General features: G+C 70.0%; 54 protein-coding genes (1 of these 54 cut by a window edge). 36 read left to right on the top strand and 18 right to left on the bottom strand.

Annotated features, from left to right (window positions below; translation table 11 throughout):
- The 12 genes from EXE42_RS11925 to EXE42_RS20625 form a co-directional block, all read left to right on the top strand.
- Positions 1-628 carry the 3' portion of a hypothetical protein gene (locus EXE42_RS11925; protein ID WP_137706589.1) on the top strand. The gene continues 20 nt to the left of window position 1, outside the view, so the window shows 628 of its 648 coding nt (coding positions 21-648); the start codon falls outside the window, past its left edge; it ends in the stop codon at positions 626-628.
- A 7-nt stretch (positions 629-635) separates the two neighbouring features.
- Positions 636-1,100 carry a hypothetical protein gene (locus EXE42_RS11920; RefSeq protein ID WP_092920663.1) on the top strand — a complete coding sequence of 155 codons (465 nt, stop codon included), beginning with the start codon at positions 636-638 and terminating at the stop codon, positions 1,098-1,100.
- Between the two features lie 72 nt (positions 1,101-1,172).
- Positions 1,173-3,197, top strand: a complete 2,025-nt coding sequence (locus EXE42_RS11915; protein ID WP_137706588.1) for an ATPase, T2SS/T4P/T4SS family — start codon at positions 1,173-1,175, stop codon at positions 3,195-3,197.
- A complete protein-coding gene (locus tag EXE42_RS11910; protein ID WP_137706587.1) occupies positions 3,194-5,008 on the top strand; it encodes a type II secretion system protein in 1,815 nt (604 codons plus the stop codon). The genes EXE42_RS11915 and EXE42_RS11910 overlap by 4 nt, the downstream gene beginning before the upstream one ends.
- An 86-nt stretch (positions 5,009-5,094) precedes the next feature.
- The gene (locus EXE42_RS11905) at positions 5,095-5,595 is read left to right on the top strand and encodes a hypothetical protein (protein WP_137706586.1); all 501 of its coding nucleotides are present in this window, start codon (positions 5,095-5,097) and stop codon (positions 5,593-5,595) included.
- Between the two features lie 8 nt (positions 5,596-5,603).
- Positions 5,604-6,068, top strand: a complete 465-nt coding sequence (locus EXE42_RS11900; protein ID WP_092921313.1) for a hypothetical protein — start codon at positions 5,604-5,606, stop codon at positions 6,066-6,068.
- Positions 6,065-6,772: a hypothetical protein gene (locus tag EXE42_RS11895; protein ID WP_241988375.1), complete on the top strand. Its 708-nt coding sequence runs from the start codon at positions 6,065-6,067 to the stop codon at positions 6,770-6,772. Before EXE42_RS11900 ends, EXE42_RS11895 begins: the two co-directional genes overlap by 4 nt.
- A complete protein-coding gene (locus tag EXE42_RS11890; RefSeq protein WP_137706584.1) occupies positions 6,766-10,005 on the top strand; it encodes a hypothetical protein in 3,240 nt (1,079 codons plus the stop codon). The genes EXE42_RS11895 and EXE42_RS11890 overlap by 7 nt, the downstream gene beginning before the upstream one ends.
- Before the next feature lie 90 nt (positions 10,006-10,095).
- Complete coding sequence (locus EXE42_RS11885) at positions 10,096-10,548, top strand: DUF5791 family protein (RefSeq protein ID WP_092920657.1); 453 nt, start codon at positions 10,096-10,098, stop codon at positions 10,546-10,548.
- A complete protein-coding gene (locus EXE42_RS11880) occupies positions 10,545-11,447 on the top strand; it encodes an NAD-dependent epimerase/dehydratase family protein (protein WP_137706583.1) in 903 nt (300 codons plus the stop codon). Before EXE42_RS11885 ends, EXE42_RS11880 begins: the two co-directional genes overlap by 4 nt.
- Positions 11,448-11,570: 123 nt before the next feature.
- Complete coding sequence (locus tag EXE42_RS11875; RefSeq protein WP_092920655.1) at positions 11,571-12,746, top strand: bifunctional oligoribonuclease/PAP phosphatase NrnA; 1,176 nt, start codon at positions 11,571-11,573, stop codon at positions 12,744-12,746.
- Positions 12,747-12,822: 76 nt separating this feature from the next.
- Complete coding sequence (locus EXE42_RS20625; protein WP_255510255.1) at positions 12,823-12,954, top strand: hypothetical protein; 132 nt, start codon at positions 12,823-12,825, stop codon at positions 12,952-12,954.
- A 70-nt stretch (positions 12,955-13,024) separates the two neighbouring features.
- Here EXE42_RS20625 and EXE42_RS11870 read toward each other — a convergent pair whose 3' ends face one another.
- Positions 13,025-14,242 carry a proteasome-activating nucleotidase gene (locus EXE42_RS11870; protein ID WP_092920654.1) on the bottom strand — a complete coding sequence of 406 codons (1,218 nt, stop codon included), beginning with the start codon at positions 14,240-14,242 and terminating at the stop codon, positions 13,025-13,027.
- Positions 14,243-14,436: 194 nt separating this feature from the next.
- Between EXE42_RS11870 and EXE42_RS11865 the strand changes: the two genes are divergently transcribed.
- From EXE42_RS11865 to rad50, 4 genes are all read left to right on the top strand, one after another.
- Complete coding sequence (locus tag EXE42_RS11865) at positions 14,437-14,700, top strand: helix-turn-helix domain-containing protein (protein ID WP_049931722.1); 264 nt, start codon at positions 14,437-14,439, stop codon at positions 14,698-14,700.
- A gap of 92 nt (positions 14,701-14,792) precedes the next feature.
- The gene (locus EXE42_RS11860) at positions 14,793-15,167 is read left to right on the top strand and encodes a hypothetical protein (RefSeq protein WP_092920653.1); all 375 of its coding nucleotides are present in this window, start codon (positions 14,793-14,795) and stop codon (positions 15,165-15,167) included.
- Complete coding sequence (gene mre11, locus EXE42_RS11855) at positions 15,164-16,450, top strand: DNA double-strand break repair protein Mre11 (RefSeq protein ID WP_137706582.1); 1,287 nt, start codon at positions 15,164-15,166, stop codon at positions 16,448-16,450. The genes EXE42_RS11860 and mre11 overlap by 4 nt, the downstream gene beginning before the upstream one ends.
- Positions 16,447-19,140: a DNA double-strand break repair ATPase Rad50 gene (gene rad50 / locus EXE42_RS11850; RefSeq protein ID WP_137706581.1), complete on the top strand. Its 2,694-nt coding sequence runs from the start codon at positions 16,447-16,449 to the stop codon at positions 19,138-19,140. The genes mre11 and rad50 overlap by 4 nt, the downstream gene beginning before the upstream one ends.
- A gap of 80 nt (positions 19,141-19,220) precedes the next feature.
- Here rad50 and EXE42_RS11845 read toward each other — a convergent pair whose 3' ends face one another.
- The 4 genes from EXE42_RS11845 to EXE42_RS19355 form a co-directional block, all read right to left on the bottom strand.
- Positions 19,221-19,499 carry a hypothetical protein gene (locus EXE42_RS11845; protein WP_137706580.1) on the bottom strand — a complete coding sequence of 93 codons (279 nt, stop codon included), beginning with the start codon at positions 19,497-19,499 and terminating at the stop codon, positions 19,221-19,223.
- Between the two features lie 87 nt (positions 19,500-19,586).
- Positions 19,587-20,027, bottom strand: a complete 441-nt coding sequence (locus EXE42_RS11840; RefSeq protein ID WP_137706579.1) for a hypothetical protein — start codon at positions 20,025-20,027, stop codon at positions 19,587-19,589.
- A 26-nt stretch (positions 20,028-20,053) separates the two neighbouring features.
- The gene (locus tag EXE42_RS11835) at positions 20,054-20,503 is read right to left on the bottom strand and encodes a hypothetical protein (protein WP_137706578.1); all 450 of its coding nucleotides are present in this window, start codon (positions 20,501-20,503) and stop codon (positions 20,054-20,056) included.
- A gap of 96 nt (positions 20,504-20,599) precedes the next feature.
- Positions 20,600-20,773 carry a hypothetical protein gene (locus tag EXE42_RS19355; protein ID WP_167603334.1) on the bottom strand — a complete coding sequence of 58 codons (174 nt, stop codon included), beginning with the start codon at positions 20,771-20,773 and terminating at the stop codon, positions 20,600-20,602.
- 102 nt (positions 20,774-20,875) lie between these two features.
- Between EXE42_RS19355 and EXE42_RS11830 the strand changes: the two genes are divergently transcribed.
- The 6 genes from EXE42_RS11830 to EXE42_RS11805 all read left to right on the top strand — a co-directional run bounded on the left by EXE42_RS11830 (position 20,876) and on the right by EXE42_RS11805 (position 28,613).
- Positions 20,876-23,698, top strand: a complete 2,823-nt coding sequence (locus EXE42_RS11830; protein ID WP_137706577.1) for a DNA-directed DNA polymerase — start codon at positions 20,876-20,878, stop codon at positions 23,696-23,698.
- A gap of 146 nt (positions 23,699-23,844) precedes the next feature.
- Entirely contained in the window at positions 23,845-24,774 is a 930-nt protein-coding gene (locus tag EXE42_RS11825) for an ABC transporter ATP-binding protein (protein WP_092920646.1), read from the top strand.
- A gap of 52 nt (positions 24,775-24,826) precedes the next feature.
- Positions 24,827-26,257, top strand: coding sequence for a Fe-S cluster assembly protein SufB (sufB, locus tag EXE42_RS11820; protein ID WP_092920645.1), 1,431 nt, complete (start codon positions 24,827-24,829; stop codon positions 26,255-26,257).
- Between the two features lies 1 nt (position 26,258).
- Positions 26,259-27,488, top strand: coding sequence for a Fe-S cluster assembly protein SufD (gene sufD / locus EXE42_RS11815; protein ID WP_092920644.1), 1,230 nt, complete (start codon positions 26,259-26,261; stop codon positions 27,486-27,488).
- Positions 27,489-27,640: 152 nt separating this feature from the next.
- A complete protein-coding gene (locus tag EXE42_RS11810) occupies positions 27,641-28,126 on the top strand; it encodes a rubrerythrin (protein ID WP_092921311.1) in 486 nt (161 codons plus the stop codon).
- A 43-nt stretch (positions 28,127-28,169) separates the two neighbouring features.
- Positions 28,170-28,613 carry a metal-dependent transcriptional regulator gene (locus tag EXE42_RS11805; RefSeq protein ID WP_092920643.1) on the top strand — a complete coding sequence of 148 codons (444 nt, stop codon included), beginning with the start codon at positions 28,170-28,172 and terminating at the stop codon, positions 28,611-28,613.
- A 104-nt stretch (positions 28,614-28,717) separates the two neighbouring features.
- On the opposite strand, the gene prf1 is transcribed toward EXE42_RS11805, so the two are convergent.
- The 6 genes from prf1 to EXE42_RS11775 form a co-directional block, all read right to left on the bottom strand.
- Positions 28,718-29,968 carry a peptide chain release factor aRF-1 gene (gene prf1, locus EXE42_RS11800; protein WP_137706576.1) on the bottom strand — a complete coding sequence of 417 codons (1,251 nt, stop codon included), beginning with the start codon at positions 29,966-29,968 and terminating at the stop codon, positions 28,718-28,720.
- Positions 29,969-30,075: 107 nt separating this feature from the next.
- The gene (locus EXE42_RS11795) at positions 30,076-30,336 is read right to left on the bottom strand and encodes a glutathione S-transferase N-terminal domain-containing protein (RefSeq protein WP_092920641.1); all 261 of its coding nucleotides are present in this window, start codon (positions 30,334-30,336) and stop codon (positions 30,076-30,078) included.
- Between the two features lie 84 nt (positions 30,337-30,420).
- Positions 30,421-32,229 carry an arginine--tRNA ligase gene (gene argS / locus EXE42_RS11790; protein ID WP_137706575.1) on the bottom strand — a complete coding sequence of 603 codons (1,809 nt, stop codon included), beginning with the start codon at positions 32,227-32,229 and terminating at the stop codon, positions 30,421-30,423.
- Positions 32,230-32,792: 563 nt separating this feature from the next.
- Positions 32,793-33,113, bottom strand: coding sequence for a hypothetical protein (locus EXE42_RS11785; RefSeq protein WP_137706574.1), 321 nt, complete (start codon positions 33,111-33,113; stop codon positions 32,793-32,795).
- A 284-nt stretch (positions 33,114-33,397) separates the two neighbouring features.
- Positions 33,398-34,333 (bottom strand): NAD-dependent epimerase/dehydratase family protein, encoded by a 936-nt coding sequence (locus tag EXE42_RS11780; protein WP_092920639.1) that lies wholly within the window; start codon positions 34,331-34,333, stop codon positions 33,398-33,400.
- Between the two features lie 81 nt (positions 34,334-34,414).
- A complete protein-coding gene (locus EXE42_RS11775; protein ID WP_092920638.1) occupies positions 34,415-34,855 on the bottom strand; it encodes a DUF302 domain-containing protein in 441 nt (146 codons plus the stop codon).
- A 160-nt stretch (positions 34,856-35,015) separates the two neighbouring features.
- Here EXE42_RS11775 and EXE42_RS11770 point away from each other — a divergent pair, with 160 nt between their 5' ends.
- The 5 genes from EXE42_RS11770 to EXE42_RS11750 all read left to right on the top strand — a co-directional run bounded on the left by EXE42_RS11770 (position 35,016) and on the right by EXE42_RS11750 (position 38,987).
- Positions 35,016-35,435 (top strand): helix-turn-helix domain-containing protein, encoded by a 420-nt coding sequence (locus EXE42_RS11770; protein WP_167603332.1) that lies wholly within the window; start codon positions 35,016-35,018, stop codon positions 35,433-35,435.
- A 106-nt stretch (positions 35,436-35,541) separates the two neighbouring features.
- On the top strand, positions 35,542-36,825 hold the full coding sequence (locus tag EXE42_RS11765; RefSeq protein ID WP_137706573.1) for a M20 family metallopeptidase: 1,284 nt from the start codon (positions 35,542-35,544) through the stop codon (positions 36,823-36,825).
- 157 nt (positions 36,826-36,982) lie between these two features.
- Positions 36,983-37,219, top strand: a complete 237-nt coding sequence (locus tag EXE42_RS11760; RefSeq protein ID WP_092920636.1) for a sulfurtransferase TusA family protein — start codon at positions 36,983-36,985, stop codon at positions 37,217-37,219.
- Positions 37,216-38,361: an NAD(P)/FAD-dependent oxidoreductase gene (locus tag EXE42_RS11755; RefSeq protein WP_137706572.1), complete on the top strand. Its 1,146-nt coding sequence runs from the start codon at positions 37,216-37,218 to the stop codon at positions 38,359-38,361. The genes EXE42_RS11760 and EXE42_RS11755 overlap by 4 nt, the downstream gene beginning before the upstream one ends.
- Positions 38,362-38,363: 2 nt before the next feature.
- Complete coding sequence (locus tag EXE42_RS11750) at positions 38,364-38,987, top strand: DUF1641 domain-containing protein (protein ID WP_092920634.1); 624 nt, start codon at positions 38,364-38,366, stop codon at positions 38,985-38,987.
- A 49-nt stretch (positions 38,988-39,036) separates the two neighbouring features.
- On the opposite strand, the gene EXE42_RS11745 is transcribed toward EXE42_RS11750, so the two are convergent.
- A complete protein-coding gene (locus EXE42_RS11745) occupies positions 39,037-39,627 on the bottom strand; it encodes a DsrE/DsrF/DrsH-like family protein (RefSeq protein ID WP_137706571.1) in 591 nt (196 codons plus the stop codon).
- A gap of 2 nt (positions 39,628-39,629) precedes the next feature.
- Complete coding sequence (locus EXE42_RS11740) at positions 39,630-39,875, bottom strand: sulfurtransferase TusA family protein (RefSeq protein ID WP_137706570.1); 246 nt, start codon at positions 39,873-39,875, stop codon at positions 39,630-39,632.
- Between the two features lie 247 nt (positions 39,876-40,122).
- Between EXE42_RS11740 and EXE42_RS11735 the strand changes: the two genes are divergently transcribed.
- From EXE42_RS11735 to EXE42_RS11715, 6 genes are all read left to right on the top strand, one after another.
- Positions 40,123-41,316: an MBL fold metallo-hydrolase gene (locus EXE42_RS11735; protein ID WP_137706569.1), complete on the top strand. Its 1,194-nt coding sequence runs from the start codon at positions 40,123-40,125 to the stop codon at positions 41,314-41,316.
- Between the two features lie 8 nt (positions 41,317-41,324).
- Positions 41,325-41,882, top strand: a complete 558-nt coding sequence (locus EXE42_RS11730; protein ID WP_137693976.1) for a YeeE/YedE family protein — start codon at positions 41,325-41,327, stop codon at positions 41,880-41,882.
- Between the two features lie 130 nt (positions 41,883-42,012).
- Positions 42,013-42,474, top strand: a complete 462-nt coding sequence (locus EXE42_RS11725) for a YeeE/YedE family protein (protein WP_092920629.1) — start codon at positions 42,013-42,015, stop codon at positions 42,472-42,474.
- Between the two features lie 11 nt (positions 42,475-42,485).
- A complete protein-coding gene (locus tag EXE42_RS11720; protein ID WP_092920628.1) occupies positions 42,486-43,661 on the top strand; it encodes an inorganic phosphate transporter in 1,176 nt (391 codons plus the stop codon).
- Positions 43,662-44,522: 861 nt separating this feature from the next.
- Positions 44,523-44,687 (top strand): hypothetical protein, encoded by a 165-nt coding sequence (locus tag EXE42_RS19350; RefSeq protein ID WP_167603330.1) that lies wholly within the window; start codon positions 44,523-44,525, stop codon positions 44,685-44,687.
- A complete protein-coding gene (locus EXE42_RS11715; protein ID WP_137693974.1) occupies positions 44,677-45,735 on the top strand; it encodes a sulfite exporter TauE/SafE family protein in 1,059 nt (352 codons plus the stop codon). Before EXE42_RS19350 ends, EXE42_RS11715 begins: the two co-directional genes overlap by 11 nt.
- 192 nt (positions 45,736-45,927) lie before the next feature.
- Here EXE42_RS11715 and EXE42_RS11710 read toward each other — a convergent pair whose 3' ends face one another.
- Complete coding sequence (locus EXE42_RS11710; RefSeq protein WP_092920626.1) at positions 45,928-47,538, bottom strand: iron ABC transporter permease; 1,611 nt, start codon at positions 47,536-47,538, stop codon at positions 45,928-45,930.
- 117 nt (positions 47,539-47,655) lie between these two features.
- Here EXE42_RS11710 and EXE42_RS11705 point away from each other — a divergent pair, with 117 nt between their 5' ends.
- The 3 genes from EXE42_RS11705 to EXE42_RS11695 all read left to right on the top strand — a co-directional run bounded on the left by EXE42_RS11705 (position 47,656) and on the right by EXE42_RS11695 (position 50,770).
- Positions 47,656-48,225 (top strand): gluconate 2-dehydrogenase subunit 3 family protein, encoded by a 570-nt coding sequence (locus EXE42_RS11705; protein WP_137693973.1) that lies wholly within the window; start codon positions 47,656-47,658, stop codon positions 48,223-48,225.
- A complete protein-coding gene (locus EXE42_RS11700) occupies positions 48,222-49,862 on the top strand; it encodes a GMC family oxidoreductase (RefSeq protein ID WP_137706568.1) in 1,641 nt (546 codons plus the stop codon). Before EXE42_RS11705 ends, EXE42_RS11700 begins: the two co-directional genes overlap by 4 nt.
- 254 nt (positions 49,863-50,116) lie before the next feature.
- Positions 50,117-50,770, top strand: a complete 654-nt coding sequence (locus EXE42_RS11695; protein ID WP_241988377.1) for a dolichyl-phosphate hexose transferase — start codon at positions 50,117-50,119, stop codon at positions 50,768-50,770.
- Positions 50,771-51,413: 643 nt separating this feature from the next.
- On the opposite strand, the gene EXE42_RS11680 is transcribed toward EXE42_RS11695, so the two are convergent.
- The 4 genes from EXE42_RS11680 to EXE42_RS11665 form a co-directional block, all read right to left on the bottom strand.
- Positions 51,414-53,792, bottom strand: a complete 2,379-nt coding sequence (locus EXE42_RS11680) for a glycosyltransferase family 39 protein (protein ID WP_137706566.1) — start codon at positions 53,790-53,792, stop codon at positions 51,414-51,416.
- Positions 53,793-53,859: 67 nt separating this feature from the next.
- Entirely contained in the window at positions 53,860-54,984 is a 1,125-nt protein-coding gene (locus EXE42_RS11675) for an iron ABC transporter substrate-binding protein (RefSeq protein WP_092920621.1), read from the bottom strand.
- Between the two features lie 39 nt (positions 54,985-55,023).
- Positions 55,024-56,205, bottom strand: a complete 1,182-nt coding sequence (locus tag EXE42_RS11670; protein ID WP_092920620.1) for an alpha-1 4-glucan-protein synthase — start codon at positions 56,203-56,205, stop codon at positions 55,024-55,026.
- A 30-nt stretch (positions 56,206-56,235) separates the two neighbouring features.
- On the bottom strand, positions 56,236-56,866 hold a 631-nt coding region (locus tag EXE42_RS11665), incomplete at its 5' end, for a lysylphosphatidylglycerol synthase domain-containing protein (protein ID WP_199240750.1).

Below are 56,866 nucleotides of genomic sequence, written 5' to 3'. Positions count from 1 at the left end.
CGCCGGTCCGGGAGCGGAAACGGACGCGGCGCCACCGGGGCCGGGGACGGAGGCGACGACCGGAGCGAACGGGTCGACCGACCGGATCGAGTCCCGCCTCCGCGCCGTCGAGCGCGCGGTGACCGGGAGCGACGCGCGGCCGGCCGACGCCGTCGCGGACGCGGAGGCGACGGCCGAGCGCGATCGGCTCGAATCGCGGCTCGACGACCTCGAGGAGCGCGTCGCGGAGTTGGAGGCGGCGACCCAGGCGATCCGCGGCTACGCGGGGTCGGTCAGGGCGGTCAACCGCGAGGTCGAGCGGCGGGCCGACCTCGCGCTGGCACGGGCGACGGAAGCCGGCCGGGAGGTCGACGGAGCCCGCGAGCGGAGCGGGGAGCGCGGGGACGCCGCCGCCGACCGATCCGATCGCCGGTCTCGACGGCGCGACGCGACGCCGACCGACGACACCGGCGACGCCGTGCCCTCGGAGAGCGCCCTCGACGCCGCACTTCCCGACGACCGTTCCGCGTCGGGACCGCGTGACGGGGGCGGCGACGGGTCCCTCGGTCGAGACGCCGACGGCGACGGAAGCGGCGACGGCGACGCGTGGGCGGCCGACGCGCTCGACCGGCTCCGGGAGTCGCTGTGACCGAGCCGTGATCCGCGTGGTGCTCACCGTCCTCGTGGCGGTCGCGCTGCTCGCGGCGTCGATGCCCGCGATCGAGACGGCTCGGACGACGACGACGACCGACCGGATCGGTGCCGAGGCGGACCGGTTGGAGCGGGCGATCGGGGGCGTCGTCTCCGGATCGACGCCCGTGGGCGACCCCGCGATGGCGGCGCAGACGACCGTCCTCGTCCGCGTTCCGACCGGGTTCGCCGCGGCGGACGTCGACCGCGTCGCGCTCGTGGAATCGCCCGACCGACCGGGGAGCGCCGCGCTCGCGTACCGGGTCGGCGACCGGCCCGAGCGCGAGTTTCGGATCGGAACGGGACCCGCGCGGACGGCGGTCGAACTCGTCGGCGGACCGATCGAACTCCGCCCGGGCGGGGCGAGCCGCATTCGGGTCCAGTACGTCGACGACGGGGGACCGACGATCCGGATCAGTCGGGTCGGGTGAATCGGAGCGACCGAGGGCCGCTCCGGTTCGACGAGCCGATCGTTTATATACGATACCGCGGGCACGCCCGCCATGAATTTGGATCTCAGCGCGGGCGTCGCCGACGGAGTCGGCGGGACGCCGCTCCGGGCGCTCCCGTGGATCGACGATGACCCCGGCGAATGTCGGTGCGATCCGACGTTCCGCGAGCCCGTGGGAACGGGCGTCGAGGACCGGGTGGTGCTCGACGTCGACGCCGACGACTGTCCCGGGCGGGGCGACCTCGCAGCGAGCCGAGACTGCCTCGCGACCGTTATCGCGGCGCTCACCGACCGCGGCGCCGACGTGATCAGGACTCGGCACCGCGGACGGGAGCGGTCCTACGCCGACGGCGCGGCCGATTTCCTGGTCGCCGCGGGCCGGTTCGCCGAGCGGGTCGAGTTCCACGAAGAGCGGCTCGCCGACCGAGTCGTCCGCGAGCCGCTCGGCGCGGCGAGGGAGGCGAGCGGACGCGCGGGCTCCGCGAAGCGGATCGCGCGTGAAACCGGGCTGCTGTCGGCCGTCGAAGAACTGAGCGGAGGCGGGATCGAGGCCGACGGCGACCGCGACCTGGAGGGGATCTTGCGGGCGCACGTCGGGCCGACGGCCGCGACCGCGCGCGTCGCTGCCGCGCCGCCTCCGGGCGCGACGCTGGTCGACCGCTGGACGGTGCCGACCGGCGCGACGGTCCGGCTCTACGCGGGCGACGACTCGCTCCGAACGTACCACCTCACGCCGCCGACGACCGACCTGAACGCCGACGCCGCGGCGACGCTCGCCGCCGCGCGGAAGCGGCTGCTCGACGATCCCGGCGGCGGCGACAGGGCGCCCGGACGGGCGGTCCGAGCGGCCGCTGACGGCGGCGATCCGGTCGCGGACCTGACCGAGATACTGCGGCGACACACCCACGGCTACGGGGTGTTCGAACACGTGTTCGCCGACGAGAGGGTGAGCGACGCGACGGTGACGGCGCCGGTCGCGGAGAACCCCCTGCGCGTGGTCCTCGACGGCGAGCGGTGCCGGACGAACGTGCGACTCCCTCCGGAGGGGGCCGCCACGCTCGCGTCGCGGCTTCGACGGTCGAGCGGCCGGGCGTTCTCGCGGGCGACGCCGACGCTCGACGCGACGATCGAGTCGGAGACCGGTCGCGTTCGGGTCGCCGCGACCACGGCGCCCGCCAGCGACGGGCTCTCGTTCACCTTCCGACGCGGCGACCCGGAGGCGTGGACGCTCGCCCGGCTGGTGTCCGCGGACACGCTCACGCCCGCGGCCGCCGGGCTGTTGTCGGTCGCGGTCGAACGGGGCGTGACGGGGCTGATAGCCGGCGGGCGAGCGGCCGGGAAGACGACGGCGCTCGGGTCGCTGTTGTGGGAACTGCCCGCCAGGACCAGAACGGTCGCCATCGAAGACACGCCGGAACTCCCGGTGGACGCCCTCGCGGACGCCGGGCGGGACACCCAGCGGCTCCGCGTCGGGGACGGGGCCGAACTCGCGCCGGCGGACGCCGTCCGGACGGCGCTCCGCATGGGCGGCGGCGCGATCACCGTCGGCGAGGTGCGCGGCGAGGAGGCACAGGCGCTGTACGAGGCGATGCGCGTCGGCGCCGCCGGCGAGACGGTGCTGGGGACGATCCACGGCGAGGACCCGGCGGCGGTCGAAGAGCGCGTCGTCACCGATCTCGGAGTCGCGCGCTCGTCGTTCGCCGCGACCGACCTGATCGCGGTTCTCGATTCCCACCGCGTCGAGTCGATCGTCGAGGTAGACGACCACGACGGCGGCGTGAGCTTCGACCCGCTGTTCGAGCGGACCGATCGAGGGCTCGTGGGGACGGGGCGAATCGACCGCGGCGAGAGTCGGTTAATCGAGGGGCTCGGCGCCCCAAACGAGTCGTACGCGGCGGTTCGAGACGTCGTCGACAGCCGGAGTGACCGGATTCGCGAGGCGGTTCGAGCGGGACGGACCGCGCCGAGGCGGTACGCCGGAGGCGACGGGGTCGGCGGTGGAACCGACGAGACCGACGACCGATCAGGCGGTTCACACGGCGGGGAAACGCCGAAACGCGGGGGTGACGAGCGATGAGCGAGACGCGATCGGCAGACGCGGACGGGTCGGCTACGGCGGGCGGGTCGGCTACGGCGGACGAATCGACCGCCTCGGAGGAACTGCGGCGTGCGGTCGCGTTCCTCGGATGGGAGAGCACCGCGGGGCGCGTCGTCGCCGCCGGGTACCGGATCGGCGTCGCCGTCGGCGCCGCGGTCACCGTCGTCACGGCCCTCGTCGCCGGTGCGGTTGCGGCCGTGCCGGCGGGGTTGGCCGCGGCAGTCGGCGGCGTACACGCGATCCACCGGGCGCCGGTGTGGCTCGCGTCGCTTCGGCGGACGCGGGCGCTCGGCGCGGCGCCGGGGCTCGTCGGTCGACTCGTGTTACGGATGCGACTCGACCCCTCGACCGAGCGCGCCGTGCGGTTCGCCGCCCGGACCGGGGACGGACCGCTGGCGGCGGCGCTTTCCCGACACGAGCGCGGGAGCGCCGACGGGCCGACGAGCGGGATTCAGGCGTTCGCCCGGGAGTGGCGCCCCTGGTTCCCCGCGATCGATCGCGCCGCGGCGCTCGTCCGAACGGCGGCGACCGCGCCGCCGGAGCGTCGCGGGCGGTGTCTGGACCGCGCGCTCGACGCGACGCTCTCCGGAACGACGGACCGACTCGCGTCGTTCGTCGGGGCGGTTCGGGGACCGGTCTCCGCGCTGTACGCGTTCGGAGTGCTACTGCCGCTGGCGCTCATCGCGCTGCTCCCCGCGGGCGCCGCCGCCGGCGTCGCGATCGGTCCCGGGCTCGTCGCCGGGCTGTATCTCGTCGTGCTTCCCGGAGGGCTGGTCGCCGCCTCGGCGTGGTTGCTCTCGCGTCGACCGGTCGCGTTTCCGCCGCCGCGCATCAGCGGAGATCATCCCGACGTACCGGATCGAAGTGGCCGCGCGCTCCTCGTCGGCTGCGTCCTCGGGGCGGCGGCGGCCGTCGTGGCCGCGCGAGCCGTCGCGCCGTGGGCGTGGCCGGTCGCGGGAGTCGGCGTCGGTATCGGAACGGCGCTGTTCGTCCTCGTGAGACCCCGGCAGGCCGTGCTGTCGGACGTCCGCGAGGTCGAGCGAGGGCTCCCGGACGCGATGACCGTGATCGGCGGGGACGTGGCCGAGGGCGTCGCGGTCGAGACCGCGGTCGCGAACGCCGGCGATCGGCTCGACGGCGCGACCGGCGAGGTGTTCGAGCGCGCCGGGCGGCGCAGCGACACGCTCCGAGTGGGCGTCCGCGAGGCGTTTCTCGGAGGGGGCGGGCCGGCGGCCGACGTTCCGTCGCCCAGGCTCCGCGGCGCGATCGCGCTCCTCGCCGTCGCCGCGCGGGAGGGCCGCCCGGCGGGCGACGTCCTGTTGGAGCTCGCGGATCAGCTGGAGGCCCTGCGCGACCTCGAACGCGACGCGCGACGCCAGCTCGCGACGGTAACGGGAACGCTCTCGAACACCGCGGCCGTGTTCGCGCCGCTCGTGGGCGGAGCGACCGTCGCGCTCGCGACGGGGATCGAGACGGTCGACGTCGGCGGGCTCGGGGCTGGGGCGGCCGCAGGGGCGGACGCGCTCGGCGGAGGCGCGGGGGCGAAAAGCGGGACGGCGGCGGCGGGGGGAAACGGTGCGACCGGTGCTTCGGGAGCCCTGTCGGTACCGGTGCTCGGGCGGATCGTGGGGGCGTACGTGCTGCTGCTCGCCGCGCTCCTCACCGGGTTGGCGACCGGGCTGGAACGCGGATTCGACCGGACGCTGGTGGCCTACCGGATCGGCATCGCGCTGCCGACGGCCACCGCGACGTTCCTCGTCGCGTTCGCCGGCGCCGGGCTCCTGTTGTGAGGGGCCGACGGCGGCGAGTGCGACGACGGGCGGAACCGGCTCCCCGGCGCCGATCGTTTATATACGAAGCCGCGGCCAGCCGCCCCATGTTCGAGACGAACCTCGACGCGACGTACGCGTGGCTCGGCTTAGCCGTGGTGAGCGTCGCGACGGCCGGCGTGGCCGCGGCGTTTCCGGCCTCGCCGCCGCCAGACGCCGACGGCGTCGCGCACACGATCGACTCGGTCGCTGACGGGGAGTACCCCGCGACCGCCGAACACGGAATCGCGGCGGAGCGGATCCGACTCACGACCGGATCGGTCTCGCTCACGGGCGGGACGGGGACCGCACGGGCGGCGTTCGACGCACCGCGGATTACGCCGGTGATACGACCGGAGGCCCGGGGGGAATCGAACGCGACGACTGACGCGCGGCTTCGACGCGTCCTCGACGGCGTTCCCCCCGACGCAGCGTTCGACGATCCGGCGTCGTTCGCGGCGGCGGCCGAGCGCGCGCGATCGATCGAAGCTCGCTGGACGGCCGCTCCGGAGCGGATCACGGTCCGACGGGTACACTACGGAGACGTCCGCGTCACGCTCGTCGGGTGATCGCGCGGATGTCACGAGATCCCGCGAGACCGAACGCGACTGCGACGAGCGAGGGACCGATCGCGTCGCTCTCGGCGTCCGACCGCGCCGCCGTCGAACCGATCGCCGCGCTCGTCGCGGTGACGGTCGTCGGCCTCGCGCTCGGCCTGTACGCCGGCGCGCTCGACGACGCCGCACCCGACCGATCCGGACGGGCCGCGGAGGCGGCCCTCGACCGCGCCGAACGAGCGGTCACCGTCGGCGGCGTCGTCGATCCGAGGCGGCTGCGGAGAGTCGAAGCGCCGGGAACCGCGACGGCGATCGAGCTGGAGGCGAACGGCGAGCGGTGGCTGGCCGCGTCGGGTCCGGACGCCCCGGGACCGCCCGGAGCGCGGTCGCCGGACGCCGTCGCGGTCGCCGAGCGGCGGGTGACGGTTCGGGTGGCGCCCGGCCGGAACGTTCGCGGAACCCTTCGGGCGGTGGTGTGGCGGTGACCAGCACCGTCCTCGACGTGAGCGTGCTGCTGCTCTGCGTCTCCGCGAGCGTCGTCGCGCTCGGCGCGAGCGACGCCGGCGGCCCGGACGGTCCGACGGCGACGGACGCCGCGGATCGGCTCGTCACCGAGACCGCGACCGTGACGTACCGCGACGGTACCGCGCCGAACGGAACGCGACGGGTCCACGCGACCCGCGCGGAGCTGCTCGCGCTGCTCGCCGAGCGGGACGCGGACGGGGCGTTCGAACGGCGAGCCACCGAATCCATCCGTGCCGGACTCGGTCCGCGAACGCGGGTCGACGCGACGGTGGAAGTCGACGGGGAGGCAGACGGCACCGGTGCCGTCGACGCCGCGGTGAACGGCGGAAATCGAGAGACTGCGGCCGCTCCGACGGCGCGGAGTCCGGACGAGCGGTCCCCGCCCAGAGGGCGCGACGGGGCCCGCCTCGGGTGGATCGAGAAGCCGGCACATCCGTTCTCGATCGCCGTCGGGAGGGAGCCGACGCGGACGGTCGGCGGGGGCGACGAGAGCGGTACCGCGACCGCGACTCGGGATCCGATCGCCGTCGGTCCCGAGCCGCCGCGGAACGCGGACGTCGCCGCCGTGGTCATCAGGCAGCCGATCCCCGGCGGGATCAGCGACGGGGACGGAGGGGATCGATCGCCGGAGGGCGTCGTCCGAATCGTCGTTCGGAGGTGGTAAGCGTGGGGAACCTGCGCCGCGATCGGTCGAACGAAGGGCGGAGCGCGCGGTCGTTCGTCGTCGACGAGCGGGCTCGAGTCCCCTTCGCGCTCGTCGGCGTACTGCTGCTCGTGACGAGTTCGGCGTACGCCGCGGGACTCGCCGAGCAGGGGCTCGTCGGGGAGGACCGACGGGTCGAACGCGCCGTCGAGCGCGTCGACGCCGACGCGACCGCCGCGCTCCGGAGCGCGGCCAGCGAGGCCGCCTACGACGCGGCCGCGGAGCCCGTGACGAACGCGCCGAACGGATCGGGACCGGTGTCGCGCGCTGTCCGCGAGGGATCCGCCTTCGAGGACGCGTTCCGGATCCGGCTCGCGATCGCCGGGGCGGAGGCGTTGGGGGCGGTCGAGAGCGACACCGGGAGCGTCAATGCGGACGCGTCGCTGCCGGCGGTCGAGTCGGCCCGCGACCTCGTCGCCGCGCGCGAGCGAGTCCGCGTCGAATCGGCCGCGAACGGGACGGCGACGCGGGTCACCTTCGAGGGCGTCGAGACGACCGCGACCCGGGACGGCCGAACCGTCGTGAACCGGACGCGATCGCGGACCGTCACCGTCGCCGTGCCGACGCTGGCCGCCCACGAGCGGACCGAGCGGTTCGAGACGCGCCTCAACCGGGGGCCCGTCGAGGGAGCCGGCCTCGGTCGGCAGATCACCGCCAGTCTCTACGCGATGGCGTGGGCCCGCGGCTACGCCCAGTACGCCGGTGCGCCCGTCGAGAACGTCGTCGCGAACCGTCACGTGGAGCTTTCGACCAACGCCGGGATCGTGCGGGTCCAGCGGGACGTGTTCGGCGCCAGCGACCCCGACGCGCGCGGCGGCGTCGCCCGTGCGACCGCTCGGACGGGCGTGAGCGATCTGCTGTCGCCGATGGGGCCCCACAAGACCGCGTGGACCGACGCCGTCCTCGGAGCGCCGACGCCGACGAGAGGGAGCGGCGCGGAAGGGACGGGGGCGGGCGAAGGCCCGTCGTCGACCGGAGACGCGACGGCGAGCGAAGACGCGGCGTTCAGTCCCTCCGCGGATCCGACGGGCGAGACGGCGTCGGTCGAGGTCGGCCACGCGGCCGACCGCGCGGCGACCCGAGTTCACGACGACCTCGAGGAGATCGTTCGGGGGAGCCACCGCGTCGAGGCGACCGTGGAAGCGGAGACGACGCGGATCGCCGACGGCGGCCCGGTGACGCCGGATCGCCCGCGGTCGTCGCGTACCGAACCGTGGCGTCGAGTGGACACGTCGCGGCGGGAGGAAATCCGGGTCGTCGACGGAACCGACCTCCGGACGGGAACCGACGGCGAGACGGTTTCGCCCGGCGAGACGGTGTCGTTCGGCGGCGCGCTCCGGGAGGTCGTCGTGGAGCGCGCTGCGACCGCGACGTGGGAACGGCGGGTCGTCGAGCGGGGGCCGAACGGGACGGTCCGAAACGTCAGCGTCGACCGCACCGTGACGCGCGACGAGGCGTCGGATCGATACCGCGTCCGGGTTTCGGTGACTGGAACGTACGCGCCGCGCGACGGCGCGCCCGACAGACCGACGGCGACGTTCGGTGCCGGTGGTAACGACGTCGACGGACCGGATCTCGCCGATACGCCGGCGGCCGCGAGGGCGGAACTGAACCTCGAGACGGACGCCGACGTCGATCAGTTGGCGCGGGTCGCCGTCGACGGCGGCGGCGAGACGCGGTCGACGGTCGTGTACGGCGCCCGATCGGAGGCGGATCTGGACCGGGTCGCGAGCGACGTCTCGGCGCTGTCGGACCGCGTCCGCAGCCTCGAGACGGAGGCGTCGATGGCCGACGCGGCGGCCGGCGAGTCGACCCCGTACAGGGACCTCGCCGCGACCGTCCGCAACCGCCGCGACGCCCTCCGGGACGCGCCCGGGCGGTACGACGGCGCGGTCGACCGCGGACGGGTCGCCGCCCGCGTCGCGTACCTCGACGCCGTTATCGAGGAACTGGAATCGGCCGCAGAAAGGCGGAAAGCGGCGACGAACGGCGTCCTCGATCGGGTGAAGGAGGCCTTCGGCGGGCCGCCCGTCGGCGAAGTGATCGCCAGCCGCGAGGCCGCCCGCGACCCGGGGACCTACGCCGTCGGTGACGGGGGCCCGGGCGGCGCCGTCACGTTCGCCCCGGAAGGATCGCCGGGATACCTGCCGCGGACCGCGGTCGACGGCGAGCGCATCGAGGGCGTCGACGGCACGACGACGCGACCGCTCGCGACCAGGAACGTGAACTACGCCACGCTCCCGTACAGCGACGTCGCCGGCGGGATCGCGGACCGGATCCTCGGCACCGACGACACCGTGCGGATCGGGGTCGCCGGGCGGTCGCTCCTCGCGGCGGAGGAGGCGCTCGCGGCGACAGGCGACGAGGATCTGCGCGCCGACCGGCGCGCGCTCGCCGGACGGGTCGACGCCTCGCTGCGACGCATCGACGAAGCGCTGGCGGAACGGCTCGCGGACCGGACCGATCTCTCTCGCGAGCAGCGGCGGGCGGTGTTGGAGAACGTCGGGGCCGAATACGACTCGCTCGGAGACAGAGCCGTCGCGGTCGGCGAGGGGGAATACCCGGACCGAGTCGCCCGCGAGGCGGCGCGAATCGGGACGCTGTCGAGGGCCGAGCGGATCGGGCTCGCGGCGCATCTCCGCGTCGAGACGCGGACGGCGGCCGGGAGAGACGCGGTCCGCGTTCCGGCCCGCTTCGTCGACGCGACGACGGCCGCGTCCCGCGCGATCCGACGGCACGAGCTCAAGTCTGCGATCGAGAGGCGGGGCAAGAAAGCGGTCGCGTCCATTCCGGACAAACGGGTTCCGAAGCCCGTTCGGAGCGTCGGCGCCGGCCTTCCGGTCGCTCCCGTTCCCGGGTACTGGGTGGCGACCGTCAACGCGTGGAACGTCCGGGTGCGCGGGGAGTACCCGCGGTTTACGCTCCGTGCGGACGTCGGGACGCCCGGGCGCCCGTTCGAGTACGTCCGAACCGCCGGCGAAGTCCGCATCGACGTGAGCGGCGAGTCGATCGCGCTGGGTGCCACGGAACCGATCTCGTTCGAGACGAGAACGGTGATCGTCGTCGCCGTCCCGGCGGGGCCGCCGGGGGTCGGCGACGTCGACGGGACGCGCGAGGAGACCTCAGCCGGCTGGCCGTGTCCGGGACCGCTGACCGCGTCGCCGGAGGCGGCGGACGAGTGTACGGAGGGGTGAGGGCCGGAGAAACCGGGGAGTGGAGAGACGCGAACCGGAGTGGACGCGTCCGACCGCAGGCGTTTTGAGACGCGGCGACGGAGTGAGCGTATGTTCCACGAGGTCGTCGACGACGGCGGACACGGACCCGACGTCGACGCCGACGAGACGACGGCGGCGGACCTGCTCGACGCCTTCGGGGCGGTGATGACGGAGGCGGCGTCGGAGATCGACACCGACCGGCTCGCCGGCGAGGTCGGGCTGACCGAGGCGGACGCGACCGCCGTCCGCGACGGCGACATCGGAGACGTCACGCTCACCGACGCCGCGGCCGTCCTCGCGGCGGCGGATCCGGACCGCGACGCGGACGCGATAGTGGCTGAGGTCCGCGACCACCTGCTGATGGGGATGGCGACCGCGGTGCTCGACGTGGACGCGATCGCCGCGAAGATCGACGCGGATCTCACCGGCCAGGAGGTCCAGCAGGCGCTGGAGGGGCGGACCGCGATGACGCTCGGGCAGCTCGCGGAGATACTCGCAGTCGTCGAGCGCCGGAAGCGATGAGGGTCGTCGTCGTCGGCTGCGGCTACGTCGGCATAGCGCTGGCGGAACAGCTCGACGCCCGCGGCCACGCGGTGACCGGCGTCCGTCGGTCCGACTCGGGGCTCGACGCGGTCGCGGCCGTCGGGCCCGAGGTGGAGGCCGTCCGCGCGGACGCGACTGACCCGGCGTCGCTGGATGCCCTACCGGACGCGGACGCCGTCGTCTTCGCGGCCAGTTCGGGCGGTCGCGGCGCCGACGCGGCGCGGGAGGTGTACGTCGACGGACTGGCGAACGTCGTCGACGAGTACGGCTCGCGGTCGTCCCGGCCGGACCGGTTGGTGTACACCTCCTCGACCGGCGTGTACGGCGACCACGACGGAGGGTGGGTCGACGAGGAGACGCCGGTCGAGCCGACCACGGAGAAGACTCGCGTCCTCGCCGAGGCCGAACGGATCGCGACGGAACGCGCGACCGACGTGGGGATCGACGGGACGGTCGTCCGGTTCGCGGGGCTGTACGGTCCCGATAGGTATCGGCTGGACCGGTACGTGGAGGGGCCGGTGACGGCCGGCTACCTGAACATGGTCCACCGCGACGACGCCGCGGGATCGATCCGACACCTGTTGGAGGCGGACCGCGCTCGCGACCGCGTCGTCCTCGTCGTCGACGACGAACCGGTCGAGAAACACGCGTTCGCGGACTGGCTCGCGGACGCCTGCGGCGTCCCGCGTCCGGAGAAGCTGTCGAAGGACGAACGGATCGCGGCGGGGGATCTCTCGGCGGCCGCGGAGCGTCGAATCCGGACGAGTAAGCGGTGTTCGAACGAACTGCTCCGCGAACTCGGCTACGAGTTCGTCCACCCGACGTTCCGCTCGGGATACCGCGACGCCGTGCGCGCGTACCGGGCGCGGACCGCGTAGCGCGTCTCGGCCGGACGGCAGGCGATCAGGTTCGCAGTCGCCTGATAACGGGCGTTTTCGTCGGTCTCAGTCCATCGGAACGGTAACGAACCTTCATGTGTCGGGAGCGACTGGCCACAACGCATGCGAGCGATGAGCGCGGCCGGCGACCGATTCTCGCAGGCGGAAGCCATGGTTCGGCAGAACCCGGAAGTCGCCGTCGGCGTGGCGCTCGTCGTCCTGATCACCGTCGCGGTCGTCGTCGTGGTCCTCCGCGCTCGGCGGACGCCGGGAGTCAAATTCCGCCGACTACTGGCCGACGAAGAGGAGATAACGGTGCTGATGCACCCGAACCCGGACCCCGACGCGATGTCGGCCGCGGTCGGCGTGGCCTCCCTCGCAGACCAGGTCGACGTCGATGCGACCGTCCAGTACCCCGGACAGATCCGCCATCAGGAGAACCGCGCGTTCCGGACCGTTCTCGACCTCGAACTGGAGCCGATAAAACACGTGAGCGACCTCGCGGCCGAATCGGTCGTCTTGGTCGATCACAACGAGCCGCGGGGGTTCGCCGGCGCCGACGGCGTGTTGCCGATGGCCGTCGTCGACCACCACCCGGGCGACGGCGCCGGGGAGGCGTTCACCGACGTGCGGACCGACTACGGGGCGAGCGCCTCGGTCGTCGCGGAGTACTTCCGGGACAACGACGCGGTCCCCGTCCCGCCGGACAAACACGCGAGCGAAACGGGGAGCAGTCTGACGCTGTCGACCGACACCGCGACGGGCCTGTTGTATGGGATCTTGGCCGACACGAAACACCTCACCGTCGGCGCCAGCGAACCCGACTTCGCGGCGGCCGCTTACCTCTACCCCGGCGTCGACCAGGACCGCCTCGACCGCATCGCGAATCCCGCGGTCGACGCGGAGGTGTTGGAGGTGAAAGCGCGGGCCATCGCGGGACGGCGCATCGAGGGGTCGTTCGGAGTCGCAGACGTCGGCGGCGTGAACAACGTCGACGCGATCCCGCAGGCCGCCGACGAACTGATCCAACTGGAGGGAGTCAGCGCGGTCGTGGTGATCGGCGAGCGCGAGGGGACCGTCCACCTCTCGGGGCGGTCGCGCGACGACCGGGTCCACATGGGTAACGCGATAGCGGCGGTGTTAGACGACATTGACAACGCCAACGGCGGTGGCCACTCGCGGATGGGCGGCGGAACGATCGAGCCGGAGATCGACCCCACCGGGGAGACGGAGTCGGAGACCGTTGACCGCGACGCGCTCGCCGACGGCCTGTTCCGGGCGATGGCCGGCGACGTCTGACCGAGCCGCCGGAGTCACGCGACTCCCGCGACAGCCGAGCGTGCGGATTTAAGTCTCGGGCCGCGATGCGTTCGGCATGAACGTCGCTGACGCGGTCGACGACGGATGGCGGGCGCTCGTCGGCGTGGGAGTCGGCTACGCGCTCGCGGTGGGGCTGGTGTTTCTGCTGTTTTTCGTCGTGCCGTATCTGGCGGTCGCGGCGCTGTGAGGGGAAGCGTCGCGGTCGCGGAACGGGTGAACGAGAGGGAGCGACCGAATCGGACAGCGGCGCGGCGGGATCAGGCGAACGCCAGCGAGTCGTCGGCGCTCGTCTCGTCGTCCTGACTGAGCTTCTCGTGGGCCTCGAGGAAGTCGTCGAGCGTGACCTCCGTGCGGTCGTCGCGGATGGCGAACATTCCGGCCTCGGTACAGATCGCCTTGATGTCGGCTCCGGAGGCCTCGGGGGTCATCTCGGCCAGTTCCGCGAAGTCGACGCCGTCGGCGAGATTCATGTTGCGGGTGTGGATCTGGAAGATGATCTCGCGGCCCTCGGTCTCCGGTTTCGGCACTTCGATGAGGCGGTCGAAGCGACCGGGACGGAGGATGGCGGGGTCGAGCATGTCGAAGCGGTTGGTCGCGGCGATGATGCGCACGTCGCCGCGCTCGTCGAAGCCGTCCATCTCGGAGAGCAGCTGCATCATCGTCCGCTGGACCTCGGCGTCGCCCGAGGTCTTCGAGTCCGTGCGCTTCGAGGCGATGGCGTCGATCTCGTCGATGAAGAGGACGGCGGGCTGGTTCTCGCGGGCGACCTCGAACAGGTCCCGGACCAGCTTCGCGCCCTCGCCGATGAACTTGTGCACCAGCTCGGAGCCGGCCATCTTGATGAACGTCGCGTCCGTCTCGTTCGCGACGGCCTTCGCGAGCATCGTCTTCCCGGTACCCGGCGGGCCGTACAGCAGGACGCCGCTCGGGGGCGTGATCCCCACGTCCTCGAACATGTCGGGGTGTTCGAGGGGCATCTCGACGGTCTCGCGGACCTCCTGCATCTGGTCTTCGAGCCCGCCGATGTCGGCGTAGGTGACGTCCGGGGAGTGTTCGACCTGCATGACGCGGGCGCGAACGTCCGTCTCTTTTTCGAGCTTTTTGACCACCGACAGCGAGTTGTTGACCGCGACGCGGTCGTCGGGGTCGAGCTTCTCCCGCATCTCGTCGGTGATCTCGGTGAGCGCCTCCTGGTTGTTCCCGTGCTGTTTGATCACGGCGCCGTCGGGCGTGATCTCCTGTACCGTCGCCACGAACAGCGGGGACTGCTTCAGCTTCTTGTTCTCGTGGGTGAGCCGCTCTAACTTCTGTTGGTACTTGTTGTTCTCGGCGTTGGCGTCGAGGAGTTTGTCGCGCATCTCCTCGTTTTGGGACTCCAACACGTCGAGTCGCTCCTGTAAGGAGTCGATCTTCTCTTGTTTCGACGCCGCGCCCTCGTCGTAGGGCATATCGACGTCGTCGACCGTATCGCTCATTGTGTTTATTAAAGCGTCTCGCGGATAAGAGGCTTCGGGTGGGGGCACGACACCGCCCGTTTCGTCGGCGTCGACGGCGGAGGGCGGCGGACCGCACCGCAGTCGATCCGCGGTGTCGCCGCCGTGAGATACGTAGTAGTAATTAGAATGGATAGTAAATATTATCATACAGCATCCCGACGATCGGGACACGCATGAGCACGACCGATGCCGTCACCGCCGACGACGGGACCGCGGACCGCTGGGCGGCCGTTCGCGACCTCCCCCCGAGCGCGAAGCTGGTCGCGAAGGTACTGGACTACAACGACACGCTCACGCAGAGCGAACTGGCCGAGGAGACGCTGCTCCCGCCACGGACCGTCCGCTACGCGCTGTCGCGTCTCGAGGAGGAGGACGTCGTCGACTCTCGGTTCTCCTTCACAGACGCGCGGAAGCGGCTGTACTCGCTCGGTATCTGAGCGCGGCTCGTCCGATCGTCTCGGGCGGCCGACCGTCCCCGCGGGGAGGACCGCCCGCGACGGTTTATCACCGATGCCGCGCCAGTCAGCCCGTGGTCTCGACTACCGCCGTCAAGCGCGCGCTGGCCGCGCTCGCGACTCGCACCGACACCGCGAGGCGCCCGTACGTCGCCGTGATCGACGAGGCGGACGCCGCGCGAACCGACCTGCGTCGGGCGGCCGGATTCGTCGACGCCGTCGGCCTCGACCGGCTGGCGGACGCGGTCGACGCGGCGGACCGCGCGGACGACGAGGCCGCCGCCGAGCGCGGGCGCGACGCGCTCGCCGCGTATCGGGAGTTTCGCCGCGCCGCGGCGGGTGGCGGAGAGGAACGCGGCGACCGCGTCGACCGCGACGACGACCGCGACCACTTCCGCTCCGGCCCCGGAATCCCTAAGCCGGACACCGGCCAAGACCCGACCAGATGACACGGGTGATCCACACCGGCGACACCCACATCGGGTACTCGCAGTACCACTCGCCGGTCAGGCGCCAGGACTTCCTCGACGCGTTCGAGGCCGTGGTCGACGACGCGGTCGACGACGGCGTCGACGCCGTCGTCCACGCGGGCGACCTCTTCCACGACCGCCGGCCCGAACTGCGGGACCTGATGGGGACCATCTCCGTCCTCCGCCGGCTCGACGACGCCGGAATCCCCTTCCTCGCGGTCGTCGGCAACCACGAGTCGACCCGAGGCGGACAGTGGCTCGATCTCTTCGAGCGACTCGGGCTCGCGACCCGGCTCGGCGACGAGCCGGTCGTCGTGGGCGAGGCCGCCTTCTACGGGCTCGACCACGTCCCCGTCTCGCGGCGCGACGACCTCGACTACGCGTTCGCCGACCACGACGCAGAGTACGCGGCGCTCGTCGCGCACGGGCTCTTCGAGCCGTTCGGCTACGCCGACTGGGACACCGAGACCGTCCTGACCGAGAGCGACATCAACTTCGACGCCATGCTCCTCGGCGACAACCACACGCCCGACACCGCCGAGGTCGCCGACACGTGGGTCACGTACCCGGGCTCGACCGAGCGCGCGAGCGCGAGCGAGCGCGAGGGCCGCGGCTACAACCTCGTCGTCTTCGACGCCGACGCGGCCGGGGGCGACGACCGCGTCGAGATCCGGCGCCGCGCGCTCGACACGCGCCCGTTCGTCTTCGTCTCGGTCGAACTGCGCGAGGGGGAAGGCGAGTCCCGAGTCCGCGAGCGCGTTCGCGAGTACGACCTCGCGGAGGCGGTCGTCCACGTCGAAATCACCGGCGAGGGCGACCCGGTGACGCCGGCGGCCGTCGAGGAGTTCGCCACCGACGAGGGCGCGCTCATCGCGCGCGTCACGGACCGGCGCGAGACCGACGCCGACGGCGAGGTGGACGTGAGCTTCGCCGACCCGGAGGACGCGGTCCGCGACCGGCTCGACGAGATGGCGCTCTCGACGGCCGCGCGCGACGTGGAGCGCGCGGTCCGCGAGGACACGGTCCCCGACGCCAACGTCCGCGAGACGGTGAAACGCAGGGTCGAGGAGCGGCTCGACGAGGAGGCGGACCTCGACGCGTTCGAGCCGGTCGATTCGGGTCCCGGCGACTCCGAGGAGAACGACGGCGGCGACGACCAGTCGAACGCCGACGAGTCGGACGCTGAGTCCGACCCCGCGGAGGCGACGGACTCCGATCCGGCGTCGACCGACGGCCAGGTCTCCATGGAGGACTACCTGTGAAGTTCGACCGCGTCCGCCTCGCGAACTTCAAGCCGTACGGCGACGCCGACCTCCGGCTCACGGAGGGGGTCACGGTGATCCACGGGCTCAACGGCAGCGGGAAGTCGTCGCTCTTAGAAGCGTGCTTCTTCGCGCTGTACGGGTCGAAGGCGCTCGACGGCACCCTCGAAGACGTCATCACGAACGGCGAGGAGGAGACGGAGGTCGAGCTGTGGTTCACCCACGACGGCGTCTCCTACCGGGTCGAGCGGCGACTCAAGTCGTACGACGGCCGGATCGACCACCGGTGTACGCTCGAAGCGACCGACGGGAGCGACGTGACACGCGACGGGGCCCGAGCGGTCCGCGAGTTCGTCACCGAGCTGCTGCGGATGGACGCCGAGGCGTTCGTCAACTGCGCGTACGTCCGGCAGGGCGAGGTGAACAAGCTGATCAACGCCACCCCGCGGGAGCGACAGGACACGATCGACGACCTGCTCCAGTTGGGAAAACTGGAGGAGTACCGCGAGCGCGCCGGCGACGCCCGGCTCGGCGTCGAGGACGTGCTGGAGAACCGGCGCGGCCGGCTCGACCAGCTCGACGAGCAGATCGCCGCGAAGGAGGACCGGGACCTCCACGGGCGGCTCAACGAACTGGAGAGCGAGCTCGGTGAGGTCACCGACGAGATCGGCCGGTACGAGACCCAGCGCGAGCAGGCGAAGGAGACGCGCGACGCGGCCGCCGAGACGCTCGAGACCCACGCCGAGAAGCGCGAGAAACTGGAGTCGGTCGAGAGCGAGGTCGAGGAGATCGAGGCCGCGATCCGGGAGGCCGAGCGGGAGCGCGACGACCACCGCGACGCGATCCGCGAGGCCCGCGAGCGGATCGAGGAGATCGAGGCCGCGATCGACGACCGGCTCGACGACGCCGGGCTCGACGCGGCGAGCGAGGCGGCGATCGCCGAGCGCCGCGCGGAGCTCGACGACCGGGAGGCGGCGGTCCGCGACGAGCTCGACGACGAGCGGGTGACGGCCGAGGGGCTCCGAAACCAGGCGACGAACCTCGCCGGGAAGGCGGACGACCGCGCCGAGCGCGCCGCCGAGGTCGAGGCCGAGGCCGACGACCTCGCCGACGAGGCCGAGGCGGCGGCCGAGGCGGCCGACGAGCGCGAGTCCTCGATCGAGGAGCTCCGCGAGGAGGCCGAAGAGATCCGCGAGCGGTTCGCGGCGGCCGACGCCGACGTCGACCGCGACGGGGTCGCCGACGAGTTAGATCGGCTCCGGGAGCGGCGCGGCGAGGTGCGCGAGCGGATCGCCGAGCTGTCGGCCGAGCTGAAGAACGCCCGCGGGCGCGTCGAGGAGGCCGAGGAGCTGCTCGCGGCCGGGAAGTGTCCCGAGTGCGGCCAGCCGGTCGAGGACTCGCCGCACGCCAGCGGGATCGAGGCGGACCGCGAGCGCGTCGCTGAGCTCGAAGCGGAGCTGGAGGACGCCCGCGAGCGCGAGGGCGACCTCGACGAGCGGATCGCGGAGCTGGACGGGCTCGCGAGCGCCGCGGACCGGCTCGACGAGATCGACGACCGGGTCGAGACCCTCGAGGAGCGGGTCGCGGAGAAGCGCGACGAGGCGGAACGGAAACGAGAGGCGGCTGAGGCAAAGCGCGAGCGCGACGCCGAGCTCCGCGAAGAGGCGGACGAGACCCGCGAGGTCGCGGAGCAGAAGCGCGAGGAGGCAGCGGCGGCCGCGGCCCGCGTCGAGGAGCTCGAGGCGTCGCTGTCGGAGATCGGCGACGCCCGCGAGGCGGTGACGGCGGTCGAGGAGCGCCTGTCGGCGGTCGCGGACGCGGAAGACGAGATCGAGCGCCGCCGCGAGAAGCGGGAGAACCTCGAGGAGGTGAACGACGAGCGGCGCGACCGGCTCGCCGACAAGCGCGAGCGCCGCGACGAGCTGGCCGACGCCGTCGACGAGGCGGCCGTCGAGACGGCGAGGGAGCGGAAGGAAGAGGCCGAGCAGTACCTCGAGCAGGTCGCCGAGGAGCTCGACCGCCTCGACGAGCGGCGGGAGGAGATCCAGAACGCGATCGGCGGGGTGAAAGGCGAGCTCCGTGAGCTGGAGGCGCTCCGCGAGGAACGTGAGGCGCTCGGCGACCGGGTGGCAGCGCTGGAGGGGCTCCACGAGGAGACGAGCGAGCTGGAGTCGATGTACGGCGACCTGCGCGCGGAGCTTCGCCAGCGCAACGTGGCCGAGTTGGAGCGCACGCTCAACGAGACGTTCGAGCTCGTCTACGGCAACGACGCCTACTCGCACATCGAGCTCGACGGCGAGTACGTCCTCACCGTCTACCAGAAGGACGGCGAGCCGCTCGACCCCGAGCAGCTCTCCGGCGGCGAGCGCGCCCTGTTCAACCTCTCGCTGCGCTGTGCGATCTACCGGCTGCTCTCCGAGGGGATCGAAGGCGCGGCGCCGACCCCGCCGCTCATCCTCGACGAGCCGACCGTCTTCCTCGATTCCGGCCACGTCTCGCGGCTCGTGCGGCTGGTCGAGGAGATGCGCGGCTTCGGCGTGGCCCAGATCGTCATCGTGAGCCACGACGACGAGCTGGTCGGTGCGGCCGACGAGCTGGTCACCGTCGAGAAGGACCCGCGCTCGAACCGCTCGACCGTCCGCCGGGAGGACGCGGCGGAGCTCGACGTCGCGTCGCTCGCGGACGACTGACTGCGGTATCGCCTGAGGGGGCGTCCCCCGGGCGCGTCGATCGACGGCTTCCGGTCGCCCCGCCCGGCGGCGAGCGGCACTCACGCCCCCGTCTGCTCGAACAGATAGACGAACGTACCGAGGGCACCGGCGACGCTAAGCCCGGCGTATACGAGTAGGTACCGCCACGAATCCGCCGCGGAGTATCGGAAAGCTGCAACTGCGGCGACCCCGGCGAGCGCGAGGAACCCGAACATGACCGGCGGACCGGCCAGTCCGAGACGGTGAGCCAGGAGTCGTTCCGAGGCGAGCGGGGCGAGGAGACCGCAACAGACCGCGAGGAGGGCGGCGGCGAGGCGCCTGTCCCGTCGGAGCGCCATAGACGAGGGTTTTCGGACGACCGGCAAGTGCTTTCTGTCGGCGTCGAACGCCGACGCCGGCGGGGTCGGTCGTCGTCGGCCGCGCGGTCACCCGTCTCCGTTCGCCTCGCCGCGCAACAGCGCCATCGCCTCGGCCGCGACCGGGGTCGCCTCGTAGCCGCGCCGCCCCGCGACCTCGGCCTCCGCGACCAGTCCGGCCGCGCGGAACTCTGAGAGCGCGCCGTGGAGGTCCGACTCGCACATGTCGGCGGCGTCGAGGAGGTCGATCGCGGCGATCGGTCCCTCGTCGACGACCACGGCGAGCAGACCGAGCGACCGGTCGTCGCGGACCGCGCCGAGCGTCCGGCGGACCGGTTCCGGCACGCCGGAGGCGGCGGTCGCGAGCGGCGACTCGCCGTCGACGACGCTGAGCTCCTCGTTGTCGACGTACCGCTCCGCGCCGGTAGCCGGGTCCCGCACGCGGCTGGACTCGGCAGAGCGCTTCACGAGGAGGTACGTCTCGCCGTCGCCGTCGCGGACCGTCTGCATGGTCGGAAGGGGGCGCTCGTCGGACATTACGTTTCCGGGGGCGCCGCCTCGGGGGCGGCGTCCGGGTCCGCGTCGCTCTCCGGAGCCGCGTCGTTCCGAAGATTCGCGTCTGGCTCCGGATCCGCGTCGCGCTTCTCGTCTCGCGACCGCTTCCACGACCGGTACGTCTGGTAGGTCCGGACGCCGGCGAACAGGCCGACGACGAAGAGGGCCGGCCCGACCCGCGACCAGCCCTCGAAGTACCACACCATCGGCCCGAGCGCGACGAGGAGGACGGCGGCGTTGGCGTAGATGACGGCGACGACGAACGCCCGGAGGGTGCGCTGGTCCACGTCGCTCGCGCCCTCGAAGTCGCCCCCGTCGTCGAACGTCTTCACCGAGGGCGCCTTCGGGACGTCGGGCGTCATCTCCCGCTCGGCGTCGGAACTCTCGCCGACGGAGATTTCGCCCTCGTCGTCCTCGTCGAGGCTGAACACGCCCCGGCGTACGCCGCGCCGGGGCAAAGGGGTTCCGGGGCCGAACGAGGCGGCGAGCCGCGCCGGCCGACCGCGGCGCTGGGGCCGGGAGCCCCGTCAGAGCGCGTCGGCGAGCCGTACCGTTCGGCTCGCTTCGACCCACGCGAGCGGGTTCGTGGCGTCGAACAGCACCACGTTCCCGTCGTCTTGGTACACCTCCACCTCGGCGTCGACCGCGTCGGAATCGGCCGGGCGAGCCGCCTGGGATTCGGAACGTGGGTCCGAAGACATGAACCGTGGTAAGTCATCACACATTAAATGCCTTTCCGTGGCGGGATAGCTCGCCGCACCCGAAAGCCGAGTTTTTTAGCCGGGTGACGCCGAAGCACGGGTATGACTCAGTCGGGGCTGTCGGACTTCTCGTCGAGCGGGGACGCGGGCGACGGGGCCGACGGCGGCACGGAAACCGAGCGAGAGGACCTCGCCGCCCAGGAGGCGGCCGTCGTCGCCGGAAGCGGACGGGGACGCGTCAGCGACGTGGTCGACGTCGACGAGGCGAAGTTCCCGGAGTCGACCGGGACCGTCGAGCTGATGATCACCCAGATCGACTACGCCGTCGAGGGGTACGGCAGCGACGAGTACCCGGTCGTCCACGTGTTCGGCCGGCGACCGGCCGAGAACGTCGACGGCGACGCCGAACACGTCGACGGCGACGCCGACCGCGACGTCGTCGAACACCTCCGCGTGCTGGGCGTCGAGCCGTACTTTTACGTCCCCACGGCCGACCTCGACCGCGACCCCGTCGAGGAGTACGACGTGGTGATCGGGACGCGCGAGGAGAACCCGGACGGCGAGCCGTACGAGAGCATCCGCGGCGAGCCGCTCACCCGGATCGTCACGCGCACGCCCCGCGACGTGGGGAACATCCGCGACGACTTCGAGACCAGCTTCGAGGCGGACATCCTCTTCCCGAACCGCTTTCTGATCGACAACGGCCTCAACGGCGGGATCCGCGTCGAGGAGCGGCGCCTCGACGACGGCGAGGGGACGATCCAGGTCCACGAGGGGCACCTCGAACCCGCGGATGTCGACGCCGAGATGCGCGTGAACACCTTCGACATCGAGGTCGACGACCGGCGCGGCTTCCCCGAGGACGGCGAGGAGCCGATCATCTGTCTCACCAGCCACGACTCCTACGACGACGAGTACGTCGTCTGGCTGTACGACGCGCCCGAGGCCGAGATCCCGCCGCCCGAGGACCTCCCCGACTACGAGGGGATCGTCGGCGACGGCGAGGAACTCGACTTCCGGGTCCGCACCTTCGAGGAGGAGGCCGCCATGCTCGACGCGTTCGTCGAGTACATCGACGAGACGGACCCCGACCTCCTGACGGGGTGGAACTTCGAGGACTTCGACGCGCCGTACGTGCTCGACCGGCTGGAGGTGCTCGACGAGGAGAGCGAATACGACCTCGACGTCGACCGGCTCTCCCGGATCGGCGAGGTGTGGCGCTCGGGCTGGGGCGGCCCGGACGTGAAGGGCCGGGTCGTCTTCGACCTGCTGTACGCCTACAAGCGCACGATGTTCACGGAGCTGGAGTCGTACCGGCTCGACGCGGTCGGCGAGCGCGAGCTCGGCGTCGGCAAGGAGCGCTACACCGGCGACATCGGTGACCTCTGGGAGCAGGACCCCGAGCGCCTCCTAGAGTACAGCATCCGCGACGTGGAGCTGTGCGTCGAGATCGACCGGAAGCAGGACGTGATCGCCTTCTGGGACGAGGTGCGCACCTTCGTCGGCTGTAAGATCGAGGACGCTCCGACGCCCGGCGACACCGTCGACATGTACGTCCTCCACAAGGCGTTCGGGAAGTTCGCGCTCCCCACGAAGGGCCAACAGGAGTCGGAGGAGTTCGAGGGCGGCGCCGTCTTCGACCCCATCACCGGCGTGAAGGAGATGGTGACGGTCCAGGACCTGAAGAGCCTCTACCCGATGTGTATGGTGACGATCAACGCCGGGCCGGAGACGAAGGTCGACCCCGCGGAGCACGACGGCGAGACGTACGTCGCGCCCAACGGGACCCACTTCCGAAAGGAGCCGGACGGCATCATGCGCGAGATGGTCGACGAGCTCCTCTCCGAGCGCGAGGAGAAGAAGGCGCTCCGGAACGACCACGAGCCCGGCACCGAGCCGTACGAGCAGTACGACCGCCAGCAGGGAGCTGTCAAGGTTATTATGAACTCTCTGTACGGCGTTACGGGGTGGGATCGGTTCCGCTTATACGACAAAGAGGGCGCAGCAGCCGTCACGGCGACCGGTCGAGAGGTCATCGACTTTACCGAGGAGGCCGCAGAAGAGCTTAATTATCAGGTTGCTTATGGTGATACCGATTCGGTTATGTTATCTCTTTCTGACATGTCAAAGGAGGAGGCGATCGAGACCTCCTTCGAGATAGCGGACCACATCAACGAGCGGTACGACGACTTTGCGCGCGACGAGCTCAACGCCGACGAGCACCGCTTCCAGATCGAGTTCGAGAAGCTCTACCGGCGGTTCTTCCAGGCGGGCAAAAAGAAGCGGTACGCGGGCCACATCGTCTGGAAGGAGGGGAAAGACGTCGACGACATCGACATCACCGGCTTCGAGTACAAGCGCTCGGACATCGCCGGCATCACGAAGGAGGTCCAGCAGAACGTCATCGAGACGATCGTCACGGGCGACGACATCGACGAGGACATGGAGGAGGTGAAAGGGTACCTCGTGGACGTCATCGCGCGGGTCCTCGACGGCGACATGGACCTCGACGAGATCGGGATCCCCGGCGGGATCGGGAAGAAGCTCGACGCCTACGAGACGCCGACCGCACAGGTGCGCGGGGCGAAGTACGCGAACCTGATGCTCGGCACCAACTTCGGCAGCGGGTCGAAGCCGAAGCGGGTGTACATCGAGAAGGTCCACCCCGACTTCTGGGCGCGGATGGAAGACGAGGAGGGGCTCGACCCGCAGCGGGACCGCCTGTACGGGGAGTTCAAGCGCGACCCGGACGTGATCTGCTTCGAGTACGCCGACCAGGTGCCCGACGAGTTCGAGGTCGACTGGGAGAAGATGCTGGACAAGACCCTCAAAGGCCCGATAGAGCGCGTCATCGAGGCGCTCGGGATGTCGTGGGAGGAGGTCAAGACCGGGCAGGAGCAGACCGGGCTCGGCTCGTTCATGTGACCGACGGCGAGGCGAAAGGCGCCGCGTCGAAAGCAGTTTTCGATCGAAAGAAAATTTCTTGATCGATCTGCGATTTTTGACGGGGAAATGCGTAACCATTAACCCCCTCAACACCCACTATCGAGGTACGAGGCACGAGAATACACATGGCTACTCTCGAAATCAACGATCTTCACGCACGAGTGGCGGAAGAGGGCGGCGAACGAATCCTTCTGGGGGTCGATCTGACCGTCGAGTCCGGGGATATCCACGCGCTGATGGGCCCCAACGGCTCGGGGAAGTCGACGCTCGCGAAGGTTATCGCCGGCCATCCCGCCTACGAGGTCACCGACGGCGAGATCCTGCTCCACCTCAGCGAGGAGGACGTCGCCGACGTCGACGCCGATCTGGACGACGAGGACTATCACTGGGAGCTGCTCGAGCTGGAGCCGAACGAGCGCGCCGCGCTCGGCATCTTCCTCGGCTTCCAGTACCCCGCGGAGATCGAAGGCGTCACCATGACGAACTTCCTCCGGCAGGCGCTCAACGCGAAGGCGGACGAGCGCGAGGAGCTGTTCGAGGACGAGGAGGAGGCTGAAGAGGAGGCCGAGGCCGACGACGAGGACGACGAGGGGTACGAGACCTCTCCGATGGAGGGGCCCGCGGACGACGGCGAGATCGGCGTCGCCGAGTTCCAGGAGATCCTCTCGGAGAAGATGGAGCTGCTCGACATGGACGAGAAATTCATGCAGCGCTACCTCAACGCCGGCTTCTCCGGGGGCGAGAAGAAGCAGAACGAGGTCCTCCAGGCCGCGATGTTGGAGCCCAGCGTCGCCGTGCTCGACGAGATCGACTCCGGGCTCGACATCGACCGCCTGAAGGACGTTTCGAAGGGGATCAACGCGCTCCGCGACGAGCAGGGCACGGGCATCCTCCAGATCACTCACTACCAGCGCATCCTCGACTACGTCGAGCCCGACCACGTCCACGTCATGCTCGACGGCGAGGTCGTCAAGAGCGGCGGTGCGGAGCTCGCCGAGAAGCTGGAGGACGAGGGGTACGACTGGGTCCGCGAGGACGCCTTCGAGGCGGCGTAACCGAATGCGGGCACGCGACACACGTAAACACGGAAAGCGGTAACAAAACACTATGAGTTCACAACAGGACGACCTCAAGGAGACAGACACCGAGGCTCGCTTCGAGTTCAAGAAGGAGGAGAAGTCCGCCTTCCAGAGCGAGAAGGGCCTCACCGAGGAGACGGTCCGCGTCATCTCGGAGGACAAGGACGAACCGGAGTGGATGCTGGAGCGGCGACTGCGCGCGCTCGAGCAGTTCCAGGAGATGCCGATGCCGACCGACTGGCCCGGCCAGCCGGACCTCTCGGAGGTCGACATCAACGAGATCGTTCCGTACATCCGACCGGACATCGACAAGCGCGGCGGCGCCGACAGCTGGGAGGACCTCCCGGAAGAGATCCAGGACACGTTCGACAAGCTGGGCATCCCGGAGGCCGAGAAGAACGCGCTCTCGGGCGTCGGCGCGCAGTACGAGTCCGAGATCGTCTACCAGAACATGCAGGAGCGCTGGGAGGAGAAGGGCGTCATCTTCTGTGACATGGACAAGGCCGTCCGGGAGCACGAGGAGATCGTCCGCGAGCACTTCATGACGAAGTGCGTCCCCCCGAGCGACAACAAGTTCGCGGCGCTTCACGGTGCCATCTGGTCTGGCGGCTCGTTCGTCTACGTCCCCGAGAACACCACCGTGGAGATGCCGATTCAGGCGTACTTCCGGATGAACTCCGAGGGGATGGGCCAGTTCGAACACACGCTCATCATCGCCGAAGAGGGCTCCGAAGTCCACTACATCGAGGGCTGTTCGGCCCCGAAGTACTCGGCCTTTAATCTCCACTCCGGCGGCGTCGAGGTGTTCGTCGGCGAGGATGCCCACGTTCAGTACTCGACCGTACAGAACTGGTCGAAGAACACGTACAACCTGAACACCAAGCGCGCCATCGCAGAGAAGGGCGGACGCATGGAGTGGATCTCGGGGTCGATGGGGTCGAAGGCGACGATGCTGTACCCGTCGACGATCCTGAAGGGCCGCGGCGCCTCCGACAACCACATCACCATCGCCTTCGCGGGCGAGGGTCAGGACATCGACACCGGCGCCAAGGTGTACCACAACGCGCCGGACACCAAGTCCACCGTCGAGTCGAAGTCGATCGCGAAGGACGGCGGCCGCACCAACTACCGCGGCCTCGTCCACATCGCGGACGGCGCGGAGAACTCCTCGACGGCCGTCGAGTGCGACGCGCTGATGTTCGACAACGAGTCGACGTCGGACACGATGCCGTACATGGAGATCAACGAGTCGAAGGTCGACGTCGCCCACGAGGCGACCGTCGGCAAGATCGGCGACGAGGACATCTTCTACCTCCAGTCGCGCGGTCTCGACGACGACGACGCGAAACAGATGATCGTCTCGGGGTTCATCGAGCCGATCACGGAGGAGCTGCCGATCGAGTACGCCGTCGAGCTGAACCGGCTCGTCGAGCTGGAGATGGAAGGTTCGCTCGGATAACATGAGCACGAAGCAAATCGAGAGCCTCTCGGAGGACACGGTACGACGCATCGCCGACGAACGCGACGAGCCCGAGTGGCTCTTGGAGACCCGCCTGGACGCGCTGGCGGCCTTGGAGACCGCGGAACTCCCCGACGTCATCCAGACGCCGGGCCGCCGCTGGACCGACCTGGAGGCGCTCGACTTCGAGGCGCTCGTCGACCCGCTGAACCAGGCGGACGAGACCGAGCGGACCGCGGGCGACGACGAGGCCGTCGTCCTCCCGTTCACCGAGGCGCTCGCCGAGTACGGCGACGTCATCGAGGCGAACTTCGGCTCCGTCCTCGATCCCGAACACAACTACCTCACGGCGCTTTCGGTCGCGCTCTTTACCACGGGGACGTTCGTCTACGTCCCCGAGGGCGTCGACGTCGAGGACGTGACGGTGCGCGCGGAGATGAACTCCCGCTCGCTGTTCAGCCAGACGCTCGTCGTCGCCGAGGAGTCGTCGTCGGTGACGATCCTCGAGTCGATCGAGACCGGTGACGGCGAGGCCGCCGCCTCGGCGGGAGGCGACGACCGCTACTTCTCGAACCTCGTCGAGGTCGTCGCGGGCGAGAACGCGAACGTCCAGTTCGGCTCGCTACAGAACCTCGACGACGACTCGTACACCTACTCGCTGAAGCGCGGCGTGACCGACACGTACGCGACCGTCGACTGGATCGAGAGCAACTTCGGCTCGAAGCTCACCCGCTCCGACATCGAGACCGAACTCGACGGCGACGGCTCCGAGAGCCAGATCGTCGGGACGTTCTTCGGCACCGACGACCAGCACTTCGACATCAACGCCCGCGTGTGGCACCAGGCGGAGCAGACGACCGCCGACCTGGTGACGCGCGGCGTGCTCGACGACGTCGCCCGCTCCGTCTACGAGGGGGTCCAGGACGTCGGCGAGGACGCGTGGAACACCTCCAGCTACCAGCGCGAGAACACGCTGATGCTGTCGGACGACGCCGAGGCCGACGCGTCGCCGAAGCTGATCATCCACAACCACGACACCGAGGCGTCCCACTCCGCGACGGTCGGACAGGTCGACGCCGAGGACCTGTTCTACCTCGAGAGCCGCTCGATCGACTCGCGGACGGCTCGGAACATGCTCGTCGAGGGTTTCTTCGTGCCCGTCTTAGAGGAGATCGCGGTCGACGAGTTCCGCGACGACGTCGAGGAACTCGTCTTGAAGCGCCTTCAGTAACGGTCGGCGCCCGCCCGTTCGTCCGCCCGCCGAACGGATTTTTCCCGTCTCGTCCGCGGAGCGACCGGCCCGCGAGGGGAACGGTTTAAGACCGACGACGCCCGAGTCGGAGGTATGCGAACCCGCGTATCGCGCCGTCTCGGGTGGTCGCGGTGAGCGTGAGCCAGCGGGTCGCCTCCGACGACCAACTCGCGCGGCTGCTCCAGATCGGAATCGTGTTAGAGGAGGTCGTCGAAGCGCGAACGCACCGTCACTACCGGCAGCTGGACGCCGAACTCGACGAAGAGATCGAGACGCTGCTCGCGGACGCGGCCGAGGAGTCGGCCGACCACCGCGAACGGCTGGAGGCGCTCATCGAGGGGCTCGGCGTCGACAGCGTCCCGTTCGGCGAGATCGAGTCGCTGGTCGACGCCCGGTACGGCCGGACGCGGCCGGAGGACTTCGACGGCGTGTTGTACGACCAGCTGTGTAACGAGGAGACCGCCTACAAGTTCTACGACGACCTCATCGAGGCGATCGAGGACTCGGAGGCGGCGTTCTCGATCGACCGCGGGGAGCTGCTCGCGACCCTGACGACGATCCGCGACGAGGAGGCCGAGGGCGTACGGAAAGTCACGGAGGTCATGGAGCGCCGATGAACCGGAGAGACGAGACGCCGACGAGCGCCGACGGAGGAGAGCCGTGAACACCGCAGATCAGTACCTCAAGACGATATACGTCGTACAGGAGACCGAAGACGGCCCCGCCTCGACCGGGTCGATCGCCGACGCGCTCGGCGTCAGCCCGGCCAGCGCCAACGAGATGATCGGCAAGCTCGAGGAGCGCGGGCTCGCCGAACACGAGAAGTACAAGGGCGTCCGGTTGACGGACGACGGCATCGTGCGGGCGAGAGACGCCCTCCAGACGTACTGTATCATCGAGCGCTTCCTCGCGAACGTCCTCGCGGTCGAGGACTTCCAGGCCGAGGCGCGCGAGCTGGAGGCCGTCATCGACGACACGGTCGCGGAGCGGCTCGACACGATCATCGACCGACAGCCGGAGTGTCCGGACTGCTTCGACCCGGAGACCGACGCCTGCGCGTGTCTGGAGGTCGCGCCGACGCCGGTCGAACCGGAGCAGCAGTAAGGAAAAGCGCCGCGGGAGGCCTTCAGAGAGCCGTTTTAGCTGAATGTAGGCGGTAAGCCCCCTTCCTTAAGGAGCAACGCAGGCGGCGAGTAGGCAGGGGTAGTTCACACGCCGGTCGAGTACCGCAGGATGCCGGCGATGCCGCCGAACGCGTCGAGCAGCTGTTCGCCCTTCTCGAAGTCCGTGGAGATGAACTTCGTGTCCGTCCCGCGCTGTCCCGCGATGGCCATCAGGTGTTCGATGATGTCTTCCCGCTCCTCGACCGCGGCCGCCTCGCCGCACTCGCTGCACTCGTGGTCGGGCGTCGAGTGGCGGGCGTCGAGCACCTCGTACTCCTCGTGGCCGTTCGGGCACTCGTAGACGACGACGTCGGAGCGGAGGTCCTCGGAGATGAGCAGCCGGTCGACGGAGCCCATGATCAGGTTCCGGCGGGTCTGTTCGAAGCCGTAGGTGGCCTCCTCGCCGGTGTTGAGCTTCTCGAAGAACTCCTCCATGTTGCGTTTGTCCTCGACGATCTCCTGGTCTGCGAGCACCTCGCTGGCGTTGTCGACGAGGTCTTTCAGCCCGGACTCGTCGGTGTAGGCCACGTCGAACTTGCCGAGGACCTTGTCCTGGAGCTCGTGGTGGAGGTAGTCGCCGTCGAGGAACTCGTCTTTCGTCGGGGAGGGACCGCCGACCAAGATCCCGTCGAGCTCGTGGCGCTTATCGACGAACAGGTCGTCCGCCATCCCCGCGACCTCCTGGTAGAAGTTGTCGATGGCTTCGAGCCGCAGGCGGGCGAACCGCTGTGCGGACTGGCCGCCCTTCCGCTGTTTGCCGGGGACGAGCGAGGAGGCGGACTTGACGGCCTCGACGCGTTTCCCCTTCAGCCAGCCGACGTTCGCCTCGCGGCGGTCCAAGACGATGAGCCCGAACAGCCCGGAGTCTTCGAGCATGTGTTCGAGCGGCTCGGTGAGGAACTCCGAGTCGCAGTGGTAGCGGAACGACTCGACGGGCTGCGGGGGTGACTCCAGCGTCCGGGTGACCATGTCGGTCTGGCCGCCGCCCGCGTCGATGGCGCCCGAGAATATCACGATGCCGTTGTCGGGCGGGAAGGTGTCGTAGTAGCGCAGTCGGTCCTTGATCGACGTGAGCGCGTCTTGGACGGCGGTCCGGGTCTGCTTCGACTTGATGTTCGACGCCTCGCTGTGCTCCTGCGTGACGTGGGCCACCACGTCGGATATCTGCCGGTCCTCGGGGATGTAGATAGTGACGAGCTGGGTGCCGGAGCCCTCGTACTCCTTGAGTTCCTCGATCACCTTGCGGAACTCGTACTTCCGGCGGTCCTCGTTCGCCTCCTGTGCGTCGCTACTCATTACCTACAGTTCGCTCCCGTGCGGGTAAGTAAGCTTTGACCTGCGGGCTCTCTCCGATGAGACGCCCCGCCTCGGCCGCGAGCGGCCGCGTCGAGGCGGGAGCCGTTTCAGTCGTACTGCTCTTCGAGGTAGTCGACGATGTCGTCGCTCTCGTACATCGTGACGCCGCGATCGGTGTCGACGAGGTAGGGGATCTGGTCTTCGCCGCCCGCGGTGAGCTCGTCGTGGGTCACCTCGTTGGTCACGTCGCCGCCGACGTCGCCCGGGAGCCGCGGGTTGTGCGCGACGTAGGAGACGCCGAGCTCGGAGAGCGTCTCGCGGACCTTCGCGCAGTGCGGACAGCCTTCCGACTGGGAGAGTTCGAGCATCGGCCGAGCGTACGACGGCCAGGACGAAACCGTTTGCGGGCGGGGCGGTGAGCGGCGCCGGATCGAGACCGTCGAACCCGGCGGTTACATCGACTCCGGGGCCTCGACGCCGAGCACGTCGAGCGCGTTCGCCATCGTGTGTTTCGCGGCCGCGACGACCGCGAGGCGGGCGTCGCGCAGCTCGGCGGTCTCGGCGGTCAGGACCGGGCACTCGCGGTAGAAGGCGTTGTACGCGTCCGCGAACTCGCGGGTGAAGGTGGCGACCGTGTGCGGCTCCAAGTCGTCCGCCGCGGCCTCGATAACGGCCGGGAACCGCGCGACTTCGCGCAGGAGCTCGCGGGCCGCCTCGGTCTCTAAGACGCCCGCGTCCACGTCGAGCGCGTCGGGGTCGACCTCGCCGTCGGCGTCGGCCGTCACGCCCGGCACGTCGATTCCGGCGGTCGCGGCCTCGCCGAGGATGCCGGCACAGCGCGCGTGGACGTACTGGACGAACGGCGCCGACTGCGCCTCGAAGTCGAGCGCGTCCTCCCACTCGAAGGTGATCGCCTTCGCGGGCTGCTTCGAGACGATGTCGTACCGCACGGCGCCGATGCCGACCTGGTGGGCGATGCGCTCGACGTCCTCGTCGGTGAGGTCGTCGTCGCGGATGCGGTCGTCCATCCGGGACTCGACCGCGTCGCGGGCGCGGTCGATGGCCTCGTCGAGCAGGTCGTCGAGCATCACGCCCGTCCCCTGCCGGGTCGACATCTTCCCGTCGGGGAGGTTGACGTACGAGTAGATGACGTGGCCGAGCCGGTCGGTGTCGTTGCCGAGCAGTTCGAGGGTCGCGCCGAGCTGGTCGGCCTGTAGCTTGTGGTCCTCGCCGAGGACCGTGACCGCGCGGTCGTAGTTCTCGAACTTCCACTCGTGGTGAGCCAGGTCGCGGGTGGTGTAGAGGCTCGTGTCGTCCGAGCGCAGGAACACGAGGTTCTTCTCGATCCCCCACTCGTCGAGCTCCAGTTGCCAGGCGTCCTCCTCGTAGACCGCGTGGTCGGTCTCCTTGAGTCGCGCCGCGATATCGTCGGTCGAGCCGTCGCGCATGAACCGCGTCTCCTTGACGAACTCGTCGAACTCCGCGGGGAGGCGCGCGAGGCAGTCCTTCATTCCGCCGAGGACCGCGTCGACGACCTCGCCGACGCGCTCGTACGTCGCCTCGTCGCCGGCTTCGAGCCCCTGGAGGATCGACTGTATCTCCGCTTCCGCGGCCTCGACCGCGTCGGCGTCGGCCTCCTCTAAGAAGGCGTTCCCCTTCCGGTAGTAGCGCACGAGGTCGTACTCCGCGCGGTCGCGCGCCGGGTCGTCGTCGAGGTCGGACTCGTCGAACCGCTCGTACGCCCACGTGAACACCGCCATCTGCCGGCCCGCGTCGTTGACGTAGTAGTGGCGGTCGACGTCGTACCCCGCGTACTCCATGAGGTTCGCGACGGCGTCGCCGACGATCGGGTTGCGCGCGCGGCCGACGTGGACCGGGCCGGTCGGGTTCGCGCTGGTGTGTTCGACGACCACGCTCGTGTCGCGGTCGGGGAGCGCGCCGTAGTCGGCGGCGGCGGCGGCCGCGTCGAGCGTGTCCGCGAGGTAGCGCTCGTTCGCGTGGAAGTTGACGTACGGCCCCGCGGTGTCGACGCTCGCGACGTAGTCGGCGCCCTCGACCGACACCGCCTCCGCGACGGTCGCCGCGACGTTCGGCGGCGCGTCGCCGACCTCGCCCGCGAGCCGGAAGGCGACGCTGGAGGCGAGCGTCGCGTCCATGTCGTCGGGCGGGCGTTCGATGCCGAGGTCGTCGGTCGGGAGGTCGAGCGAGCCGAGGGCGTCCACGAGCGCCGCCTCGACCGCCGACCGGAACTGCCTGAACATACCGTCCGTTCGACGGGCGGGTTAAAAGGCCCTTCCGAAGCGGCTCGGGGGGCGAGGCGTGGGATCGAAGAAACGAAATTGAGACACTCTGGACTGCGGTGGCGCGCGCCTGCGAGGCCGCATCGCGGCCGAGCCGCGAGGGACCGGAGGTCCCTCTGGAAGCCGGCGCGAAGCGCCGGCGACAGCACCGCGCGAGGGACGCGGCGAACGCGAGCGGCGAAGCCGCGAGCCGTGAGCCGCGAGGCTGGGGAGGAGTGAGGTGCGGGGCTGTGCGGGGCGGGACTCAAAGGGGCAGTCGGGAGGCGTGCGCAGCGAGCGTGCGCCCGCCTCCCGGCTGGGGCTTTGGAGGCCTTCTCCGTCGATCCGTCAGCAGCGATTTATACGTAAGCGGCTGGGGCTTTGGCGGTGTTCACCGCAGGTCTACAGACGATTATTTGTCGCTGTTGAAATCCTATTCTCCAGACAGATTTTGCCTGAAACGTCTAGTCGCTGAAGAGTGCGAATGGAGCAAGCCCGAATGGGTGAAATAGGGACGAATACCTGTTCGATAACTCTTAGTTCAGCTATAGGTTCTCGTACACATCGAGGAAATGTGTTTCTGAAAAGTCCTGTGGATCTGACCAAGACGATTCGTCGTCGTCTTCGTTCTCAGTCCAGATTTGTATTTCTGGATCATACTTTTCGAGCATCTCAGAGTCTCCTCCGTCGTCTTCTTGCGCAACCTCACCAAATTGGGCAGCTAATATCGTGGTGAAAGCTGCGTCTTCGATGTCTGATAATAAAGCGTCGGGTTTTACCCTAAGTTCACCAACAACATTCCCATTTACTGCTACTTTTTGAAAAGTTTTGTATTCTGGTGGATCATCAGGATCTTGGCTTGGCATAGGTATTACGAATAACAGATTGACTTAAATCTTTATATAGGTCAACTCTCGTTCTGTCGGCTACAACCGGTAGAAACCAAGAACCTCGTAGTTGAGGCCGAACAATCACGTCCGCGATCCGTACCGTACCATCTGTACTGAGCGATTTGTTAGTCCTCTGTATTGACCGCTGGTGGGGCAGAATATATCACTTGTTGAGGGTTTCACCAGAGCCGGTTATTTATAAGCGAGCGGCCGAGGGTTCAGAAGCCTCCCGCAGAACAGCCGATCCCGGAGTCGGATTCTTACGAGACGATCTCGTCGATAAGCTCGCGGGCGCTGCGCCGGACCGCCGCGTCGCTCTCGATCGACGGCTCCCAGCCGAGGTCGGCCAGCTTCGCGATCGACAGGCGCATCTTCGGCACGTCGCCGGTCCAGCCGCGGTCGCCGCCGGTGTAGGCGTACTCGGGGTCGACGCCCAGCTCATCGCTCACGATGTCGGCGATGTCGGTGACGGAGGTCGTCGTCCGCGTGCCGAGGTTGTACACGTTGTACGCGTCGTCGGCGCCCTCGACGACGTGCCGGATCGCGTCGACGCACTCGGTGACGTGCATGTACGACTTCTCCTGGCGGCCGTCGCCGAGGATCTCCAGCTCCGTCGGGTCCTCGTCCAGCTTCTCGATGAAGTCGGGGATCACGTTGCCGCGCTGGCGCGGGCCGACGATGTTCGCGAAGCGAAACACCCACGACTGAATCCCGTAGGAGTGGGCGTGCGTGGAGATGAGCCCCTCGTCGGCGAGCTTCGAGGAGCCGTAGATCGAGATGGGTTCGAGCGGGCCGTAGTCCTCGGCCGTCGGCCGCGGCGCCTCGCCGTACACCGTCGACGAGGAGGTGAACGCGAACCGGTCGACGCCGACCTCGCGCATCCGCTCTAAGACGTTGTACGTCATCTCGGTGTTCTCCTCGAAGAGGACGCGGTCGTCGTCGTAGTTCGTGTCGGTGTACGCCGCGAAGTGGAAGACGACGTCGAGGTCCTCGGTGACCGCGCGGGCGACGTCGTCGGGGTCGGTCACGTCAGCCGCGACGAACTCCGCGCCGTCGGGCACCCGGTCGCGGGTCCCCTTCGAGAGGTCGTCGGCGACGCGGACGGCCGCGCCGCGGTCGAGCAGGTCGGCCGCGAGGTGGCTCCCGACGAGGCCGGCGCCCCCGGTGACGAGGACGCGCGAATCGGCGAGGTTCATACCGGACTGTCGGTGGTTGCGGATAAGTAGGTGTGGAATCGGGGCGGGAGTCGAGCGGGACAGGAACAGGGCGGAACGCGACTACAGGTTCTCGAACGCTTCGTCGACGAGTTCGCCGGTATCGGCGACGATGCTCGCCATCTCGTCGTCGTCCGGCGCCATCCCGACGAGCCGAGCGATACGCATGATGGAAACGTGGTAGACGCGCTGTTTGCCGGGGGCCTCTTCCCAAATAACGACGTTACACGCCATCAGCGCGCCGAGCTTGTTGTCGGTCGCGTCGAGCGCGCGGTCGGCGACCTCGGGGTTACACGCGCCCAAGACGTAGTAGGGGTCGCGGCCCGCGTCCACCTTCTCGTTGAGCATCTCCGACGGCGAGAACTCGACGGGGACGCCGAATCCGGCGTCGGTGAACACCTCGCGGACGTGTTCGATCGCCTCCTCGTGGTCCATCTCGAGGGTGGCTTGCTGTTCACCGATGTCGTCCGGATCGATCTGACTCGGGTCGATTGGAAGCGTCATTCGTGTATTGTCTTGGGCCTACGTAACAAAGACTCTTCGGATAGCACGCGGAGAGAGCGGTGACGCGACCAGTTGGACATCCACGGCACGACGTCCGGCCGCAACAGTATTGTGCTATTTGAGAACAACTTTAACCCGCTCTGCCGCCCTACTGTTCGATATGACGTCCGGTTCAGTGCGCGAGGACCTCGAACGCGACCTGGAGTGTCTCGACCTCTTAGAGTGCGTTCACGGGCTCAACGATCGGGACCAGACGGTTTTTCAGGAGCTACACCAGACGGACGGAGACCTCACCGTGGACGACGTGGCGGACCGACTGGACTGCGAGCGGTCGACGGCGTACCGGTCGATTTCGCGGCTCGTCGACGCCGGTGTCGTCGTTCAGCGACAGGAGAACTACGACCACGGCGGGTACTACTACGCGTACCGACCGCGAACGTCCGAGGAGGCCGCGCGCGAAATGCGACGGCTGCTCAACAGCTGGTACGCGACCGTCAATCAGCTCGTACAGGAGTTCGAGGACCGGTACGGACGCGAGACGGCAGGGCGTGAGGACCGGCCGATTCGACCCGATCCCTGACGCGCGGGCGACCGCACCACCCGCCGACGTACCCACGCGATCCGCCGCTACGGTATTGTGTGAATTATACAAAATAAATAAATCGGTGGGGACCGAAGGTGAACTCATGTCCGAGGAGACGGGAGCGGCCCCGACGACGACCGGCGAAGACGCTCCCGCCGAGTACGTGCGGGCAAACCGCGAGGCGCTGGTCTCGCTGGCCCTCGACCTGCTCGCGGTCGACACGTCGAATCCCCCCGGCGACACGCGGGAGATCGTCGCCGCGATCGAGCGGTTCCTCGACCCCCTTCCGGTCGAGGTCGAGCGGTTCGCCGTCGACCCGGCGAAGCCGAACCTGCTCGTGCGGGTCCCCGGCGACGCCGACCGCACGCTGCTGTTCGACGGGCACCTCGACACCGTGCCCTTCGACGCCGACGCATGGACGCGCGACCCGCTCGGCGAGCGCGACGACGACCGCGTCTACGGGCGGGGCGCGACCGACATGAAGGGCGCCGTGGCGTCGTTGCTGTTCGCGATCCGAGCCTTCGCGGCCACCGAAACCGACCCGGCCGTCGACCTCCTGTTCGCCTTCGTGAGCGACGAGGAGGTGGGCGGCGACGCCGGGCTCCCGGCGCTGCTCGACGCGGGGGTGCTCGACGCGGACGCCTGCGTGATCGGCGAGCCGACCTGCGAGGAGGGCCGCCGCTCCGTCACGGTCGCGGACCGGGGGAGCATCTGGCTGACGCTCGAGGCGTCGGGCGAGGCGGCGCACGGCTCCCGGCCGACGCTCGGCGTCAACGCCGTCGACCGACTGTACGACGCCGTCGAGACGATGCGCGATCGATTCGGTACCGAGCGGCTGGCGATCGGCGCCGAGATGGAGCCGATCGTCGAGGAATCGGTCGCGTACTACGCCCTGTCGATGGGCGAGGCGGCCGCGCGGGACCTGTTCCGATATCCGTCGATCAACCTCGGCGTCTTCGAGGGCGGCGACGCGGTGAACGCCGTCCCGGACTCGGCGCGCGCCGAGGTCGACGTACGGCTGACGGCCGGCGTCCACACCCCCGACGTGCTCGCGGGGATCCGCGAGTGCGTCGCCGACTGCGAGGGGGTCGCGATCGCCGACGTCTCGTGGAGCGTCGGCACGGCCGAAGACCCCGACGGTCCGCTCGTCGAGGCCGTCGCGTCGACGGCGGCAGGCGTTACCGGTGACCGCGTGTTCAGGCGGAGCGCCACGGGCGGCGGCGACGCCAAGAGGCTTCGGAACGCCGGGATCTCGACCGTCGAGTTCGCGCTCGGGACCGACACGCTCCACGCGCCCGACGAGTACGTCCCGGTCGACGCGCTCGTCGACAACGCGGTCGTCTACGCCCGGCTACCGGCGGCGTGGCGCGCGGAGACGGACCGATAGTCGACGCCCCGCACCCGCCCGGTACACGTCGGTGGGACGGTCGAGGTACCGCGGTCGCGATCGGCCCGTCCGCCCCCCGTCAGAGTGTTTCTAGAATATTGGAATTTACTCACAATACTAATACCACACGCCCGTAACTACCGCGTGTGAGACCGTCATGACCGACATCGAACCTCAAGAGACCGTCGACGCCAGAGGCGCAGCGTGTCCCGGCCCGCTGATGGACCTCATCGGAGCGATTCGGAGCGCCGAGTCGGGGGACGTCGTCCGACTCCTGAGCGACAACGATCAGTCGCTCACCGACGTCCCCGAGTGGGCCGAGGAGGCCGGCAACGAGCTGCTCGCCGTCGAGGAGCGCGACGACCACAACGCGTTCTACGTGGAGAAAGCATGACCGAGCGCGTCGTCATCGTCGGGGGCGGGACCGGCGGCACCGTCCTCGCCAACGACCTCGCAGATCGGCTCGAACCCGAGCTCGACGCCGGCGACGTCGAGGTCACCCTGATCAACGACGACCCCGACCACGTCTACAAGCCGGTCTGGCTGTACGTGCCGTTCGGACAGCGCGAACCGGCGGACGGTCGCCGCGCGCTCGACGAACTGGTCGACGACGCGGTCGACCTCCGGATCGATCGGGTGACCGAGATCGATACCGACTCCCGGCGGCTCCGGTTCGACGGCGGCGGGCCGTCGATGGAGTACGATCACCTCGTCTTGGCGACCGGGTCGACGCTGGAGCCCGACCGGGTTCCCGGCCTCGCGGCGGGCGGCCACGACTACTACAGCGAGTCGGGCGCGACCGCCCTGCGCGAGGAGTTGCTGTCGTTCACCGAGGGCGAGCTCGTGTTGAGCGTCGTCGGCACTCCCCACATGTGTCCGGCGGCGCCGCTGGAGTTCGTCTTCATGGCCGACGACTGGTTCCGCGAGCGCGGCCTGCGCGAGGACGTCGACATCACCTACACGTACCCGATCCAGCGCGTCCACGGCAATCCCCACATCGCAGAGTGGGCCCGCCCCATCATGGAGGAACGGGACATCAACATGGAGACGTTCTTCAACGCCGAGTCGGTCGACCCCGACGCGGAGACGGTCACGTCGATGGAGGGGACCGAGCTCGACTACGACCTCCTCGTGACGATCCCGCCCCACGGCGGCGTCGACCTGATCGAGGCGGCCGGGCTCGGCGACGACGGCTGGGTCGACGTCGACAAACACACCTTGGAGGCCGAGGCCGCCGAGAACGTCTACGCGCTCGGCGACACCGCCGACACCGGCGTCCCGAACGCGGGCAGCGTGGCGCACTACCAGGCCGGCGTCGTCGGCCGGCGCCTCGCCAGCGAGGTCCGCGGTCGCCCGGCGACGGCGACGTACGACGGCAAGACGCTGTGCTTCGTCGAGACCGGAACCGACGCGGCCTCGTTCGTCGAGTTCGACTACGAGACCCCGCCGTCGCCCGCGCCCCCCTCGGAGAAGCTCCACTGGTCGAAGCTGGCGTACAACGAGTCCTACTGGCTCACCGCGCGGGGGCTGCTCTGACCATGTCCGAGACGGATCCTTCCGAGTCGGCCGAGCTCGAGGCGGCGATCCGAGAAAATCCCGAGGCCGTCGCCGCGTTCGTGGAGCGGCTCGACGCCGTCAACGAGCTGCTGGACGCCCTCTCCTTGGGCGAGAGCGCGCTCTCCGACGAGATGGTCCGCGAGCTCTCGGCAACGGGGTCGACGCTCGCGGAGTCCGCCGACGGGCTGGCGACCGACGAGACCGTCGAGCTGGCCGAGCGGGTCGGCGAGAACGGCGACGAGCTGCGGGCGGCGCTCGACACGCTGCTCGAACTCCAGCGGAGCGGGGCGCTCGACGAGCTGGCCGAGATCGCCGAGGTCGGGTCACTGGCGACCGCGGCCCTCGACGACGAGATGGTGAGGTCGCTGGCCGGCACCGGCGCCGCGCTCGGCGAAGTGGCGCAGACCGCGGCCGACGACGACGCCCGCGACGGCGTCGAGACGCTGCTGAAGGGCGTCGGCGAGGCGGAGCGCGAACCGCCAGAGCGGGTCGGGGCCGTCGGGCTGCTCCGCGGCGTGCGCGACCCGGAGGTCCAGTACGGGCTGGGCTACCTGCTGGCGGTGGCGGGCGCGATCGGCCGCGAGCGCACCGCCGGGGAGTCGTAGCGGGAGAACGGGAGTTCGGGGATCGGAACAGCGGTTCGTTTTTCGGCGGTCAGACGAGCAGCTGGATGTCCGCCTCGGCCATGTCCTGGAGCGCGGTGGCGGCGCCGACGCCCGCGGTGACGCCGTCGTAGAAGTCGTCCTCGTCGTAGTCCATCAGGTCGATGGTCATCTGACAGGCCTGGAACTCCACGCCCATGTCGAGGCTCGTCTCGAGGAGCTCCTCGACCGTGGCGGTGTCGTTGTCCGCGATCCGCTTTTCCATCATCCGCGTCGTCACGCGGTCCATGCCGGGGAGCGCGGCGACGGCGTTGGGGACGGGCATGTTGGGGTTGCCGACGGAGCTGAGCTTGAGGCTCTTCGAGCGCTCCTCGTGGAGGATGTCGAGCCCCCAGAACGTGTGGAAGACGGTCACCTCGTAGCCGAACGCGGCCGCGGTGCTGGCGAGGATGAGCGGCGGGTACGCCATGTCGAGCGTCCCCTTCGTGGCGATGATGCTCATTTTCTTGCCGCCGTCGTCGGCCTCGGCGAGCGCGTCCTCGAGCTCGTCGACGCGCGCGGCCAGCTCCGCGCGGGAGGGGGCGTCGCCGTCGGTCGCCTCGGAGGCGTCGTCGGCCGACGCGTCGGATGTGTCCGTGCCCATCGTTACTCGGTCTTGCGGACGTAGTGTTTGTACACGTCGTCGCCCTCCGTCTGGTCGGCGAGCTCGACGCCCGCAGTGCCGTCGGCCCAGCCGTCGATGTCGCTCATGCTGCCGGGGTCGGTCGCCAGCACTTCGAGGACCTCGCCCGCGGCGAGACCGTCGATGGCGGACTTCGTCTTCACCACTGGCATTGGGCACGATGCGCCTTTCACGTCGAGCGTCTCCGCGATGTCGAATTCGGAACTCATTGTGTATCTGCTCCGGCCGCGTGTATTGGAGCTATCGCACAATACCCTCCACCAAGGTAAAAGATTGTTGTTTCTTGTGAAGATCGCCAACTACCATATAACGCGAAACATATTCAGGCACTCTATAACCCGTATTAGATACTTTAGAGGAATATCTGATGCCCGCGACCGGCAATAGTATTGTTCAAAAAAGGAAATACTATGAAAATTCTTTTGTGCGTCGACCCGGTAGAACCGACCGCGAAATATGAATGCCGACGACTTTCCGACTCCGGACGTCGACGTCGACTCCGTCGACCCGGACTCGCTCAAACGTCGAATCGACGCCGGCGAGGACGTGACGATCCTCGACGCGCGTATGGGGTCTGACTACGAGGAGTGGCGCATCGACGGCGAGAACGTCGCGTCGATCAACGTCCCGTACTTCGAGTTCCTCGACGACGAGATCGACGACGACGTCCTCGATCGGATCCCCGACGACCGCGAGGTGACCGTGCTGTGCGCGAAGGGCGGCGCCAGCGAGTACGTCGCGGGCGCGCTCGCGGAGCGCGACTACGACGTCGACCACCTCGAAGACGGGATGAACGGCTGGGCGAGCGTCTACGAGGCCGTCGAGGTCGAGCGCTACGACGGCGCCGGCACGCTCCTCCAGTACCAGCGTCCGTCCTCGGGCTGCCTCGGCTACCTCCTCTATCACGACGGCGAGGCCGCGATCATCGACCCGCTCCGGGCGTTCACCGACCGCTACCTCGACGACGCGGACGACCTCGGCGTCGACCTGACGTACGCCATCGACACACACGTCCACGCCGACCACGTCTCGGGCGTGCGCGACCTCGACGCCGAGGGCGTGGAGGGCGTCATCCCGGCGGCCGCCGTCGACCGCGGCGTCACGTACGCCGACGAGCTGACCACGGCCGAAGACGGCGACACCTTCGAAGTCGGCGACGCGACGATCGAGACCGTCTACACCCCCGGCCACACGACCGGGATGACCTCCTACCTCGTCGACGAGAGCCTCCTCGCGACCGGCGACGGGCTGTTCGTCGAGAGCGTCGCCCGCCCCGACCTCGAAGAGGGCGACGAGGGCGCCCCCGACGCGGCGCGCATGCTGTACGAGTCGCTACAGGAGCGCGTCCTCTCGCTGCCGGACGACACGCTCGTCGGCGGCGCGCACTTCAGCGACGCCGCGGTCCCGGCCGACGACGGCACCTACACGGCGCCCATCGGCGAGCTCGTCGCGGAGATGGACGCGCTCACGATGGACGAACGGGCGTTCGTCGACCTGATCCTCTCGGACATGCCGCCGCGGCCGGCCAACTACGAGGACATCATCGCGACGAACCTCGGGCGGAACGCCGTCGACGACGAGGAGGCGTTCACCCTGGAGCTCGGGCCGAACAACTGCGCCGCCAGCCAGGACTCCCTCGCGGGTGACTGACGACGCACATGGTCGCTGACCCAGTACTGCTGCAGGCTGTCGCCGAGCTGTTCCCCAACGGGATCAGCCGGTACGCCGTCGGCGGACTGCTCGTCGGGCTCGGGACCGTTCTGATCTACGTCGGGACGGGAATCCCGGCCGGGGCGAGTACGTTCTTGGAGTCGACGCTGTCGTACGTCTCCGACCGGTCGCGGTTCCAGCGGTACGTCGGCTCCCGGGACTGGCGGGTCGTGTTCACGGCCGGCATCGTCCTGGGCGGGCTGGCGTTCGCGGCGACGTTCCAGTCCGGACTGGTCACGAGTCCGCTGTACGAGCCCGGAACGACCGGCCAGCTGTACGAGGTCGCCGGCGTGACGCTCTGGGCGACCGACGTCCAACCGTGGCGGCTGTTCGTCGGCGGTGTCCTCGTCGGAATCGGAACTCGGATCGGCAAGGGCTGTACGTCCGGGCACGGCGTCTGCGGCGTCGGCTCGGCGTCGAAGACGTCGCTTGTCGGCGTCGCGACGTTCCTGACCGTGGCGATCGGGACCGCGCAGGTCGTCGCCGCGCTGGGGGTGAGTCCGTGATGCGCGAGACGCGAGCGGACCGAGGCGCGAACGGAGTGAGCGACTCGGGGAGCGAACGGCGAACGGACGTGAGCCGTGAGCGGCGAGCGTCTCGAACTGCGCGAACGGGAGCGACCGGAGGGAGCGACACGTGAGCGCGGACAGGCATCCGCTGTTCAAGCCGCTGATCTTCGTCGGCGGTATCATCTTCGGGTTCGGACTCGGGTTCAGCCACATGGCGCGGCCGGAGGTCGTGGTGAACTTCCTCCTGTTCGACGACCTCGGGCTCCCGTTCGTGATGTTCGGGGCCGCGATCGTCTCCGGGATCGCGTTCGCGCTGCTCCCCCGGTTCCGGGACGCCGCGCCCCTCACGGGCGACCCCTACGAGCGCCGGCTGAAACCGTTCGACCGGAACGTACTCGTCGGCGGCGCCGTCTTCGGCGTCGGCTGGGGGCTCTCGGGGATCTGCCCGGGCGCCGCGTACGCCAGCCTCGGGGTCGGCAACGTCACCATCCTCTGGGCGCTCGGCGGGATGTTCGTCGGGGCGTACGCGCAGGGCTACTGGCGGAGCCGGAGCGGGGCCCGCGACGCCGCCGCGGCGGGCGCGGACTAGCGCACCCTCCGATGGACCCCGCTCTTATCGCGCTCTTCGTCGGCGCGGCGCTCGCCAGCCTGTTCATGGCGTGGGTGATCGGCGCCGGGTCGAGCGGCGCGACGCCGTTCGCGCCCGCCGTCGGCGCGAACGCTATCGGCACGATGCGCGCGGCCCTGCTGGTCGGCGTCTTCGGCTTCGCCGGCGCAATCGCCCAAGGCGGAAAGGTCTCCGAGGCCGTCGGCAGCGGCCTCGTCGGCGGGATCGGCCTGCCAGTCGCCGGGGTCATCCTCGTGCTCGTCCTCGGCGCGGGGCTGATGGCGGTCGGCATCACCACCGGGATCCCGATCGCGACCGCGTTCACCGTGACCGGCGCCGTCATCGGCGTCGGCCTCGCCCTCGGCGGGACGCCGGTCTGGGCGAAGTACCAACAGATCGGCGCCGTCTGGCTGTTGACGCCGTTCGTCGGCGGCGGCATCGCGTTCGGTATCGCCTCCGTCCTCCCGCGGCCCGGCGTTCCCGAGCGGTACAGCGTCCCGCCCCTCGCCGGGCTCGTCGGCGCCGTCCTCGTGAACGTCCGGTTCAGCTTCCTGGGTGACGGGCCCGAATCGGGCATGCTCCGCGGCGTCGCCCAGCACGCGCTGGGGGTCGACGGGCTCGCGCCGGCGGTCGCGATCACGGGCCTCGCGGCGCTGGCCGTCGCGACCGTCGTCCGGTGGGACGTGAGCCGCGACGAGGAGGGCGGACTGCGGCACGTCCTGCTCGCGCTCGGCTCGCTCGTCGCGTTCTCCGCGGGCGGGAGTCAGGTCGGACTGGCGGTCGGCCCGCTGCTGCCGCTGCTCGACGAGGTGGGGATGATCTCGACGACCGCCGTGCTCGTCGGCGGCGGGTTCGGGATGCTGGTCGGCTCGTGGACCGGCGCGCCGCGGATGATCAAGTCGCTGGCGCAGGACTACTCGTCGCTCGGGCCCCGCCGCTCCATCTCGGCGCTCGTCCCGTCGTTTCTGATCGCGCAGCTGGCGGTGCTGCTCGGCGTTCCCGTCTCGTTCAACGAGATCGTCGTGAGCGCCATCATCGGGAGCGGCGCGGCCGTCGGCGGCCGCGACGCGGTGGACGCCGAGAAGATCCTCACGACGGTGGGCGCGTGGGCGGGCTCGTTCGTCATCTCGTTCGCGCTCGCGTACGCCGCCGCGGCGCTCTTTTTATAAACGGACACGCCGCGGCGGCAGTTCTTTTATAAATATCCGAAGCGGTGGCGCGTGCCTCCGAGCGCCCGCAGGGCGCGAGGAGCACGCGCGAGGTCGTCGGGCTTCGCCCGACTGCCAGAGGCGCGTCGCGCCTCGCTGTCGCCGGCGCTACGCGCCGGCTGCCAGAGGGACCGAAGGTCCCTCGCTGGAGTCGGCCGACCGGAGGGAGGCCGACGAGGCTGGGGAGGCGTGAGGTGCCGTGCGGGGCGGTGCGGGGTGGGACTCAAAGGGGCAGTCACCGGCGGCTCCGCCGCCGGTTGCCCGTGGCGCGTAGCGCCACGCTGCCGGGCGGCGGGCGCAGGCGTTCACGAGAGCTGCGCTCTCGTGAGCCAATCAGAACGCGAAGCGTTCTGATGACGACGCAAGCACCGCAGGAACGAGCGCAGCGAGTGACGAGGAGCGTGGTTCGAAACGGCGGAGCCGTTTCGTCATCACGAGACGCCGGAGGCGTCTCGAACGACAGCGAGCGTGCGCCCGCCTCACGGCTGGGGCTTCGGAGGTGTTCGCCGCCGATCCACGGTCAGTTGTTTATAAGCGAACGACTCGGAAGTTAGAGGCGCTCTCCACCGATCCACAGCCAGTTATTTATAATCGAGCGACAGGAGCATCCAGAGTCCGACGAGGGCAACGCCCACCGACGGTCCGCCTGGCCCTCCGCACACGAAAACCTCTCGATAAGTTATCGGTACTCCGGCCGAGGTTACCCGAATATAGTCTTGTATAGTAACCCCAAAACCGTTATAGGCGCGAGGCAGGTAGGGGAGAGCGAGCAGAAATGTACCAGAAGCGAATTTCCGCCTTCGGAAGTCGGAGGGAGAGTCGATGGCAGGACTAGAGATACCCACGTGGGACCCGGAGACGGCCCTGCTTATCGGCGCGATCCTCCTGGAAGCGTTCGTACTGTACGTGGGCTACGGCGGCCTCGAACGGCTCGTCGGTCCCTCTCTGATGCGGCTCGTCGTCGGAGGTGACGCGAGTGCTCGGTAGCCTTCTCAGCGGGGCCGGCTTCCTGGGGACGAGCCCCGAGATGCTCGCCCTGTTCGTCGGGTTCGGCCTCGTCGTCGGCGTCCTGTTCGGGTTCTTCGGCATGGGTGGATCGTTCCTCGTCACGCCGGCCCTGCTCATGTTAGAGTACCCGGCGCCCGTCGCGGTCGGCAGCGGGATGGCGTTCGTCTTCGGAACCGCCGTCATCGCGACGCTGAAACACCACGACCTCGGGCAGGTGGACTACAAGCTCGGCGCGATCATGATCACCGGGACGACGATCGGGATCGAGGTCGGCCGCGCCAGCGTCTACTACCTCGAATCGATGGGGCTCGCCGGCGGCGTCATCAGCGTCGCCTACGTCGTCCTGCTCGGCGGCGTCGGCGCGATGGTCACCCGCGACGCCCTCAAAGGCGACGGCGAGGGCGGAATCGACCACGAGGCGACCGATAGGGACCTCGACGAGTACGAGATCCCCGAGATCGCCGAGAAAATCCAGCGGACCGTTCGCATTCCGCCGATGGTGACGCTCCGCGGCGACGTCCGCGTCTCCGCGTGGGTCATCACGGCCGTCGCCTTCGCGACCGGCGTCCTGTCCGGCTTCCTCGGCGTGGGCGGGGGCTTCATCCGGATGCCCGCGATGATCTACGCGATCGGCGTTCCGGTGCCCGTCGCGGTCGGGACCGACCTCTTCGAGATCGTCTTCTCCGGCGGGCTCGGGAGCTACCTCTACGGACAGGGTGGCGGCGTGAATCTCGGCATCGTCGCCCCACTGCTGTTCGGGAGCGCACTCGGTGCGCGCGTCGGCTCCGCCGCGACCGCCGTCGTCGACGCCGACGAGATCAAGGTGTACTTCGGCGGGATGCTGCTGGTCGGCTCCGTCGCCGTGGGCATCGGTGAAGTCGGTTCCTACCTCGGCAACGCGACGCTCGAGCTGCTCGGACTGGTGCTCGTCATCGGCGCGGCGGTCGTCGTCGCGTTCGGGGTGTTGTACGCGGCGATCACGTCGCTCCGCGTGACGCGACGGCGACGGACCTCCACCGCGGACTGACCGGTTCCCGCCCGGGCGGTTCGAGGCGGACGGACTCGCGTGCGTCAATCGAGTCCAGCGGTCGGTGGGGCCAGCAGACACCGACCCGGACAACCGACATCGGCCCCGATTCCGACGAACCGCCTCGAAGTCAAGCCCCGAGGCGCTCGCCTCGGTCATCGGTGGAGACGGTAGAAGCGGAGCACCCCCGTCTCATAGCCCCTCCTCGCCGCCCTCCTGCGTGAGGAGGACGACCATCGAGAGCCCGGAGATGAGGAGCAGGATGAGCGTGGGGACGACCGCGTACTGGTAGAACGCGTTCTGCTGCGCGCGCCAGATCTGCGTGACGATCGTGTCGAACCCGGTCGGGCGGAGCACCAGCGTGACGGGCAGTTCCTTCATCGTCGTGAGGAACACGAGCGCGGCGCCGGCGACGATGCCGGATCGCGTGAGGGGGAACGTCACGCGCCTGAACGCGCCGGTCGACGACTCGCCGAGGGTGCGCGCCGCCTCGACGAGCCGCCGGTCGATCTGGAGGATGGAGGTCCGCGTCGACCCGACCGCCTGCGGCAGGAACCGGACGACGTACGCGAAGATCAAGAGCGGGAGCGTCTGGTAGATCCACGGGGCGTACCCCGACCCGAAGTACACCAGCGCGAGCGCCAGCACGATGCCGGGGACCGCGAAGCCGACGTACGTCGCCCGCTCGAAGATCACCGCGAACGGCGAGTCGTGGTTCGCGGCGAAGTAGGCGATCGGGATCGCGGCGAGCGCGGCGGCGACGGCCGCCGCCGCGGAGACCGACACGGAGTTGAGCACCATGATCGGCTCGAACGCCAGCGAGGGGCGGCGCCCGGACTCGGCCCGGAGCAGCCACAGCCCGAGGATCCACAGGGGGACGAGCAGTGCGGTGCCGGACACCGCGGCCGGCAGCAGGGTCGCGGGCCAGCGCAGGCGGCCGAGCGACACCCGGTCGTCCGTCCGCCCCGCGTCGTCGCCGCTCGCGTTCCGGTCCGAGCGGACCGCCCACTCCAAGGCGAGCACGAGGACGACCACGACGAGCAGCTGGAGGGAGAGCAGCGCGGCGTAGTCGCTGCCGAAGGAGTTGTACTCCACGTAGATCTGCCGGGTGAACACCGGGAGCCGCATGATCGAGGGCGTCCCGAAGTCGGAGACGGCGTACAGCGCCGAGAGCAGCGCCCCGGCGGCGATCGCGGGCCGGATCGTCGGGAGCGTCACCCGGCGGAACGCCGCGAGCCGGCCGTGGTTGAGCGTCCGGGCGGCCTCGAGCATCGTCGTGTCGAACGACAGCAGCGCGGCTCGGGTGGTGAGGTAGACGTAGGGGTAGGTGTACAGCGTGATCACGAAGATCGTGCCGGAGAGGCCGTAGATGTTGGGCACCCGCTCGACGCCCAGCGGGGCGAGAATATTGTGGAACGCCCCCTGCGGGCCGAACGCGGAGACGAACGAGAACGCGCCGACGTAGCTCGGCACGACGAGCGGGAGCGCGGCCGCGACGGACCAGAAGCGGGGGAACGGGAGGTCGGTCCGGGCGGTGAGGTACGCGAGCGGCACGCCGATGAGGATCGAGGCGGCGGTGACGCCCGCCATCAGCACGAGGCTGTTGACGAGCACCTCGGCGGTGCCGGCGCTGAACACGAGGTCCATCGCCCGCTGCCGGTCGACGGCGGCCGCCCTGATCACGAGCCACGTCAGGGGGAACACGAGCGTGGCGGCGATCGCCGCACACAGCAGCGTCAGCCCGAGCGGGAGCCTGTCGTCGCCGTCGGTCAGCCGGTCGCGGATCCGGGTTCGCAGGGTCATTGTGCGGGGGAGGGAGTCGCTCTGTCCGAGCGAGGGGCCGCCCCGCGTTAGGGGTTCCGATCGCCCGGCGAGCGCACTCCGACGGATATATGAATTTAGGGCCACCTAAAAAGTTCCATGGAACTGACGCGACGCGACGCGGCGGCCGCGCTGGCCGCGATCGGCGCGACCGGCGGGGTCGCGCTCGGCGTCCGTCGGGCGACCGACGATCGGGGCGGCGGACCCGGAGACGACGAGGCCGACGCGGCGTGGGACGGCGAAGGCCCTCCCGACGACGAAGCGGTCCGCGAGGCGATGACCGCGGTGGCGCGGGTCCTCTACCCCGAAGAGGTCTCCGGGATCGGCGCGTTCGTCGACCGCTTCCTCGACGGGCGCCTCGACGGGTCGGCGCACGCCGAGGGGGTCCGCGCCGCGGTCGCCGAGGTCGAGTCGGCGGCCCGGTCGTGGTACGACGCGCCCGTCGCCGAGCTCTCGGCGGCCGAGCGCGACGACCTGCTGCGCGGGCTCGGCGCCGACACGGCCGAGGAGGACCCCGGGGGGACGGCCGCGGAGCGCGTCCGCTTCTTCGTCGTGAACGAGCTGCTGCTCGCGCTGTACTCGTCGCCGGCTGGCGGCGAGCTCGTCGGGATCGAGAACCCGCAGGGGTACGCCGGCGGCGCGGAGAGCTACCAGGAGGGGCCGCGATGAGCGGTGCGGAGAGCGTCGGGAACGAGCGGGCGGGAGACGGCGACGTCGACCGGACGCCCGTCCCCGACGCGGACGTCTGTATCGTGGGCGCCGGTCCCGCGGGCGCGCTCGTCGCCGACCGGCTCGCGGGCGACCGCGAGGTGGTGGTGCTCGACGCGGGGCCGCGGTTCGACCCGGCCGACCGCCTCGCGAGACAGGAGCGGGCGATCCGCCCGTTCTACGGCCGGCCGGACGTGTGGGGCGTCGGCGGCGCGCGCGACGCCCACGAGAACGCCGGCGACTGGTTCTACCCGCTCAACCACGCTCGCGTGAAGGGGATCGGCGGGTCGACGCTCCACTGGCAGGGGATGGTGATGCGGCTCCACGAGGACGACTTCAACTCCAGCACGGAGCGCGGCGTCGGCCCGGACTGGCCCGTCGACTACGCCGACCTCCGCCCCTACTACGCCGAGGCGGAGAAGGAGCTGGGCGTCGCGGGCGCCTCCGACAACCCCTACGCGCCGCCGCGCGAGGAGCCGCACCCGATGCCGGCGTTCGAGCCCTCCTACAGCGACTCGCTGTTCGCCGAGGCCTGCGAGGAGCTTGGGATCGACATGCACTCCGTGCCGAACGCGCGCAACTCCGAGCCGTACGACGACCGGTCGCCCTGCGTCGGCTACGGCACCTGCCAGCCGGTCTGCCCGAGCGGCGCGAAGTACGACGCGACGGTCCACGTCGAGCGCGCGGAGGAGAGGGGCGCGACGGTCGTCGACCGCGCCCCGGTCGAGCGGCTCGAACACGACGGCGACGACCGGGTGACGGCCGCCGTCTACGCGACGCCGGACGGGGAGCGGCACCGGCAGGCGGCGGACGCGTTCGTCGTCGCCGCCGGGGGCGTGGAGACGCCGCGGCTCCTCCTTTTGTCCGACTCCGACCGCTACCCCGACGGGCTCGCGAACGGGAGCGGCCACGTCGGCGAGTTCTTCATGGACCACCTGTTCGCGGGCGCGGGCGGCACGCTCGACGAGCCGACCAGACAGAACCACGTCGGCTTCTACACGAGCGCCTGCGACCAGTTCTACGACGAGGCCGACGAGTCGCAGGCGCCGTTCAAGCTGGAGTTCTTCAACTACGCCGGCCCCTCGCCGGTGGAGTCGGCCCTGACCGGCGATGACTGGGGCGACCCGCTCTTAGAGCGGCTCCGCGACGGCTACGGGAACCACGTCGCGATGGGCGGACTCGTCGAGCAGGCGCCGCGGGCCGACAGCCGGATCACCCTCGCCGACGACCGCACCGACGACCGCGGCAACCCCGTGCCGCAGATGGAGTGGACCGTCGGCAAGCGCGCGCTCGACACCATCGAGCGCGCGAACGAGATCCAGGTCGAAATCTTAGAGGAGCTCGGCGCCGACGTCGAGTGGGTCGCCGGCCCGGAGGCGACGGGCCCCGCCTACCACCACATGGGGACCACGCGGATGAGCGACGACCCCGATTCGGGCGTCGTCGACGCGGACTGCCGGACCCACGACCTCGACAACTGCTGGATCGCCTCCAGCTCCGTCTTCCCCACGAGCGGCGCGATGAACCCGACGCTCACCATCGCCGCGCTCGCGCTCCGCGTCGCCGACGACGTGGAGGCCCGGCTCTCGGGGATGTGAGTCCCGGCCACCGTTGTTTTAGGTGAACCTAAAAATTCAAGTGCGTGCGAACGGAGAGACGGGTAATGAGCGACTCAGCACACGCGACGAACGGCTCCGCGAGCTCGATCGAGACGGATCCGGCCGACGAGACGGGCTCGCACGACGGGACGGACGCGACCGACGGCGCGGACGCGGCCCCGAGCGAGGAGACGGACGCCGCCGTCGGCGCCGCGGGCGGCGACGGGTTCACGTTCGACGACCTCAGCGTCGTGATGGGGACGTACAACGAGGAGGAGGCGATCGGAACCGTCCTCGACGACATCGACGAGGTCACCGACGGGAAGGCCGAGGTCGTCTGCGTCGACGGTTCCGCGGACCGAACGCCGGAGATCGCCCGCGGACACGGCGCGACCGTCGTCGAGCAGGAGCCGCAGGGGTACGGCGTCGCCGTGCGCGAGGCGATCCTGACGCCCGACCGCCCGGTCGTCGTCACGACCGACTGCGACGACACCTACCCGATGGAGGCGCTGCCGGAGTTCCTCGCGGAGGTCAACGACGGCGCCGACGTGGTGAGCGGCGACCGGCTCTACCACGGCGCGGCGGCGATGCCGGCGTTCAACCGCTTCGGTAACCACGCGTTCGCGGCGCTCGCGAGCCTGCTGATGGGCGAGCGCGTCCACGACACCACCACGGGGATGCGCGCGTACCGCCGCGACGTGGTCGAGGAGATCGGTTGGACCGAGAACACCGGCCTCTCCGCCGAACTGCTGATCCGTCCGCTGGTGCGCGGCTACGACGTGCGCGAGCGCCCGATCCGCTACGCCGAGCGCCTCGGCGAGACGAAGCTGGACCCGATCGGCGGCGGCGCGGCCATCGCGAAGTCGATCGTCACCGTCTGTCTCGAAGAACAACTGCGGCGCTTCTGAGGGCGCTTCGCCCTCGACGCCGTCGTCGGACAGCGGTCCGGAGGTACACTGTGGGCACAGTGGACCGCCGCCGGCGACGTTTTCTACGACCCCGAGCGACGGCTCCATCCATCGTCATCGACCGCAACTGTGCGGTGGCGCGTGCCTGCGAGCGGCCGGAGCGAAGCGGAGGCCGCGAGGAGCACGCGCGAGGGAGTCGGTCGCCGAGCGAAGCGAGGGCGACCGACGAGGCTGGGGAGGTGTGAGGTGCGGTCGCTGTGCGGTGCGGGGTGGGACTCAAAGGGGCAGTCGCGAGGCCGCAGTAGGCGTTCACGAGAGCTGCGCTCTCGTGAGCCAATCAGAACGCTCCGCGTTCTGATGACGACGTAAGCACCGCAGGGAGCGAACGAAGTGAGCGACCGAGGAGCGTGGTTCGAGAGAGCGAAGCTCTCTCGTCATCCCGAAAATCTCCGATTTTCGGGCGACAACGAGCGTACCGCGGCCTCGCGACTGGGGCTTTGGAGGCGTACTCCGCTGTTCGAGAACTAGTTATGTACAGCCGAGCGACTGGGGCTTTGGAGGTGGCCGCCGCAGAAACGTCGATCACGTATTGCCGAGCGGCTGGGGCGTTGGAGCCGGTCGCCGCTGATCCGTAGTCAGCGTATTAGTCGCTCGCGTCAGCCTCCGTCTCGAAAACGACCCACTCGGGGTGAGTCTGGGGCTCGTCGGGGAGGTACGTCCCCTCGTTGCCGCACTCCGTGACGAGCCGACAGGTCGAGCGCTCGGGCGGCCAGACGGCCTCGACGCGCTCGCCGCCGGCGCCCGCTTCGTCGCCGCCCGACACCCGCACCGTCACCTCCTGCCGGTAGGTGTACGTCGCGCCCGCGGGGTCGACGAGCGTCACCGTCACGGCGATCACGTCGCCGTCGGGGTCGAACGGGACCGGCTCGCTCGCGTTCCCGGCGGCCGCGCGCTCCGCGCCGGGCAGCCGGGCTCCCGCCGGCGTCACCGCCCAGTCGACCGCGAGCGACTCGCCGGGGTCCGACACGGTGTAGGAGACGTGGTCCGGACCGCCCGGGGCGCCCCGGCGCGGGTCGACGCGGACCTGCGCGCGGGCGACGCGGTCGGGGACGCCGACGGTCGTCTCGGCGTCGATCCGTCCCCCGGACCGCCGGTCTAGCGGCTCCAGCTTGGGGACGACGTGCGCCTCCGGGTTCGGGGTCCAGACGCCGTGGTAGCCGTAGCGGTACAGCGTCCGGTCGGGGTAGGCGTCCAACACGGCGAAGTTCTCCACCGGGTCGCGTTCGAGCGCGTACACGACGTCGCCGTCGAGCCCGGGCCCGTTCCGGAGATACTGGAACGGGTGGCTCTGCCACTCGCCGTACGGCGTGGGGACGAACACCAGCCCGTCCTCGAAGGTCGTCTCGTCGAACGGCGCGTACGCGATCTCGTGTTTCTCGTCGACCGCGGCGTTGCGCTCGATCGGGCCGGAGGCGGCGTCCACGGCGGCGACGCCCGCGACGGCGACCGCGCTCGCGACGACGACGGCGAGCGCGACGCGTGTGACCGCGGGCGAGACGCCGCGGACCGCGAGCCGCTCTCGGCCCGCGGCGAGCGCGCGCCACCCGACGGCGACCCCCAGCCCGCCGAACACCGCCAGCGGGACGAGCAGGTCGAAGTGGTAGAACGGGCCGAACAGCGACGCGAGCCCGTCGGTCGGGTCCGAGAGGTCCGCGAGCGCGTTGTGGGTCCCCCAGAAGTACAGGTTCCCGACGACGACGGAGCCCGCGACGCCGGCGAGCAGCGCGGCCGCGGTCCGACGGAAGGCGGGGGAGTCGGAGGGGGCGGACGCTCCCGACGCCCCCTCGGTCTCGCCGCCGTCTGCGACCCGTGCGACGCCGGCCGACGCCCCGCCGAGGAGGCCGCAGGGGTCGCCGGCCGCGCGCCACCCCCAGAGCGCGGCCGCGACGCCGGCGAGCGCCAGCGCGGTGCCGAGCGGGCCGGCGACGAACCACCGGGTCGCGATCTCTGCGAGCGCGTAGCCGTTCGACTCCAGCGCCAGTTCGAGCGTGTAGTCGACCGAGTGGCCGAGGATGCGCCGCTCGCCGAAGCCGGGGCCGTCCATCGGTGCGAACTCCTGGTACGGGAACACGAGCGGCGAGCCCGTCATCCGGGCGTTGTACGCGAGCGTGACCCCGACGAACAGGGTGCCGAACAGCGCCGTCAGCCCCTGACGACGGATCGGGCCGGGGAGCTCGCGGGAGCCGCCGACCGAGAGCGCGCGGCGGCCGAGGGCCGCGAACGCGCGCGGCGTCGACCGATCCGTCTCGGCGCCGAAGCGGCGGACCGCCGCCCCTACCCGCCACGCCGCGTGGGCGATGAACGGCGCGGCGAACAGCACCGCGGTGTACGGCCGCGAGAAGAACGCGATCCCGATCGCGACGCCAGCGACGCCGGCGGCCGCGAGCGACCGGTCGCGGACGCCTCGGAGGTACGCGACCGCGAAGATCAGGTTGAAGAACGTCGTGGGCGCGTACGGGAGGAACGCCGACGACGTGGCGATCGCCATCGGTGACGCCGCGAACAGGACGCTCGCGGCGAGCCCCGCCCGCCGCCCGAACGTCTGCGAGCCGAGCAGGTACACCAGGGCGGCGTTGCCCGCGGCGACCGCCGCGAGCGTCACGCGCGGCTCGTCGAACAGCCACATCGAGACCGCGAACGTCGCCGCCGGGACGGGATTGTACTTCGGGTAGAGCCGGCCGCCGTCCTCGATGAAGAACCACGGGTGGACGGCGTCCGCGAGCGGACCGGCGTGGAACTCCAGCTGGCCGCCGAGGAGGAGCGCGGCCTGCGTGAGGTAGACGCCCTCGTCGTGGTTCGCGGAGTGGTGTGAGAAGACGGTGACGGCGATCGCGAACGTCAGGGCGCCGGCCGCGGCGGCGACCAGCGCGGCCGCGACCGTCACGCGGTCGGCGCGGGCGAGCCGCTTCCGGAGCCGGGCCGCGAGTCGGCGGGGACGGACGGCGGGTGGGAGAACTGGCACGAACGGTTATGATGTAGGCGCGGTGTGGTGGCGGTGAGACGATGCGATCAGCGCGGCGCGGGCGGCCTCAGATCTGGACGCCGGCGTCGCGCATGAGGTCGATCGTCGGTTCGAGGTTCGACAGCTGCGTCAGGTCGATGTCCGGGACGTCGAGCTCGTCGATCGGCGGGAGGTTGCCGATCGGGTCGACCTCGGGGATCAGCGGGTACTCGAAGGTGGAGCGCGCGAAGTAGTCCTGCGCCTCGGCCGACAGCAGGTGGCGGACGAAGTTCGCCGCGAGGTCGGCGTCGGACGCGGTGTCGACGACCGCGGCGCCCGCGACGTTGAACACGGCGCCCGCGTCGCCCTCGGTGAACGAGGTGGCGATCGGCGCCTCCGGGTTCCCGTCGAGCACGCGCTGGATGTAGTAGTGGTTCGTGAACGCGGCGTCGATCTCGCCGTCGGCGATCGCCTGACAGGTGACGAACTCGTCGGGGTACGTCGAGGCGCCGCGCTCGACCATCGCCTCGAGCCAGTCGCGGGTGGCCTCCTCGCCCTCGAGGATGCGCATCGCGGTGATGAACGCCTGCGCGGAGCCGTACGACGGCGCCCAGCCCAGGTCGCCCTCGAACTCCTCGGGGTACGCCATGATGTCGTCGGGCATCTCGCTCTCGGAGTACTCGTCGGTGTTGTACGGGACCGTCCGGGCGCGTCCGGAGGTGCCGACCCACTGCTCGGTCCGGAACTCCTCGCGCACCTTGTCGGTCACCTCAGACGGGAGCGCCTGGGTGCGCCCCTCGTCCGCGAGCGCGCCGAGCGCGCCGGAGTTGACCGAGTAGAACACGTCCGCGGGGGACCCCTCGCCCTCGTTCACGATCTGGTTCACGAGGTCGGTCGAGCCGCCGTACCGCACGGTGAGGTCGAGGCCGTCGTACAGGTCGTCGATGTAGCCGACGAGCTCGCCGACGAGGAACTCGCCGCGGCCGGAGTAGACGGTGAGCTCGCCCTCAAGCGCCGGCATCTCCGCCATCGGCGTCCCGCCCGGGAGCCCGCGCCCCGCTCGGCCGGAGCCGATCTGACCGATCGACGACTGCGCGCCGTCGTCGGTTCCGCCGCCCGTACAGCCCGCGAGTCCGACCGCGCCGACCGCGCCGGCGCTCGCGAGGAACCGTCTGCGATTCACCTTCGTCCCGGTGTGATCGTGGTTCGTCATGTGTTTTAGGCTTACCTAAATACTTTTAGTCGTGTCGGTTCAGTCGTCCGCGACCGCCGGCGTCCGGCGGATCGCGTCGAGACAGTCGAGCCAGTCGCGCATGTGTTCGCCGACGTGCGCGAAGAACGCGCCGTTCCGGTACTCGTCGAACTCCCCGTCCGCGAGCCGGTCGGCCATCGCGTCGTAGACCGCCGCGTAACCGTCGGCGTCGGCGCCGGCGTCGTCGATCAGCTCCCAGAGGTGTTCGTTGAGTTCGAGCCCGGCCACCTCGTTGTGGAGGTCGTCGAACGTCGAGCGCGGGGCCTTGTTGTGTTCACACAGCGGGCCGCCGTTGTAGATCCGCTTGCCGAGCACGTCGCAGGCGCGCTTCAGGAAGACGCCCGACCAGATGTCGTCGAAGCGGCCGACCTCCCACTCGTTGTCGTCCATCGGCAGCTGGTAGAACGCGGGGATCACCTCGCGGCGGAACGCGAGGTTCATCGAGCAGACGGTGAGGTAGTTGCCGCGCGCGGCGACGAAGTCGTCCGCGAAGTCGTCGGCGGTCGTGCGCGTCTGCGCTTGCCCTTCCAGGTCGCCGTCCATCAGGATCCGGACCGCGTCGAGGTCGGGAACGTTCGTCCACAGCCCCTGCGAGGCGACAACCTCGCCGGACTCGACCGCGACGGCGTCCGTCTCGACCGTCTCGTCCATCGCGGAGTAGGGGTACCCCCGGGGGTAGAGCCCGTGTTCGTCGGCGTTCTGATAGAGGACGTTCACCCAGTTCTCGTCGGAACTGACGGACTCGACCTCCCCGTCGAACGCGAGGTTCTCCATGTGACGCCCGAAGTAATCGGCGTCGTCGTGGGGGAGCGTGTCGTCGTCGATGAACAGGCCGTACTCGAAGGCGTCGTCGGCCCACATGTACAGCAGGCCGAAGCTCGTCTCGGCGTGGCTCGCGGCCGGGACGACGTGGCCGTACTCCGCGACCCCGTTGGCCTCGTACCACTCCTCGCGGCGGCTCCCGTCGAACACCTCGCCGGAGACGCCGAGGTCGTCGAGCATGGCGCGCATCTCGTCGGTCTCGCAGAAGTCCTCGGTGACGAGGACGAAGTGGAGCCGCGAGACGTCGAAGCCGTGTTCGCGGGCGTTCTCGACGTAGGCTCGGACGCACTCGTACTCCCGTATCGTCGGAACGATCACGCAGACGTCCGGACCGTCGCGGTCCGAGGCGGTCGGGCTCATACCCGACTGTTTTTAGGCTCACCTAAAAGTTTAGCGGTCCGCCGTCGGCCGCGTCGCCGTCGTGCCCGGTTCGCGTTCCGACTCGTCGGGTGCGTCCGCGAACGAGAGGTCGAACGCGGCCGCGACGAACCCGCCGCCCGCGAGCGTGACGGCGTTTTTCAGCGCGTGGTCGAGCGCGGCCGCGGCGAGCGCGGTCGCGGCCGGAAGCGGCGTGGTCGCGACGACGACTCCGGTGAACGCCGCCTCGTACAGCCCGATTCCGCCCTGCGAGAGCGGCAAGACCTTCGCGAGGTTCCCGGCCGAGACGGCGAGGGTGCCGACGACGAGCAGCGTCGCCGGGTCGACGCCACCCCCGAATCCGCCCGCGAGCGACGCGAGCACGAGGATCGTGGTCAGGGCGTCTACCCCCCACACGACGCCGCTCGCGAGCGACACCCGGACGAGTGCGCCCGCGGCGGCGGCGACGACGCGGACGGCGGCGCCGAACCGGACCGCGGCGTCGACGACCCGAGAGAGTCGGGGGCCGTCGGCGCGGTCGCGGAGCGCCGGACCGAACCGGCGGTCGCTCCGAGCGACCGCGACGGTGACCGCCGAGCCGAGTGCGGCCGCGAGCGCGAGCGCGGCGGCGGCCGCGACCGCTCGCCCCGACCCGTCCGGCGCC

This window comes from Halorubrum sp. SP3 (assembly GCF_005435195.1).
Taxonomy (GTDB): Archaea; Halobacteriota; Halobacteria; order Halobacteriales; family Haloferacaceae; genus Halorubrum; species Halorubrum sodomense.
This window is presented reverse-complemented; position numbering and strand designations above follow the sequence as displayed.

Bases quoted from the DNA above. Each gene is read 5' to 3' on its own strand.
- EXE42_RS11915 (WP_137706588.1), top strand. From the start codon at position 1,173: ATGAATTTGGATCTCAGCGCGGGCGTCGCCGACGGAGTCGGCGGGACG.
- EXE42_RS11910 (WP_137706587.1), top strand. From the start codon at position 3,194: ATGAGCGAGACGCGATCGGCAGACGCGGACGGGTCGGCTACGGCGGGC.
- EXE42_RS11905 (WP_137706586.1), top strand. From the start codon at position 5,095: ATGTTCGAGACGAACCTCGACGCGACGTACGCGTGGCTCGGCTTAGCC.
- EXE42_RS11900 (WP_092921313.1), top strand. From the start codon at position 5,604: ATGTCACGAGATCCCGCGAGACCGAACGCGACTGCGACGAGCGAGGGA.
- EXE42_RS11885 (WP_092920657.1), top strand. From the start codon at position 10,096: ATGTTCCACGAGGTCGTCGACGACGGCGGACACGGACCCGACGTCGAC.
- EXE42_RS11880 (WP_137706583.1), top strand. From the start codon at position 10,545: ATGAGGGTCGTCGTCGTCGGCTGCGGCTACGTCGGCATAGCGCTGGCG.
- EXE42_RS11875 (WP_092920655.1), top strand. From the start codon at position 11,571: ATGCGAGCGATGAGCGCGGCCGGCGACCGATTCTCGCAGGCGGAAGCC.
- EXE42_RS20625 (WP_255510255.1), top strand. From the start codon at position 12,823: ATGAACGTCGCTGACGCGGTCGACGACGGATGGCGGGCGCTCGTCGGC.
- EXE42_RS11870 (WP_092920654.1), bottom strand. From the start codon at position 14,242: ATGAGCGATACGGTCGACGACGTCGATATGCCCTACGACGAGGGCGCG.
- EXE42_RS11865 (WP_049931722.1), top strand. From the start codon at position 14,437: ATGAGCACGACCGATGCCGTCACCGCCGACGACGGGACCGCGGACCGC.
- mre11 (WP_137706582.1), top strand. From the start codon at position 15,164: ATGACACGGGTGATCCACACCGGCGACACCCACATCGGGTACTCGCAG.
- EXE42_RS11845 (WP_137706580.1), bottom strand. From the start codon at position 19,499: ATGGCGCTCCGACGGGACAGGCGCCTCGCCGCCGCCCTCCTCGCGGTC.
- EXE42_RS11840 (WP_137706579.1), bottom strand. From the start codon at position 20,027: ATGCAGACGGTCCGCGACGGCGACGGCGAGACGTACCTCCTCGTGAAG.
- EXE42_RS19355 (WP_167603334.1), bottom strand. From the start codon at position 20,773: ATGTCTTCGGACCCACGTTCCGAATCCCAGGCGGCTCGCCCGGCCGAT.
- EXE42_RS11830 (WP_137706577.1), top strand. From the start codon at position 20,876: ATGACTCAGTCGGGGCTGTCGGACTTCTCGTCGAGCGGGGACGCGGGC.
- EXE42_RS11825 (WP_092920646.1), top strand. From the start codon at position 23,845: ATGGCTACTCTCGAAATCAACGATCTTCACGCACGAGTGGCGGAAGAG.
- sufB (WP_092920645.1), top strand. From the start codon at position 24,827: ATGAGTTCACAACAGGACGACCTCAAGGAGACAGACACCGAGGCTCGC.
- sufD (WP_092920644.1), top strand. From the start codon at position 26,259: ATGAGCACGAAGCAAATCGAGAGCCTCTCGGAGGACACGGTACGACGC.
- prf1 (WP_137706576.1), bottom strand. From the start codon at position 29,968: ATGAGTAGCGACGCACAGGAGGCGAACGAGGACCGCCGGAAGTACGAG.
- EXE42_RS11795 (WP_092920641.1), bottom strand. From the start codon at position 30,336: ATGCTCGAACTCTCCCAGTCGGAAGGCTGTCCGCACTGCGCGAAGGTC.
- argS (WP_137706575.1), bottom strand. From the start codon at position 32,229: ATGTTCAGGCAGTTCCGGTCGGCGGTCGAGGCGGCGCTCGTGGACGCC.
- EXE42_RS11785 (WP_137706574.1), bottom strand. From the start codon at position 33,113: ATGCCAAGCCAAGATCCTGATGATCCACCAGAATACAAAACTTTTCAA.
- EXE42_RS11780 (WP_092920639.1), bottom strand. From the start codon at position 34,333: ATGAACCTCGCCGATTCGCGCGTCCTCGTCACCGGGGGCGCCGGCCTC.
- EXE42_RS11775 (WP_092920638.1), bottom strand. From the start codon at position 34,855: ATGACGCTTCCAATCGACCCGAGTCAGATCGATCCGGACGACATCGGT.
- EXE42_RS11770 (WP_167603332.1), top strand. From the start codon at position 35,016: ATGACGTCCGGTTCAGTGCGCGAGGACCTCGAACGCGACCTGGAGTGT.
- EXE42_RS11765 (WP_137706573.1), top strand. From the start codon at position 35,542: ATGTCCGAGGAGACGGGAGCGGCCCCGACGACGACCGGCGAAGACGCT.
- EXE42_RS11760 (WP_092920636.1), top strand. From the start codon at position 36,983: ATGACCGACATCGAACCTCAAGAGACCGTCGACGCCAGAGGCGCAGCG.
- EXE42_RS11755 (WP_137706572.1), top strand. From the start codon at position 37,216: ATGACCGAGCGCGTCGTCATCGTCGGGGGCGGGACCGGCGGCACCGTC.
- EXE42_RS11750 (WP_092920634.1), top strand. From the start codon at position 38,364: ATGTCCGAGACGGATCCTTCCGAGTCGGCCGAGCTCGAGGCGGCGATC.
- EXE42_RS11745 (WP_137706571.1), bottom strand. From the start codon at position 39,627: ATGGGCACGGACACATCCGACGCGTCGGCCGACGACGCCTCCGAGGCG.
- EXE42_RS11740 (WP_137706570.1), bottom strand. From the start codon at position 39,875: ATGAGTTCCGAATTCGACATCGCGGAGACGCTCGACGTGAAAGGCGCA.
- EXE42_RS11735 (WP_137706569.1), top strand. From the start codon at position 40,123: ATGAATGCCGACGACTTTCCGACTCCGGACGTCGACGTCGACTCCGTC.
- EXE42_RS11730 (WP_137693976.1), top strand. From the start codon at position 41,325: ATGGTCGCTGACCCAGTACTGCTGCAGGCTGTCGCCGAGCTGTTCCCC.
- EXE42_RS11720 (WP_092920628.1), top strand. From the start codon at position 42,486: ATGGACCCCGCTCTTATCGCGCTCTTCGTCGGCGCGGCGCTCGCCAGC.
- EXE42_RS19350 (WP_167603330.1), top strand. From the start codon at position 44,523: ATGGCAGGACTAGAGATACCCACGTGGGACCCGGAGACGGCCCTGCTT.
- EXE42_RS11710 (WP_092920626.1), bottom strand. From the start codon at position 47,538: ATGACCCTGCGAACCCGGATCCGCGACCGGCTGACCGACGGCGACGAC.
- EXE42_RS11705 (WP_137693973.1), top strand. From the start codon at position 47,656: ATGGAACTGACGCGACGCGACGCGGCGGCCGCGCTGGCCGCGATCGGC.
- EXE42_RS11700 (WP_137706568.1), top strand. From the start codon at position 48,222: ATGAGCGGTGCGGAGAGCGTCGGGAACGAGCGGGCGGGAGACGGCGAC.
- EXE42_RS11695 (WP_241988377.1), top strand. From the start codon at position 50,117: ATGGGGACGTACAACGAGGAGGAGGCGATCGGAACCGTCCTCGACGAC.
- EXE42_RS11675 (WP_092920621.1), bottom strand. From the start codon at position 54,984: ATGACGAACCACGATCACACCGGGACGAAGGTGAATCGCAGACGGTTC.
- EXE42_RS11670 (WP_092920620.1), bottom strand. From the start codon at position 56,205: ATGAGCCCGACCGCCTCGGACCGCGACGGTCCGGACGTCTGCGTGATC.